The sequence below is a fragment of the Pseudoalteromonas sp. MIP2626 genome, from assembly GCF_013414205.1.
Lineage (GTDB): Bacteria > Pseudomonadota > Gammaproteobacteria > Enterobacterales > Alteromonadaceae > Pseudoalteromonas > Pseudoalteromonas nigrifaciens.
On record NZ_JAATTW010000032.1, the window covers coordinates 1 to 40,523 of the forward strand.

Below are 40,523 nucleotides of genomic sequence, written 5' to 3' on the forward strand. Positions count from 1 at the left end.
CCCCTCATGAATTATTTACGGGGCAATCAGAAATACTGGTGGCTGCATAATGATTGCACTTAATACTTGAATTCGAGATTTGATGAATAGTTAATTGCATGGTTTAAACTTTATAATTACGAATAGCTTAAACCTGCCACAGTTAAATTAAATTATCACTACTATTTTAAACGTTATACTGTATTAGGGCGCATTTTATAATATTGAATGCAACCAAGCTGCGCAGCGTTGGTGAGTAAAATCATTACAAACGTTAAAATATGCGCAATACTTTGCGTAGCCATAGCAAACTCGGCAAATAAACCACAAATACCCGCCACAAACTGCAAGCTAAAATAACGTGCACTTAAATTACTAATATCACCACTGCGAATAGTTTTATACGTTTGTGGCATTACACGCACCGAGCTCATTACCAAACCAACAAAGGTTAACCATGTTAGTACCTTAGCTGTATCGAGTGCTGGGTTAGCTAATAACGTAAATGGAATAAGCGAAAAAGCCAACATACACAGTAACTGAATACGCTCTTTTCGCTCAGCATTATAACGCGCAAAATAATATAAAATAGAACCACTTAATATGCCTGTTACTACAAATGGCAGCGCCATATAAAAGCGCTCAAAATACAGATTAAAGGCAATAAAGTACGTACTTTGTGCAACACCAAAGGTCATCATCAACAGCGATAAACCCGACACGCTGCGATTTTTACGAATTTTATTTAGCAGTGGTAAAAAACTAAAGACTAAAATAAATGAAGACAATACAGGCAGAAAATGTGCCAAAGCAACCTCGTTCGTTACGTAAGTGTTAATAGGAATTAAAATAGAAACATATAATAAACATATGTTTTTAAAGGGTTTTACCTTATGACGGCATTGTAGTGGCGACTAGATTTTACTCAACTAAATTGAAAATATTTTTTTAGCAGCTGGCAACTTAGCTATACAAAAATCGTTAGCTTAAGTTCACGCTTTTGCTGTTTTTAGCATAACCATCTGCAAAACTTGAATTGCAATTGATAATTGTTATCATACGTAATACTTATCATCTTTTCTTGCTTTATATATGCGAAAAACACTGTTTAAAATTCATAGCTGGGTTGCCCTTATTGCTATCATACCCCTTATTGTTATTAGCATTACAGGGAGTGTTTTAGTATTTAAAAGCGAAATAGATGGCCTGCTAATGCCAAATAGCCACTTTGTGGTAAAAGCACTACCTGAGCGGCTACCTATTGATAAGTTAATCGCTAAAACAGAGCGTACTTACCCTAATTATATAGTAGCTAGTTGGGAAATATTTAACGATGATACTGCTGATCGGGTTTACTTAATAAAGCGCGGTACAGAGCAATGGGCTAAGTTACATTTAAACCAATACACAGGTGATATTTTGTCAGAGCCTGTGGGTACCAGCCATTATTTCACCGATTGGTTTTTAGAGCTGCATTACACTTTTTTACTTAACGACTTTAAAAACTTACCAGGGCAAACAGGCACTGTATTAGGGTTCTTTTTTGCGGTGTTTTTACTCGTATTGGGTATTAGCGGCCTGATTATTTATCGCAAATTTTGGCGACGCTTATTTAGCGTACGCTGGCGTGCAACACTACAAATAGTGCTTAGCGACATTCATAAAATGACCGGCGTGTTAGGCTCACCCATTATTATTATTTTAGCCATTACTGGCGGCTACTTTAACTGGGCTGTGTGGTATCACGAAACGATAGAGCACGCACAAGAAGCGCATTATGTACTAACCAACCCCTTATACAGTCACGACATTTCGTTGCAGCAAATACTCGATGACAGCAAAAAACAAATCTCTACTTTTAACGGTACTTTTTTAGTTTTGCCATTAGAGCCAGACGAAAACATTACCTTATTTGGTGAAGTAAGCACAACCAATCCGCTGGCTAGTGAATACGCCAATACAATTACTTACAGTAAGCTAACTGGCGAGCACATGGCTAACTGGGATATTCGCGAAGTAGGAATTGGCTGGCAAGTAATTGATAGCTTTAGAAAGCTCCACTTTGGCTACTTTGCAGGGCTTGTAAGTAAGGTGCTGTGGGCTGTTATTGGCTTAAGCCCTGTATGGCTTGCAGGTACTGGCTTTTATTTATGGCTTACCCGACGTGCACGCAAAAAGCAGTCACGACAAAACCGTTTAAATAAACGTCGCGCAGCAAACCCTTGATTACACCCCACAACCAAAAACTCGCTGTATATCAGGCTAAGTTACTGTATCTACAAATGGAGAAATAACTTAGCCAAAGCGCAGTTAACTACAAATTACACATGCTTTTAGTGAAGTTACATCCAGCTACGGGGATCAGATTCAACCTGCATAAGTATAAAATCAATTATAAAGTCAGCATCTTGCTGCTTTATATAGGGCATAAAAGCGTAACCTGAGGCGAGTTGTATACACACACTTTTTAACCCTGAGCGACGCATTAAGTAGGTACTTATACTACGGGCACTTTGTGTTTTATACAGTTCAAACACCCGATAATGTACGCCAATCAAGCCTTTGCGCACCACCATATAATACCGGCCATTATCTTCATGTAAGTAATAGCCATAACGCTGATACGACAAGGTAACTAAACCAGAAAATGCAACAAATACACCTAAACTAAGCCACATATTAAACTCAGCTACTAAGCAAAAAACAAATACTAATATGCTCGGTAAAAGCGCATAAAAAACCAAGTTTTTATATAGTAGTGCGCGCTCTGCGCCTGTAAATGCGAGATTTTTGCTATTAAACCAAGGATAAATCCATTGGCAAACACTGTTTACTTGTGCCGCGTTTAATACCGGTAAGAGCAAGGTTTGTTTATTATTTTTAGCAGCAACGCCTGCTACCATACCACCACTGCTCGCTTGCAAGCATTCAACGGTAAAGCGTTTTAATAGTCGGGCAACTAAGTTTTGTTTTATAACAATTGATTGCACCTTATCTAAGCTCATAGATAACTGATGGCGCTCTAATAAGCCAGCAATGCGTTTAAACTTTTGTCCTTTAAAATACAGCTCGTAGTTATAAAACCGAATCAACGACATGCCAACCGATAACAACACCGCAATAATAACCAACAAAACAATTAAGGTGATCACCGCAAACATGGCAGCATTGGCCACTATACCTAGCTCTTGCTGGTAAAAGCCCTCCATTTTAGCAATCAGCTTTTGCTCTAAAAAATCGATAACAACATTTATAAATGGCGCAATAGCTGCAAAGGCTAAAATAGCCATATTTGATATTAAACCAAACTTAGCAATTTCTTTATTGCTAATAAATAGACTGCTTTGTGCTGTTACTTGGTGATCTACATTGTCAGTTACAGTATCTTGCTGCTGGGCTTTGTAAGCAAAAATTTGTTTACGCATTTGTTGTGCGTGTTCTTTGGTTATTCCCGGCAGTACCACTTCTTGCGCTACGCTACCTGCGGCATCAAAAATACAATTTACTAAGTTAATAGGGGTAAAATAAAACGGCTCAGCAATATTTACGTTTTGTACGCGAGCAAATTTAAGGGTTAAACGCTCTTTTTTAAATACGCCTTTTTTGAGTAAAATTTCGTGTTCTTCAGAAATACAAAAACGAAAGCTTTTATAATATAAAAAAGAGTAAATAAGCAAAGCAACAAGCGCGACGGCTCCGGCAATTTGTCCCCAAAATAGTTTATTTTCAACTTGAGTTACAAACACAATCGTAATAGGTAGCAAATTAAATATGCCATCTCTTATAACTCGCACCATAAAATGGACAACAAAATACACTAACGCCCAAGGCGATACAGCTTGCCAATGTAAACTACTTGCGCTACCAGCGTTACTCATCTGCAGGGGTTACTTGTGCGATGTTATCGTCGTTGCGGTAGTTTTGTACAAACTGGCGCATATTTTTACAATCGTCGTGAGTTAAGCCGCTAATTTGCAGGTCGGCGCTCATGCCACCAGCGCTGTATAGCTTTAAACTCGCTAAGCCGAGTTTGCGCTCAATTGGCCCGCGGTGCACCTCAATATGCTGTACTCGCGCTAGCGGTAAAATAACTATTTGCTGCCAAATAATTCCCTTTTTAAACGCGATATCGTGGGTGCGCATTGCTACCCCTTGCAGATTTATACTCACTACATTATAAAACATTGATAATATGATAATTATTGGCATGCCAATCAACAAATACGTTTGCGCTAGATTAGCAAAAGCAGCATTTAAGTAACACGCCACCACTAAGCCGGTTATTAAAGGAATATAAAACGCCAGCCAATTAAGTTGCACATGAAGCAAAGCGTTAGCCGCCAATGGCTTAAACTCAATATTACTATGTTGTGGTAAGTTGGTTATTTGTTGATTATTAAACACCATATTATTGTTTAAACTCACTATTACTTATATAAATACAAGGCTCAACTCAGCCATTTAATGATGGTAATTAAGGTATGGCTTTGTTTTGGCGCGAGCGTAACGGCATCATTTAATACGTTGGCTGCTTCAAGGCAAAGCATGTTGTTATATTCAGTATTAGCAAAGTTAGATAAACGCTTTGATTTTTCTATCCATGGATTCCACAGTACGCAAGAGCTGGAATTTTCTCGGCCCACACTAATTATACCCTCGGGAGTATTAATGGTTTGCACTGGCGCTGCTTGGGTATAAACCATGTCGGTTTCGCGGGCAAAACTAACCACATCACTTTGCATTACTGGAGCTTCGCCAAATTCAGTATATTGCGCACCTTGCAAACCATCAACGCTGGTATTGTTAATATCTGATGTTGGAAAATAAGTATGCAGCGCTTGCGAAAAGCTAAACGGTGTATTGCTTAAATTTGTGGTTGTTAAGCGCACTTGTAACTGCTCGTTTAGTACAAACTCAACTCGTAAGCTTGATTGATGCGGCCAATAATCAAGATTAACTAGTTTCATGGGTAATTTGAGGCTAACAATAACTTCGTATTCGGTTTCATGCACTTCATCGGCCTGCCACAAACTCGTTCGAGCAAAACCATGCGCCGGAAAATCGCTGTTATCGTGTGCTCCAAACCAAGGCCAACAAATTGGGATACCGCCGCGAATACTGGCATTTTCTTGGAATGTTTCTTCTTGAGATACCCATAACAATGGCTGCTTACCTTTTGGGGTAAACTCGGTAATTTGCCCGCCTTGCAAAAATATTTTTGCATCGCAATGGCTGCTATTTATATTAATAAATTCTAAACCGGTATCAGTATGACAAATACTAACGGAAGGTGATAACTTCATATTATTTCCTATAATGCTGGCACGTAGTGTTAAATGTGCACCTAAATAGTCAAGTAAGCTTATAAATCATCTACATAATAAGCGAAATAATTTAAATATCGATCGCTTTATTTTCATTCGGTAATACCTGCGAGGTATTTATAAATAATTACTTTGTACTAATACTTATTTATAAATGTCACCCTCAGTAAATTAGCAATACTTATAAATTGATAAAAAAAACTCATTATCTATACTCTATAGGCTTAAAGGTATACTACAGCCATTGGCGAATAAAACACTACAGACATAGATTAAAAATTAAAAAACACAAATTTTAATTACTGCTCAAACTAATAAAAACCACAAAAAGCAAGCTAAAATGCAATATATCATTTGAATTCAATTTACTTGATGTGTAACATTTCGCGATTATGGCAAACCATTGCGCCCTTTTAACGAGATTAGCTAAATGCAAAAACATAACGAGTTATTGGTTTCTTTACGTAAAGTGATTCGTGCGATCGATTTACACTCTAAGCAACTGAATAAAACTTCAGGCTTAACTGGGCCACAACTGCTTATAATGCAAGAGGTTTCCCATACAGATGGGATAACAGCAAGCCGTATAGCTCAAAATGTAAATTTAAGCCCGGCAACCGTTACTAATATTCTTGATAGGATAGAAGGTAGAGACTTAGTAACTCGGGTACGTAGCCAAATGGATAAGCGTCGAGTGAGTTTATACCTCACCGATAAAGGAAAGGAGTTACTTGATAAAGCACCGCAACCACTACAAGAGCATTTTATTGCTAAGTTTTCGGCACTTGCAGAGTGGGAGCAGAGCCTATTACTGTCGTCAATGCAGCGCATTGCCGCAATGATGGATGCAGATAAACTTGATGCATCGCCTCTGTTAGAAGTGGGTGCGCTTACTCAAGCTCCTAAATAATAAATTTACACAGGATGTGCTTTTACATCTTAAATTTTCAATCAAAATCTGAGCAGCAATTTATGACTAAACTTTCGAAATTAACACTTGCCCTCATGCTAGCTGGTGCGTCGAGCAATGTATTCGCCGCAGATCTAGACACGCTTCAAACTCAGCTTAAGCAACTTAAACAGCAAATGCAGATGCTAGAGCAGCAATTAGCAGCTGAAAAAACCAAACAACAGAAAATTAATGAGCAACACGAACAACAAGTTGCTCAAATAAGTAAAAAAGCGGAACAAACAACTGTGGTTGCTGCCACTAAAGCTGAAGAGAAAGAATCTGCTGGTATAACCGTAGGTGGTGCTATTCGTACTAACTACAGTGTTACCTCGTATAGTGAAGGTAATGAAGACCGCCTTGGTGACTTTGATTTTGATATTTTTCGTTTAAACCTCTCAGGTGAAGTTGGTGGTGTACTTTTAGGCGGTGAAATTCGCTTTTTTGATTACATGACCGTTATAAAGTCGGCGTGGGCTGGTTATCAACTTAATGATGAGTGGCAAGTACAAGCAGGTATTACTAAAGTACCATTTGGTAACGACCCGTATAACTCACATAATTACTTTTTTAGTACTAACTATTATATTGGCCTAGAGGATGATCACGATCTAGGTATTATGTTTAAACGTAAAGTTAGCGATAACTGGCAACTAGACCTTGGCTTTTTCAAAAATGATGAACTTGGTGGTGTTGACGGTTATGTAGAAGATCGTAGCCATCGTTATTCGTACGATATTGTTGGAAGCCGCAGTGCCGGTGAAGGTATTTACGCAGACCCTGCAACAAAAGCAGACCCAACTGCTGACCCTAGCATTATTGGTGGAAGCCCTCTTGGCGAATACAACACCTTTACCGGTCGTTTTGCATACCATTTTGAACACGGCGAAGGCATAACTACTGAAGTAGGTATTTCAGCACTTGCGGGTGGCTTACATGATGGGACCGATCGTGCGGGTGATTACAATGCTTGGGCACTGCACTTAAATAGCCATATTAATAACTGGAATATTCAACTACAACACGGTGAGTATAACTACAATGTTGATAATATAGATCGCATGGCTGTAGGCGCATACGGGTTTTATGATTCAATTGCCGCCGATGCTACTACCAGCACCTTTAACGTAGCATATAGCGTACCAGTACAGTGGGGACCGGTAAGCAACCTACAGTTTTATAACGACTACGGTATTATTTACAATAAATCAGACAACAGCGCAAATACCTGGATGAACGTAACGGGTGTATCGGTTGCCGCCGGTGGACTATTTACTTACATCGATTATGTACATGCGCGTAATCAGCCATTTGTAGGCGGTTCTATCGCGGGTAACGGCGAAACAGAAAGCCGCTTTAATATTAACCTTGGTTATTACTTTTAAGCCAGGTAAGTTAATTAGCTAGTTAATTAGTTACTTATAAAGGGCAACTTTGTTTGCCCTTTTTGCTGCGCTAATTTTATTTATTCCTTTATGTCCACGTATTAAGTAACTGCAATTGCGCTTAAATTTCGGCATTAATTACTCTATAATCAAACTAACTAACTATAATTTAATAAAACTAACCTAAGTGAATATAAAAACAACCTATATATATTACAAAAAGGTATGGTTTAAAGTACTTGGCTTAATGCTAGTTGTACTTGGAATTATAGGTATAGTACTACCGGTTATGCCCACCACCATCTTTTTTATTTTAGCTCTGGCCTGTTTTACTCGCTCATCGCCTGCACTTGAGCATTGGCTTTTAAATCATCCACGATACGGCACTACCCTGCACCAGTGGCAAGCACATAAAGTAGTGCCTGTTAAAGCCAAATATTGCGCCGCTTTGGGCATGCTGGTTGGTTTTATATTTTTACTGGCTTCATCTCCTGCTGTTTGGGTTATTTTTTTAGTTGCCATAATTGAAGTGGCTGTAATGATTTATTTAATTTTAAGACCCTCTTCCATACCAAAAAGTTGAATATCCCGCTTTAACAACGTAAATACCCGCTGTTTATAAAAACTTAATGTAAAGTTTAGTAAGTATATTTGTAATAGCTAATACAAATTATTATCATGTGGTAAATATTAATTAGTTTACAGTTATTATGGCGTTTATTAACAAACGAGCTTTATATAGCACCAGCCGGGCTTTACACATTTATATTTCTACAGCGCTATTTTTTTTGCTTATTTTATTTTGTGTTAGCGGCATAGTACTTAACCATGTTGACTGGCTTAAAAATGATAAAAATAATGGCCAAATATCAACTCCAATTCCAAGTGCATTGGCTGCCAAAGCAAATGCGCAGTTAAGTACCTTACCTACACTCTACCCCGAAATAGAAGCTTACTTAGCCAAGCAATATGCGCTCACTAACGTAAAAAGCATTGAATGGGAAAAAGAGGACGCACTGGTAATGCTCGACTACCCATTACCCGCGGGGTTTGCCTACGCCGAGCTCGACTTTATAAGTGGCACACTAAACCTTGATTACCAAACAGGTGGTTTTTTAAGCCTAATTGGCGATCTACATAAAGGCCGACATAGTGGCGAAGCATGGAGTTGGGTAATAGATATCTCAGCTGTATTAATGATCTTATTTGCCATTACCGGCATGATTATTTTATTTCAAAACAGAAAAAAACGCTTAGCAGGAATATGGATAACGGTGTTAGGCATAGCAACGCCTGTCGTTATTTATTTATGTTGGGTTCCACAATTAAAAGGAGTGTATTAATGATTAAATTTAAAGTGTTTATAAGCGCAGCATTGCTGCTAGTTGCGACGTTTTTTCAAGCGACTGCGCATGCACAAACTGCACAATTAGAAATTGAATTAAACCTACCCGAATTAGACGTACAACCGTATCACCGCCCTTATGTTGCAGTTTGGCTAGAAACAAGCGAGCGCAAACACGTTACTACGCTGGCACTTTGGGTACAAAAAGCCGAATGGTTTAAAGACTTACGCCAATGGTGGCGTAAAGCCGGTAAGAGTAACCTTAACTTCGACGGCATAAGCGGCGCAACCAAACGAGCTGGATCTTACACCATTAATTGGCAGGGCAATGATTTAGACGGTAACCCAGTAAAACCGGGTAAATACTTACTTAATATTGAAGTGGTACGCGAAGAAGGCGGCCGAGATTACAGCCGTGTCGAAATAGACCTAACACAAGAGGGTAAAATCACGATTGATGGTACCAATGAATTTTCACAAAGCTTCGTCACTATTATTGCCAAGTAATACATAGCAGCAAATAAAGCATCCGCTAAAACCATTTAAAAAGGAACGATTATGAAAATCAATTTACTTAAAAGTGCATTAATTGGCGCACTTACAGTCACTGCACTTGCATCAAGCTATGCTAACGCCCATGCACAATGGTTAGTACCATCGCATACTTCTTTATCTGGCGATAAAGCGCATTATGTAATGATTGACGCGAGTATTTCTAATGAAATTTTTGCTCCCGACAAAGCATACCGCCCAACTGAGAAAGACGCACAATACGACGACAATTTACTGATGGCTATCGGCCCTGACGGCAAACCTATTAGCGATAATATTCGCGCTTACTTTTTACAGCGTAAAAACTCTGCGGCAGTTAAATTAACCAACGAAGGGACTTACCATATTGCAATGAAACGTGAACCACGTTTAATGACCTTTTATAAAGATGCAAAAGGTGAGCGTCGTCGTGTTTTTGGTGGCAAAAACAGTAAAGATATTCCAGCAGACGCTACAGATATTAAAACAACCAAAGCATTTTCTACCGTTGATACGTTTGTAAGTCGTAACGGCACATCTAAGCCTGCACTACTCGGTAAAGGTTTAGAGATTAGCGGCCCAACTCACCCTAACGATTTATTTGTTGGTGAACAAGCGCGTTTTCAGTTGCTCAAAGCTGGTAAGCCGGCAGCAAACGTTGAGCTGGCAATATTAAAAGGTGATACACGCTACCGTAACGAACGTGGCGAAGTTAAAGTAACCACTGACAAAAACGGCTTTTTTAGCACAACGTGGCAGCACCCGGGTTTATACTTAATTGAAGCAAGCGTGAGCGAAGAGTCGTCTGAAAAAGGCATAGATAACGTGCGTTACTCGTTATTTACTACATTAGACGTTGCGCCAGAGTAATACTTAACTCTTGAATTAAAACATTAAAAACAATAAAGAGGCCAAGTAATTTACTTGGCCTTTTTTATTTACATTTACTAAATTAATTGTATTAAAAAACACCTCAATTCACCATGTGATTGCAACTACTCAACACAAGCACACCTATTTAAATTAGTACGTTCAGCGCAAAGTAAACACCAGCCTTAGCTATTTGCATAACTTAGTTTGTTTTGATCTTTGCACTATCCTATTAGCTTCTTTAAGATGCGGCGCTTTTAGACTCAACAATAGCAGCCCTTGGGGGATCACATGACCATACAGCGCTTTTCAGCGAAAAAATTAGCACTTAGCTTGGCCGTTACTACTGCATTGAGCACGCCTTATTCAGTAGCTGTAGCCGCAGAGCCAGATAGTCAAGCACAAGAAAATATCGAAGTAATTTCGGTAACGGGTACTCGTCGCAGCTTACGCAGTATTGCTGAAAGTTCAGTACCTGTTGATATTATTACCAGTCGCGATATGGCCAGTACAGGCCAGCTTGAAATCAGCCAAGTACTTGCAAACCAAGTGCCAAGCTTTAACTACCCAAGCGCAACAATGGGCGATGGTACAGACCATGCTAAACCTGCAGTTTTGCGTGGTTTAGCCCCCGATCACACCCTAGTGCTTATTAATGGTAAGCGTCGTCATTCAGGTGCGCTATTAAACTTAGCTGGCGTAGTTGGGCGTGGTTCAACAGCTGTTGATTTAAATATGATCCCAACATCGGCAATTAAGCGCGTAGAAGTATTACGCGACGGTGCCGCAGCGCAATACGGCTCAGATGCTATTGCAGGGGTTATTAATATAATTCTTAAAGATGCAGCGCAGGGCGGCAGTGTAAGCGTAACTTACGGACAATATGATACTCAAATGGCTGGAGTACCTCAGCTTGAAAGCGTGTACGCAGATGCAAACGGCAACTTAGCATTTAATACTGGCGACGATCGTAAAATGAGCGATGGCGCAACGCGTACTATTAGTGCTAATTCTGGTTTTTCGTTAGCTGATAACGGTTTTGTAAACGTGTCTATTGAATATCGTGATAACGACTCTACCCAGCGCTCTGGTTTTGACCCTCGCGATCAATATAGCCACCTTGATGATGGTAGCCTAGATCCACGCGAGTTCACTATCGATCGTTATAATCACCGCTTTGGTAAAGCAGAGCTTGAAGACTATGCACTGTTTTACAACATGGGCTACGACTTTGATAACGGCTTAAACTTATACTCTTTTGGTAGCTACTCTAAGCGTGAAGGCAACTCAGGCGGATTTTATCGCCGAGCTGTAGATAAAAATAACATTTTAGACGTTTACCCTAATGGCTTTTTGCCACAAATTGAAACCGACGTAGAAGATTACTCTCTCGCTCTTGGTTTACAAGGTGAAACAGGCGACTGGACATGGGATGTAAGTACCAACTACGGCCGCAACGACTTTGCATTAGGCGTAGTAAATAGCTTAAATACATCTTTAGGTGCCACCAGCCAAACCGAATTTGATAACGGCGCATTGGTTTATGACCAATTTATTGTTAATGGAGATGCCAGCACAGCATTTGATTTAGGTTTACCAGATGACGTATTTTTTACTATAGGTGCTGAATACCGCCACGAAAGCTACAAAATAGAACAAGGCGAAGAAGCTTCTTATATTACCGCGCTTGATAGTAACGGCAACCCAATTGCAGCAGGTGGTGCACAGGTACTATCTGGTTTTGGTCCGCAAAGTGTTACCGACGAAAGCCGCCACAACGTAGCACTTTTTGTTGAATTTGATACCTACTTAACAGAAAAGTGGAATGTGGTTTTAGCCAGCCGTTATGAAGATTACAGCGACTTTGGCGACACATTCACCTCAAAAATAGCAACGCGTTACAGTATTACTGATAACTTATCGTTACGTGGTGCAGCAAGTACCGGCTTTCGCGCGCCATCGCTAGCACAAAGCTCGTATCGTCAAATATCAACCATACTTGAAAACAACCAAGCGTTTGAAGTAGGTTTATTTCCAAGTGACTCTCCAGCAGCACAAGCATTAGGCGCTAAAAAACTAGACGCTGAAGACTCTGTAAACTTAACCGCTGGCTTTGTCTACACTCAAGGTAATTTTAGCCTAACGGTTGATGCATATCGTATTGATATTGATGACCGGATTGTACTCTCTGAAAACCTAGCCGGTGCAGCAGTTGCTCAAATTTTAGCAAACGCTGGTGAGCTAAACACCGAAAGGGTACGCTACTTTACCAATGCAATAGACTCACGTACGCAAGGTGTAGACATAGTTGCAACTTATTTACTGGAACTAGATAACCTAGGCGACGTACGCTTAAACGCAGCGGTTAACTTTAACGACACTAAAGTCACCCATATAGACGACAACCCTGAAGAACTCAATTCGTTAGGTGATGACTATGTTGTATTTGCTCGGCGTGAAGTGGGCCGTTTTGAAGAAGGCACACCAGATAGCAAACTAAACTTATCGGCTGTTTGGAGCTTTAACGAATGGCAAACTACACTGCGTGCCACGCGCTATGGCGAAGTCGCTGATATTTCTACAAGCAGCGACCGAGATGAATACCTAGATGCAAAATGGATAACCGATCTTGAAGTGGCTTATAGCCCTAACGATGAATGGAAATTTGCCGTAGGCGCTAACAACCTGTTTGATCAGTACCCTCAAGCAACGGTAGATAATATTGGCCACTCTAACTTTGGCCAAATATTTCCGTACACGCCTTACACACCCTACAGTTTAGATGGGCGCTTTTTATACGGTAATATTACTTACCGCTTTTAATAAAAGTGCTAGCTAAAAGTTGAAAGTTATAAAGGATGCATTACGCATCCTTTTTTTGCTGCTTAACGATTGATATAAGTAACATTCGCGTTAATCCTGAAAAAAAATCTCATTATGATTAAAGCAGAGCTAGGGTATGTCAGCATTAATAATACTTTGAAGGCTGTAAAATTTAAAAAAAACAGCATTTCTAGCCACTTAAATTATTGTATTTTATAAGCGTGTCAGTCATTCTATTTATACGCAAACCACTTGGGTTTAAAAACTCACCTAGGAAAAACACGTGTTAGAAATAGCTTTAATTTACTTAGCGGCAGCAATTGTAGCTGTGCCTATTGCCAAACGAGTAGGGCTCGGATCGGTGCTGGGTTATTTAATCGCAGGCATACTTATTGGCCCTTATGCCTTAGCTATGGTTGGCGATCAAACCGATGTAATGCACTTTGCCGAATTTGGCGTAGTAATGATGCTATTTTTAGTTGGTTTAGAGCTGCAACCTTCACGTTTATGGACATTACGCCACTCAATTTTAGGGTTAGGTGGTTTACAAGTAGTGTTAACCGCAGCCGTTATTTTTGCATCTTGTTATTGGCTGTTTGCCATGCATTGGCAAACCGCATTGGCCATTGGTTTAATGCTGGCGCTTTCCTCTACCGCTATTGTACTGCAAAGCCTAGAAGAAAAAGGCTGGCTAAAACAAGAAGCTGGGCAAAATGCTTTTTCTGTACTGCTATTTCAAGATATCGCTATTATTCCTATTTTAGCGTTATTACCCTTACTCGCATTTGCACCACTGAGTGGCAACGCCGAGGTTAGTGATTCAATTATTGCCAACTGGCCGGTTTGGCAACAAGTAGGTGCATCGATTGCTGTTATTGCCGCCATTATTGCTTGCGGTAAATATATATCGGCCCCCATTTTTAGATATATAGCGCAAACACATATACGTGAAATATTTACCATTTTTGCGCTTTTTTTAGTGGTTGCCATTGCATTAGTTATGCAAAGTATTGGCTTATCACCTGCGCTGGGTACCTTTTTAGCTGGCGTAGTACTTGCCGAAAGTGAATTTAGGCATGAGTTAGAGGCCGACATAGAGCCTTTTAAAGGTCTGCTATTAGGGCTGTTTTTTATTACTGTGGGCGCGTCGATTAACTTTGAACTGTTTTTTAATCAGTTTAGCACTGTGATTAGCTTAGTTGTTTTATTGATAGTAATTAAAGCCTGTATTTTATTTGCGCTGGCTTTTACCTTTAAAATAAATAAAAAGCAGCAACTATTATTTACACTGGCTTTGGCACAAGGAGGCGAATTTGCTTTTGTATTATTAAGTGTAACTAGTACGCTAAGCATTTTAACGCCCGAACAAACCGCATTAACAACCTTAGTGGTGGCTATTTCTATGTTAATAGCCCCTTTATTATTAATGTTTTACGAGCAACTGCAAAAACGCGATAGCAGCGTAAAGCCTGAATTTGATAAACCCGAGCATATTAGCAGCGCTAAACATGTCATTATTGCGGGCTACGGTCGCTTTGGCCAAGTAATGGGGCGTTTACTGCATGCCCAGGGTTACGAAATAACAGTACTTGATCATAGCCCTACGCAAATTGAATTATTACGCCGCTTTGGTAAAACGGTATTTTATGGTGATGCTGGGCGTCAGGAGTTACTTGAAGCCGCAGGCGCAAAAACAGCACAAATGCTGGTAGTGGCTATAGATAACCCCGATAAAACATTAGAAATTATTAAGCTTGCGCAAAAAAACTACCCGCAGTTAAAAATTGTTGCACGTGCTATCGACCGTCGTCACGCTTATCAATTACTTAGTTTAAAAGTAGATGCCTTTAATCGTGAAACTGTTGATTCTGCCATCAGCCTTGCAGTTAAAGCGCTCGAGTTATTAGGTAACAATAAACCCGATGCCGAGCGAGCTGGTAAGCTATTTAGAGATCACGACCGCGCCAGTGTATTACAGTTAGCAAAATTATGGGGCGACGATATTAGCTACGGTGTAGCTGTACGCCAGCGTATGGAAGATTTAAAACAAGTACTACAACAAGACAAACAAGCACAAGAAGATTTAAATACCTGCGACGACAACGACTATATTGCGGGCTTAACAGAGGACGCTGCCAAGCCCAAAAAATCTAATGATAATGCTCACCTTGGATAGCCTGCCCCTGCTGGTTATAAAAGCCAGTGGCGCTATGCTCAATAAAACCAAGGTTAATCATTTTAGCTAAAAAGGGATCGTTTTCGTTGTCGCCTATATCGGCATAGTCAGTAGTTTGAAAGTTATCCCATTTAGCAAACTGAGCAACTATCGCTTGCTCGTTACTACTTACATTATTAAGGCTGAGTAAGGTGCTTACTTGGCTTTTTTTACTGCTGACACTAAATGTTTTAACCAACTTTGACTGTGTAAATAAAGCCAGCTTATACTCAGTTTCAGCTTCGTTTAACACATAGTTTTTTACTTCATCACAACCTGTACCCTGAGTATTTACTAACGTCATTTTTGCTATTAAATGCGCATCCACCAGCTGGTTTTTTGCACTCCAGTTTTGTACTCCACGTACTTCTGACGGTTGGTATTCAATACCCCGCTGCTGAGCATTAAAGTAACGAATTGGCCGTATTTGCTTATTAGTTAAATGCTGCCACAGTTCGGTCGTTATTTCGTTTTGATGCGCTACTTGTTGCTGGTTTCGCCACAGGGTTAGCGCTTGAGTTGTTGGCTCGTTATTTTTATTGTTGGTTACAGTGTAAGTTGCTTTTAATAGCGCTGGGTTAACATTGCATTGCTGGGAAAAAGCGCTGCTACTGAATAATACGGTCATCATTAATAATGCTTTTTTCATTGGGTACTCTTTTTAAATGGCTCTAATTTATGCTTTTAACATAGCTAAAAATAATGGCTGTTTTATGACAAAATATAATATAAAAACAACCCGCACAGAGTACGAGTTGTTTTGCACACACAATTTATAAACTTACTACTGCGCCACTTTGTCGTTTGCTGTTTTAACTAAATCTGCGGCAAAGTCCATTACATGAAATAAAAAGCTTTGCTCATTAGTGCCTGTCACTAAGTGCGCACCAGGGCCTATAGCATATACGCCAACATCTTCACCTGCGTGTGTTTCTGAGCTCATTGGTACCAGCGCTTCTTGATGAAAACCAGGGGTAGTAGTATCAACATTGGTTAAATCAACCCGCCCTGTTACTGGTGCAAAGTTATAACCTACGTCAGCATCTGTTTCGCTACCGAGGTTTCTAAAACCACCACCATTGGTATAACCTAGCGTTGTATATGGCATATCATCGGCCGCTAGGCTTGGCGTTGTTTCGCCTACGCCCACCACTTTACCTAAAATAGGATTACCGCGTTTAGGGTAACCCGCAATGGTAAATACATGGCTGTGATCGGCTGTTACAACAATAAGCGTTTCCTCTGGATTGGTGTTATCAACCGCAACTTTAACTGCTTTTGCCAATTCAATGGTGTCGTTTAAAGCGTTATATGCATTACCCGCATGGTGCGCGTGATCAATACGACCCGACTCAACGGTTAAGAAAAACCCTTTGTCGTTTTTGCCCAGTACATTTATGGCTTTTTCGGTCATTTGTGAAAGCGAAGGCTCGCCAGCAATATCATTTGCGCGGTCTGCTTCGTACTGCATGTGAGATTCGTTAAACAGCCCAAATACTTTAGTAGCATCATCGCTAATTGCATCAAAACCGGTTTGATCCATTACGTAAGTACCATTTGGATATTGCGTTTTCCATTCACTAATTAAATTACGATTATCAGTACGATCCCCTTCAACTGCACTTACTGCATCGGCTGAATTAAACGCAGCATCTTTTGGTAAAAAATGACGACGCCCGCCACCCATAACAACATCAATGCCATCTACATCAACACCATTAAAGCGCGCTTTTAGGTTGGCCTCAAAGTTAACCAGTTGCGATGCAATATCTTCACAATTAGCTGACTCGCTCGCGGGCATATCAGAAATATCTTCCCAGTTACGATCGGCCGATTTTGCGTACATAGCCGCAGGTGTTGCATGAGTAATGCGGGCAGTTGAAATAATACCGGTCGCTTTACCCGCAATTTCAGCAAGCTCTAGTGAGGTAACTAGCTCATGTCCTTTGCCCGACACACAATTACCACGCTCAACCGCTTCATCAATACCAATAACACCCACATCGGTTTTAACCCCTGAGGCCATTGCGGTCATAGTGCCGGCCGAATCGGGCGTTTGTGCATCTACGTTATAGGTTTTTACAAAACCTGAATACGGCATAGTTTCAAAGCTTAATTGATGCTCCTCACCCATTTCACCTTCTAACTGCCCGGCTAAAATACGCGCTGCAGTTATTGTCGAAACTCCCATACCATCGCCAACAAATAAAATAACATTTTTAGCCTTGCCTGACTCAGTCACTATGCTCGCATTTGCTGTTTTTGTGGTTGCTAACTTGGTTTGTGCATCACTAAACCAAGCATTACTAGTAAGCGATGCTAACTGCTCGCTGCTAAGCGACGTAGCTGGTGCATTACATACTAAGTTACTTGATGTAGCCTCACTGCTTTCTAATATTCCATTACCGTTGGTATCTTCGCCTGTTTGTGTTGTTACTCCGCCGTTAACACATTGCTCAGACCCGACAGCAATTACGTTATTGACAGTTAATATACTATTTTGGTTTTTATCGCTGTCACTTGAGCAACCCGTTAGTGCAAGAGTTACTGCTAAAGAAAGTACCGTTAATTTTTTCATGTTAGCCGCCATTATTGCTGAGTTAGTTCAAGAGCTTGATTAATTATATGAAACACTACATTTTGCTCAATTACGCCTTGTGCAAGCTGAGCACCGGGGCCTGTTGCATGCAATGAAATGTCTTCACCTGCGTGTGTTTCCGAGGCCAATGGCACTGTTGTTTCTTGATGAAAACCAGGGGTTGTTGTATCAATCCCTTGTAACTCAACGCGCCCTGCCACAGCAGCACTTGCATAGCTTGCATCGGCATCTGTTTCATCACCTAAGTTTCTAAACCCTAAACCATTGGCGTAACCAACTGTGGTATAGGGCTTGTTATCGGCAGCTAGGCTGGGGGCTGTTTCGCCCACGGCCACAACTTGACCTAAAATAGGGTTGCCGCGTTTGGGATAGCCCGCAATAGTAAATACATGACTGTGATCGGCAGTGACTAAAATGAGGGTTTCTTCTGGATTGGTGTTATCAACCGCAGCTTGTACCGCTTTGGCCAACTCTATTGTGTCGTTAAGTGCATTATAGGCATTGCCCGCATGGTGCGCGTGATCAATACGACCCGATTCAACGGTTAAGAAAAAGCCTTTGTCGTTTTTGCCCAGCACTTCAATTGCTTTAGTAGTCATATCGGTAAGTGAAGGCTCGCCAGCAATATCGTTTGCGCGGTCTGCTTCGTATTGCATGTGGGATTCGTTAAATAAGCCAAATACTTTAGTAGCGTCATCGGCAATATTATCAAAGCCGGTTTGGTCCATAACATACGTTGCAGTAGGGTATTGCGCTTGCCATTCACTAATCAAATTACGATTATCGGTACGATCCCCTTCTATTGCGCTTACTGCGTCTGTTGAATTAGCTGCTACGTTTTTGGGTAAAAAGTGCCGACGTCCGCCGCCCATAACAACATCAAGGCCATCTATATCAGTACCAACAAAACGCGCCTCTAGGTTTTTTTCAAAGTTAATTAGTTGCGAGGCAATATCTTCACAGCCAGCTGCAATTGCATCCTCTGGCATGTCTGAAATATCTTCCCAGTTACGATCGGCCGATTTAGCATACGTTGCTGCAGGCGTTGCATGGGTAATTCGCGCTGTTGAAATAACCCCAGTTGCTAGGCCTTTAATTTCTGCCAGCTCTGTTGCTGTTAGTAACTCGTTGCCCGCAACTGTTGAACACATCCCACGCTCTATATTTTCGTCAACACCTATTACGCCAACATCGGTTTTTACACCCGAGATCATCGCAGTCATAGTGCCCGCAGAATCGGGAGTTTGTGCATCTACGTTATAGGTTTTAACTTGTGCGGAATACGGAAATGCCTCAAAGCTTAAGTAACCCTCCTCCCCCGATTGGTTATTGCGTTGTCCTTGTAAAATACGTGCGGCGGTTAGCGTTGATACCCCCATACCATCACCAACAAATAAAATTACGTTTTTAGCTTTGGTGGCTTTAACACTCTGCGCTTGGGTAGTTTTTGTTGTTAATTTTGTTTGCGCAGCATTATACCAACTGCTGTCTTTTTGGCTTTGCGGTAATACATTGGCATAACTAGCTGCGTTAAACGCAAATGTTAGCGCTATTGCCGCAGCAACTTTTTTAATTTTCATCCGTAATTCCCATTATGTAGTGGTTATTTTTAAAAACTGTGAGCTCAAAAACATCAACCGCTGCACTATAGGAAATAGATGTTACTAATAAAGGTAATTTTTATGAAAGTTAAATGACTAAATTTATGAATGTAACTACTATAAAATCAAAACACATCAAAAATGCAAAACAAAGTTAAAAAATAAAACCCTTAATTTACAAAAGGATATAAAATAATCATGCCGTTTTATATAACTTTTAATTATATAAAGCTTGCTACATGTTTTAACTTACTCTAACATGCCTGCATCGGGTTGATTGAAAACCCAGCTTATTTGTAAGTACCACGTTGTTATTAGTAATAATCCTGCGCGTTATCCTCAGTTATATGCTTGTTTTCTCCCTGTTAAATTGCCTATTTTAAGGCACACTTTTATTAATTCTTAGGATACTATTATGTCTAATACTACAACTGGTACAGTAAAATTTTTTAACGAAGCAAAAGGTTTTGGCTTTATCGAGCAAGAATCTGGCGCAGACGTGTTTGCACATTTCAGTGCAATTTCAGGCGACGGTTTCAAAACTTTAGCTGAAGGCCAACGTGTACAGTTTACTGTTACTCAAGGTCAAAAAGGCCCACAAGCCGAAAACATTGTTTGCATCTAATTGCATAACAATTTAATGGGTTAGCAATAACCCATTTAGAATACTAGTTTGAAAGAAGTTCTGTTTTATTTGTTAGTACCGAGTTGTTTTAGTAATAATCCTACGCGTTATCCTCAAGTTAACTATTTTTTCCGGCTCAATCGCCTCTTTTCAGGCACACTTATATTAATTTTTTAGAATACATATTATGTCTAATACAACTACTGGTTCAGTAAAATGGTTTAACGAAGCAAAAGGTTTTGGCTTTATCGAGCAAGAATCTGGCGCAGACGTGTTTGCACACTTTAGTGCAATCTCTGGCGACGGTTTCAAAACTTTAGCTGAAGGCCAACGTGTACAGTTTACTGTTACTCAAGGTCAAAAAGGCCCACAAGCCGAAAACATTGTTTGTATATAAACACTGTTAAATAATACGCTTTAGTGTATTAACAGCTCACATATAATTAATTTGTCTGTGAGCTAATTTTTTACCACTTACATTAAGTAATTGGTATTACTAAACATTTAAAATTGAGTATGTACTATGCAGCTTAATTTATTTTCGACTCACTGTTCGAGTCAGTCTCGCCTTATGCTTTATTCCACCTTATCTTTATCAATCTTAAGTCTTTTATATTCCTAGTTTGTAGATACACAGTAAAAGCGCTGGGCGAATTTAAGAGAGTTTTATGAATTTGAACCCAACCGCACCATTATCATCACCAATTTATGACAACCCGATCCCGGGTCGTGAATTTATTTTAAGCCTTTTTGGCAAAATGAAAAAAAACCTTAACCGTGAACAAATCGCGCATGCCTTAGAGCTAAAAAATGCTGAGCAAAAAGAAGCCCTCAGAAGGCGTTTACGCGCCATGGAACGCGATGGCCAACTTATGTTTAGCCAACACAAAGGTTACCAAGTTATTGATCAAGCCTTACTTGTGAGTGGTGTAATTACCCTACATGCAGATGGCTTTGGTTTCGTTAATTATAGCGCCAGCGAAAAAGATTTATTTATCGCTAAGAACCAGTTAGCTCACGTATTTGAAGGCGATATAGTACAAATACTACAAGAAGCCGCTAGTCATAAACGCTCAAACAATAAATTAATAAAAATTATTGAGCATAAAACCACCCATTTAGCCGGTATATTAAAGCGCCAAGGCACAGACTACGTGCTAGTAGCCGATAACACAAAATGCCCACAAAAAGTGCAAGTAGCGCAGTGCCAATTAGCAAACACCAGTGTGGGCCAGTATGTAAACACTAAAATTACCCAGTACCCTACTTTTCGCCATGCAACTCAAGTGCAAATAACCGAGGTACTTGGTCTTCCTCACTCTGCAGGTATGGAAACAAAGCTTGCGCTGCGTCGCCATGGTGTTGCAGATAGCTGGAGCAAGGATTTACTAGTACAAGCAAGTTCACTTGGTAATAAAGTAACCGAGCAAGATAAATTAGCGCGTGTAGATTACCGCTTGTTTCCATTTGTTACTATTGATGGCGAAGACGCAAAAGATTTTGACGACGCCGTATACTGCGAAAGAACAGAGCAAGGAAACTGGCGCTTACTGGTCGCTATTGCCGATGTATCGCATTATGTAAAACCCAATGATGTGTTAGATATAGAAGCGCAGCAACGTACCACCTCTATTTATTGCCCGGGGCAAGTTGTTCCTATGCTGCCAGAAGCATTATCAAATGGCCTATGTTCGTTAAACCCAAATGAAGATCGCTTAGTATTAGTGTGTGATATGACTATTAACCAAGATGGCCAAGTGACTCAAGCTAATTTTACAGAGGGGCTGATCCACTCACATGCAAGGCTAACCTACACACAAGCACATGCTGTAATTGCTAAACCCCATTCTAGCCCAGCTAAACAATTAGCCGAGTTGAATGCTGATGTATCGCCACTGATTAAAAATTTGCATTATCTTTATTTAGATTTAAGCGCAGCGCGCAAACTTCGCGGCGCTATTGATTTTGATACACAAGAGCTCAAGCTTAATCTGAATAAAAATCAAAAAATTACCAGCATTGATCCAATAGAGCGCAATGACGCACACCGTATGATTGAAGAATTTATGCTGTGCGCTAACGTGTGTACCGCACAGTTTTTAGATAAACACCAAATCCCCGGATTATTTAGAGTACATGCAGGGCCACAACAGAAAAAGCTACAAACGCTACGGGCACTCCTAGCCGAAAAAGGACTGCAGCTTGGCGGCGGTGATAAGCCAACACCAGCCGATTATAATAAATTACTAAATAACATTGGTCAGCGCAGCGATGCCAGCGTGATCCGTACTTTATTACTGCGCTCACAATCGCAAGCCGAATACTCGGCTAATAACCAAGGTCACTTTGGCCTAGCATACGATGCTTACGCTCACTTTACCTCGCCAATTCGCCGCTATGCAGATTTAGTTACCCATCGTGCAATTCGTGCCAAAATTCAGGCTAAGCAGAAAAATGGTTTACAGCGGGCGATAAGCTTCTTAAATGTGTTTGCTCATAAAACGTCTAACGTTAGCAAATTAGCTAAAAAGGCATACCCTTATAACCTTGAAAGTATAGAAACATTAAGCTTACATTGCTCAGCGCAATCGCGCAAAGCCAACGATATTGGCCGTGAAGTAGAAAGCGCCTTAAAATGTAGCTACATGGAAAAATACCTTGGCGATACATTTACCGCCACTATTAGTGGTGTATCAAGCGCTGGCTTTTTTGTTGAGCTCGACTGCACAGGCGTTGAGGGTTTAGTAGCGGTGAGTAGCTTCAGCCAAGGTGAATTTGTATTTAATGCTGCCAAACAACAGTGGAGCAACAGCAAGCAAAAATTTACTATTGGTGAGCGTGTGAACGTGACCTTAAAAAGTATTGACTTACGCCAACGCAAAATGAGCTTTTCACTGGCTAGTTTAACGTTTCATTAATTGCAGACAAGCTGCACTGTTAGTTATTAATTTAAACCGCCGCGCTTAACTGTGAAGTTTAATAGCTAACTTTATTCGCATTTATTGTTGTCGTGCTTGAGCATAACACCTGTATTGCCTACAATAGCGCACTATCTATTCAATGCAGATCACAATTATGACTGATACAAATAAACCAGAGTTACCAGACCAACTTTCGATTAATCCACGCAGCAAGTTTTATGTAGAAGAAGTATTCGAACATGAAATTGGTGTAACTCTGAACGGCAAAGAGCGTTTTGACGTTGAAGAATACTGCATCAGTGAAAGCTGGATCAAAGTTGCCGCACCTAAAGCGCTAGATCGTCGTGGCCAACCATTACTTATAAAAGTAAAAGGTACTGTAGACGTATTTTATAAATAAAACACTGATGCAGTACAAAGAAGCCGACGTAACGTCGGCTTTTTAGATCAATGTTTACTCTAATTACTTAACTAAAACTCTGGTTACTTAGATTTACCTCGCCAACCAGCCCAAACATCGTCTTCAAGATCTGCTTTTTTGTTCTTTTTCTTGCCTGTGCCTTCGGGTTTTGCCATTGGTTTTTCGTTTTTAAGCGCCTGTGCAGCATCAATATTCGCTTGGTTCACTGCAAAGCCTGCCACTTGCTCGCGCTCAAGACGTAGTTTGTTTTTCTTCTCAATTATTTTAAAGTGATGCAAATCTTCATAATCAACTAATGAAAGCGCTAAACCTACTTCACCTGCACGGCCGCTGCGGCCAATACGGTGCATATAATCAGCAGGGCTGCGTGGCAGGTTAAAGTTTATTACCACTGGCAGCTTTTCAATATCTAAACCACGTGCTGCAATATCAGTTGCTATTAGCACTTCAATTTCGCCTGCTTTAAACTTTTCTATTACGCGGGTACGTTCACTTTGGCCTTTATCGCCATGAAAAACTTGTGCATTAACACCGCGCTTTTCAAGCTTTTGCGCTAAGTGTTCACAATCTTTTTTAGCATTAACAAAAATCAGTGCTTGGCGCCATTTATGGGTTTTAATTAAATGCGCTAAAACAGTGGTTTTCTCGCCTTTATTAACGCTAAATACACGCTGTACTAAAGTGCTTTCGTCTTTGCTTTGAACTTGTATTTCAACAGGGTCGTTTAATAAATCTTGTGTTAATAGCTTAACTTGCTCTGGGAAAGTTGCTGAAAATAACATAGTTTGTTTTTTAGCAGGCATTAACGCTAATAACTCAGCAAGCTCTTCGGTAAAGCCAAGGCTTAGCATACGGTCGGCTTCATCAAGCACGAGTGTATTTAGTTTATCGAGCTTAATAGCATTGCTTGAGATTAAATCGAGTAAGCGTCCTGGTGTTGCCACTATAATATCAGCGCCACCACGAAGAGCCTGCATTTGTGTATTAACCGATACACCACCAAACACAGCAACCGTTTTAATTGCACCATTAAAGTTAGCAGAATACGATTTAACGCTATCGGCTACTTGCGTAGCAAGCTCACGAGTAGGTACTAAAATAAGCCCTGTAACAAAGTTACCTTTGCTGGCTGCGCTTTTACTACCTTGCTCAAGGAACATTTTTTGTAGCATTGGCAGCGCAAACGTTGCTGTTTTACCTGAGCCAGTATTTGCCCCAGCAATTAAATCACTGCCCGCAAGCACACTAGGAATAGCCTTAGCTTGAATTGGCGTAGGCTGGGTATATTCCAAATCGGTTAAACGAGCTAATAGCTCTGGAATAAGACCAAGTTCGTTAAAAGTGCTAGGGCTTGTGGCTGAGGTCATAAAGGTGTGGGCTCATTGCTAAAAATTAGCCTGCAATTTTAGCGTATTTAACGCTTATTAAGTAGGGGTTAGTGATTTAAATGTCTTTTAGGTAACCGCTGCGCGATTCGAGCCAAGTTACGAGCAGATTTTGTGATATTTATAGACGCGGGTTTATCCCGCGCTTTTATAATTGTGTTTAGGGTAATCCTTTCCTAGATTAAAATAAGCAAAATTGCAGTGATTGATCCCCTCTTAGATTAAAGGCAAAAAAAGACGCGACCCCATTTGCTCTCACTATTGCTTTTTCGTTATGGCGCGCAAAGCGGCGATACTGTCTTGTAGCCCTTGATCTTCTTTTAAAGCACGGCGCTTTACTTCATAGTTTTCATAAGCCTGTCTAGCTTTAATATCTGCCTGTTGTTTCGAAATATGCCCTTTGCCTTGCAATACATCTCGATCATTAAATTCAAGAAAGCTATCGAGTTTTTCATCCCAATCATTTAAAAATACCTGCTTACGACGTAGTGCTTGATCTTCAGCAAAATCAAGCCACATAGTAACAATTCTATTTAACTCGCTCACTTCTTCTTGGGTCAAATAATTTTTAGCTATGGTCACATCGCCTTTACGTACTTCATCACCTTTAAAAACGGTTAATCCTGCATTAGGTTTATCGGCATCTACGCGTGTAACAATAAGCTCAGCTGCGGTCATACCTGTTGTGGCATAGTGTAATTTGTTTTGAATACTTTGAAAAAAATGTGTTGTTTCTTTATTGCTGGGCTCGTAATCTGCGGCCATCGCAAATATCTCACGCACCCGTAAATACACTCTACGTTCACTGGTGCGAATATCACGAATGCGTTCGAGCATTTCATCAAAATAGTCTGGCACTAAGGAGTTATCAACGGCTGGGTTCTTTAACCTTTCATCGTCCATTGCAAACCCTTTAATAAGATACTCTTGCAAGGTTTGCGTGGCCCAGCGTCTAAATTGGTTACCTCTATTTGACCTAACTCGGTAGCCAATGGCAATAATCATAGCAAGGTTATAGTGCAGCTTGTTGCGCTCTACAGATCGGCCGCCTTCCATTTGAACTTGTAAGTAATGCTTACAAGTTAAATTTTGTTCAAGTTCACCTTCATCAAAAATTGCTTTAATATGCTGAGTAATAGCCTGAGGTGTTACTTGATACAGCTCTGAAATTGAAGCTTGTGTTAACCACAAGGTATCTGATTCAAAACGGCACTCAACCCTTGCTTTACCATCTTCAGAGGTAAAAAAAAGAAACTCACCATTCGGCGCTTTTTCATCCGATATTAATTCAGTCATTTTTTATCCGTTATGTTCAAATAAATAATCAAATTACGCACTCTTATTTTCTTCAACCACCGCATTAGCGTTTACTTTGCGAATAACACCAAACAGTTCGACTACCTTATCTTCATCAAAAAATCCGTATGCGCTTTCGCCGTGTTGATCAGTAAAGGGTGGTTCAAATATTTGTGCCATATCTAGTACGCCGTTATCTACTAAATAATTAATAACTTGGTTAACAAATTGAATTTGTTCAATGTTGTAAACACCTTCATCTAAAAATTCGCTAAAGGCTTCTTTTGCTGCATTCAGGTCAAGACCTACTAATTCACGTATAAACGCCCCAAGAGGCTTTTCATTGAGAATTTTTTCACGATATATGTCAACGTCTGCCATTCCACTGGCGTCAAGCAGAAGGCCGTCTAGTACGTCTAAATCAGCTTGGGTAATCGCTTTATTACGCTTAAGTTTTTGAATGGTCAATTGGTCTTGATGATCTTGAATATAAAGCTCAACTTTTTTACGATACTGCGCTAAATCAACCGTTGGGCTTGCATAAACGGCGGTTACATCGTGTACGCCTTGCACTTCGTCTTCAAAATTGGTGTAAACCACTTCTTTTTTGTCTTTGTCGAGGGCAAACATTAAGTTGCGTAAACGTCTTCTTACCTCTTCTAAAATCACTAAATTTATATCTTGCCAAAACTCTATGGTTTGAATGTCTTGAATAAGCTCAAGGTGTGCCTGTATCGCCGGAATATTACTAGCCTTTCCTTCTAGCATTTGGGCAAACTCCATCACGCGAATACGGTTTTGATCGGGTATCCTACCTTTTTCAAGTAACGCCAATTGCATGGTCAAAATAATATTGTCAAAACGATTAGATAAGTTATTAAGTTGCTCATCGCTATTAAAGGGCTCAGCGTCTGTGGGCAAATCAGAAACATGACTTTCTATTTCAGTAAACTTACTGTCGTCGATATTGTTCCAGTGGTCACGCTCTAAAAACGGCTCGACTGATTGACGCTTCGGCCTAACAATAAAGTTGTCTAAGTTCATACCGCTAACCAAATGGTGCAGCATATCCAATTGATAATTATTTAAGTCACTCAGGCGTTCACAATATTCAGACTGCTCAGCCTGAAATTTTTCATCTTGTAAGCAATGATTTAACAGCGTGCTTAACTTCACGCGTTTTTCAAAAACTTGCTGACTAACAGGCGTTGAGCCTCCTACCGCAACCCCTTTAGGATTTGCATCAAAGTACTCAAAGTTTTGGCAATAATCAAAAACCTTAAAGGTCTTTTTATTATCCCCAGGTCCAAATAAGTTTTCACACAAACGTGTGCCACGGCCAATCATTTGGGTAAATTTAACTTTAGAGCGTATCACTTTAAAAAATACAAGATTAACCACTTCCGGCACATCAATACCGGTGTCTAGCATATCTACCGAAATCGCAATACGGCACGTTGGGTTTTTAGGGTCAAAGTCTTTGCGCTCGTTTTCATCACCACTAAACTCGTCAATTAAACTTTGCGCATAGGTTTCTTTAAAGGTAATAACACGGGCTAGTTTTCCTGCCCATTTTTGATAACTCCGGTTAAACATTTTTTCTAAAAATAGTGCGTGGTCGTTATTGGCCGCAAAAATGATCGTTTTACCTATTACATCACCACCTTCAACATGAATACCGCCATCTTTATCTTTACTCATTAACTGAGCAAACATTTTTTCGGCGGTGTCTTCGTTAAATAAAAACTTATTTACTTCTGACGGTAGTACTTCGTCTCTGTCTTCAAGTTCGGCTTTGTTTTCCCATTCTTTTTGCTCTTCGTCCGAAAGTTCTTTGTACTTAATTCCTTCTCTAATAAATTTTGTTGCTACCGATATTTTTGTGGGTGGAACAAGGTATTTTTCAGCATATGCACTTTCGTCTTCATAGGCGTAGGTAGGCATGTTTTTTTGTAAATCAAAAATGCCGTAAGTATCTTTTTCTACTTCGTCTTTTGGCGTGGCGGTAAGCCCGACAAGGTAGCCATCAAAATACTCAAATATTTGGCGATATTTAGAATAAACCGAGCGATGCGCTTCATCTACAATAATAAGGTCAAAATGGCCAACTCCAAAAGGGCGTTCATCTGCAGCTCTATCCAGTAGGTTTTTCATGGTCGGGTAGGTAGAAAAATACAGCCTGCTGTCAATGCTGTCTTTGCTTTGGCTTGAATCTAAAACAGAGCAACTAATACGCGGCAGTAACTTAACAAAGTTTTTTTTGGCTTGCGTTAATAGCGCGTTGCGATCGGCCAAAAATAATACGTTTTTAATCCAATCATGTTTTAATAATAGATCAACTAAGCTGATCACGGTACGGGTTTTACCTGTACCGGTTGCCATAACCAATAACGCCTTGCGTTGATGCTCATTTTCAAAGTCATCTAAAATATGGGTAATGGCGGCCTTTTGATAATACCGGTTGGTAATGTCGTTACTGATCTCAGCCGTAAAGCTCTTTTTTTGCCCTACGCCTTCACTAGCACTAAAAAAAGTAGCTCTGTCGTGTCTGCGTTTTATTAATAACTCAAGTTCTGCTTTGGTATAAAACCCTTGCACAGGCCTTGGGCTATAACCGCCGTGTACGGCTTGCTCGCTCGATTGAAAGTCATCCCACAGGCGAGTTTCATAACCGTTGGAATAAAAAATAACAGGGCGAACGCCGCACTCTTTTTCCAAACAATCGGCATAAAGTTTGGCTTGTTGTTGGCCGTTTTCAGGGTTTAAGGTGGTTCTTTTCGCCTCAACTACAGCGAGCGCCGTACCGTCATCGCCCCATAATACGTAATCAACAAAGCCATTACTCTTTGGGTTAGCGGTTGAAATGGGCATACCGCTTACTGGGTATTCTCTATCACGCTTGTTTTTAAGCTGCCAACCAGCTTCATGTAAAAGACCATCAATTAAATAATCACGGGTTTCTACTTCATTATAGTCATGCGGGTCAGCCTGTTCATTGGCGGCTTGCTTGGCTTGTTCAATTTGCGCTAACAATGCTTGATTAGCGGCTTTAAGTTGTTCGTTTTCTTTAAGCGTTGCGAAGTGTTCTTCCCGCTTAACTTTATCGTTCTCGGCAAGCTGTTGTTCTAACTCTTTAACCCGCTTAATGCTACTAACGGCTTTGGTGACTAAGGTAGAATCAATGGCTACTTTTTGCGGGATTATCGCTTCATCAAACGGTTGAACCACAAATTTATCGCGCTCAAGGTTTGGCGTATAAGTACGAATAAACCAATACAACACATGGTGCAGCTCTTTAACGGCTTGCAAGGCATCACGTTGCGGTAGCGTTGTTTTACTGTGTACGGCTTCGTTACCAACTTGAATAATGAGTTTCAGTTTAGGGAACAAATTACTGGTAAGGTTTTCTTTAAAGTCTTTGTCATGAATCAGCGACATTAAGGTGGCATCGTGGCGTGGGCGGGTGAGCCAGTTATCTATGTCAAATACAGTTTCAACCATTAACTCCAAAGCATTACGGGCATAAAACCCTGCAATACGTGGGTCGGTTTTAATGTTGCTTTCAGCATTTTTCGCACGCGTTTGAATTTCAGCACAACGGGTTGAAAACACATCACTTGCTGTATTTTGATTGGCTGCATTGTGCGTACTCAACGCAACTTCAAAAAAATCAAAATTACTTTGAGCTGCATTAGACTCCGCTGATTGATTAACCGTCTTTGACATTGGCCTTCCTTTGACATCATTTATCTTGTTGTTTTAGCGCTATTCACCGCTTTATAAATTGAGTTCGCCTTTAAAGGCTTTTTGCATGAGAGATTCAAAGTTAGAATTCTGCTCACTTGTGTTGGCATTATTTAGGCTAAATAGATATTTTATTTTATCTAATTTTTCTAAATAATCATTTTGCAACTCTATCGGGGGCACTGGAAGCTCAATCTGTGAAATTTGTTTAGCGTTGATATTAAATTGAACTGCGGTTTGGGCTGAGCTATTAAGAAACAACGATCTACCGCCATTGGTTTTCATTAATTCGTAAAAGAATTTGCTCGGCATCAATTTACTATTAAAACGAAGCCTCATCACATGGGAGTCGTACACATAGACACCGTTTTGTTCAACAAACAAAGATGCCTTGCCCAAATGATTTCGGCTACCAATAGCTCGAGCTAATAAATAATCACCTTCGAATAATTTATATCGTTCTAAAGCGGCTCCCTCTAAGGTAATCGCACCACATTTTTTGTAATTAACTTCATGCTTGCCCAATTCACCAACTCGAACAACTTTTTGAGTACCATCTTCATGACTTGGAGTCGTAGTGCCAATCTGTGGCTTCGAAAGTAATAAATCTATTAAATTTTTTACATCCCAGCCCTTCGGATTTGTCACGGGGTCACCAAACATGTCAATAAACACGGATTCGGCGAGACTGTTTAGTTCTTGCTCCAAAAGCTTACAGTCTTTACGCAGTTGGTCGGCTTTTTCTAATACCGCCGCGATTTTCTTTTGGGTTTCGAGCGGTGGAAGTGGGATTAATATGTTTTCTAAATATGCTTTTGAAATATGTTTTAAGCCCGCTCCTTTAAATCCCTCTTCAAGAAGGTATATATTTCCAGATAAATAGAAATAAATATACTTGGCGTCTACTTTTTCTGCATCTACAGGGGTTATTGCAATACAATCCCCAGACATACTAAACTTAGACGAAGTTATGTGTACACTTGGAAGACCACCAGTTCCAAATATTAAACTTGGAGATAAGTCATAATCAGGTTCGTTGACCCATTTAGACACTCTCTGGCTAGACGTGTAAAACGGATATTTGCCATGCTTAATACCATCTCCTGCCTTACGCTTTGATTTTTTCTGAAATAAACAAAGCTCTTTCATTTTAATTACCGGCCAACTCAAAGTAATTTCTCCAGCTCAACCACACCTTTCGCCATTTTTGTTTGCAAGGTTTTAATGCGTTTTAAAATATCTTTTGGTGCGTCGTAATGCACTTCGTCGTACATCACTTCTTTATAGCGGCTTATACTTAGGTCATAGGCACTTTCTTGAGTGAGCACATACTCTTCACCGTCATCACCCACAATGCTTGAGTAGTTTGTTTCTTTATACTATTTTGGTTTTTTACCTGCTTTTACGGCTTTAGCTGCGGCTTCTTTTGCTGCTTGCTCATCCTTAGCACGCAGGTCAACCAGTTTTTCCCACACTTCATCCGCTTTTAAGTCAGCTAATGAAACCATAAAGCTTTGCTCACTCTTTTTACGAATATATTCTGGGCTGTCAGTATTTGGGGTGTTATCTAAGTTGGTGAGTGTTTTAAAGCGGCTGATAATATCGGCAATATTGCTTTGTTCGTGGGTGGGTGTTGCACCCTCTTTAAAGAGTTGAGTACGCTTGTCATCGAGTGATAAACCATCCGCTTTCATGTCGTAAAACCACACATTATCGGTGCCGCCACTGTTGGTTTTGGTAAAAATAAGAATGGCTGTACTTACCCCTGCATACGGTTTAAATACACCAGAGGGCAGTGAAATAACCGCCTCTAACTTTTGCTCGTTAATGATTTTTTCACGTATCGACTTATGCGCTTTGGTTGAGCCAAACAATACGCCATCGGGCACAATAACCGCTGCTCGACCACCCACTTTTAGCATACGTAAAATAAGCGCTAAAAATAGTAGCTCTGATTTTTCAGTAGGTCCTTTGGTTTTAACTTCAACTTGTATCTCATTGCCGTCTTCGTCTATTTCGGTTTTATACTTAGGGGCGGCCTTTTTAACTATCGGGTTTTTACCTAAGGCGCGCAGTAAGTCTGGCGCAACTATGTCAAAGTCGACCGCGCCTTTAAACGGCGGGTTGGCTAATATTAGGCTGTAAGCCTCTGAAATATTGCCATCACCTTGGTCTTGCAAGCTATCGCGGTAGTGTACGCTGGGGTTTTCAATACCGTGCAATAGCATGTTCATCGCGCCAATACGTAACATGTGTTTGTCGAAATCAAAACCAGTGAACATGTCGTTATTAAAGTGTTTTCGGTTGTCTGGTTTGTTAATGTCTTTTGAATGATGTTCTTCTACATATTCTACTGCGGCCATTAAAAAGCCACAGGTGCCTGATGACGGGTCACAAATGGTGTCGCCCACTTTAGGCTGCATTAGCTCAACCATCATTTCGATAATGTTACGTGGGGTTCTAAACTGCCCGTTAACACCTGATTGTTGCAGCTTGCTTAACAGGTATTCGTATAAGTCGCCTTTGGTGTCTTTGTCGTCCATGTTAATGGCACTTAACAGTTGCACCACTTGGTCGAGTAATTTGGCCGACGGGATCATGAAAATAGCGTCTTTCATGTGCTCGGCAAAGCTGCCTTCGTTTTGTAAGGCTTTAATTTTGGGGAATACTTGGTTTTGCACGATATCCATCATGATATCGGGATCTTTATCTTTAAAGTTATTCCAACGCAATGTTTGCTCATCGGCTGCAAACGTTGGGTTATTAACTGGCAAGCCTGTTGCTTGGCTGCGGCGCTCTGCGGTACGTTGTAATTCGTCTAAACGGCGAATAAACAGCAGGTAGGATATTTGCTCAATAACAGAAATGGGGTTGGCGACACCGCCAGTCCAAAACATTTCCCAAACTTGATCGACTTGATTACGAATTTTACCTGTTAGCATGGAGAGTCTCTTTAATAATAGCTAGCAAATCACTGGGCTAACATAAACTTATGATAATTAGGTTTATGTTACTGCATAGCCAGCGCTTAAACACTTATTTTTTTAAGAGATTCTTGACTGTTTTTTAAACTGCTATTTCAACGGCTTGAGGTAGAGCTTATATCCATGAGATTTTATACTCACTTACACTTGTTACGGTAATTTTATTGCTATATATTCGCAGCTAAAGCTCGCTTCCACGCATACCTGAAAGTGCTCGCTAAAATCAATGCGACAAAACCATGAATTAAGTTCAATAAAAAAGCGCATTAAGCGCTTTTTCAATATTAAAAACTATAACCTATTGATTTTATTCAACAGTAACAGATTTAGCTAAGTTACGTGGTTGGTCAACGTCTGTGCCTTTAATTACCGCTACGTAGTACGACAGTAGCTGTAATGGTAAGGTGTAAACAATTGGCGCAATAATATCGTCAGTGTGATTTACGTTGATAACACGCATGGTGTTGTCTGATTCAAAGTGAGAATCTTTATCTGCGAATACGTAAATAATACCACCACGAGCACGTACTTCTTCTACGTTTGATTTAAGTTTTTCTAGCAGTTCGTTATTAGGTGCTACAACAATAATTGGCATGTCTGCGTCAATCAATGCTAATGGGCCATGTTTAAGCTCACCGGCTGCATATGCTTCAGCGTGAATGTACGAAATTTCTTTAAGCTTAAGCGCGCCTTCCATTGCAATTGGGTATTGCGAACCACGACCTAAAAATAGTGAATGGTGCTTGTCGGCAAACTCTTCTGCTAACTCGGCAATGCTATCTGCAAGCTGTAAAGTTTCTTCTAATTTTGCAGGTAGTACTTTAATTGCATTAACAATTGCGCTTTGATCAAGGCCTTTTTCTTGCGCTATAGACGCAGTAAGCATTAACAAACCAACTAATTGCGTAGTAAACGCTTTAGTAGATGCTACGCCAATTTCGGCGCCGGCTTTGGTCATAAAGGCAAGGTCTGATTCGCGTACAAGTGATGAGCCAGGTACGTTACAAATGGTCATTGACGCCATGTAACCTTGTTGCTTTGCTAAACGCAGTGCAGCAAGTGTATCGGCTGTTTCGCCTGATTGTGAAATAGTTACTAGTAGGCTTTTTTCGTGTACAAACGACTGGCGGTAGCGAAATTCTGAGGCAATTTCTACATTACAGCTTACGCCTGCAAATTGCTCAAGCCAGTAACGTGCAACCATACCCGAATGGTAAGACGTACCACAGGCAATAATTTGTACGTGTTTTACATCTTTAAATATTTGTTGTGCACTGTCGCCAAAAGCGTCAATTGCTACGCGGTCGTTGTTTAAACGCCCTTCAAGGGTATTACGTACAGCAAGTGGCTGCTCGTAAATTTCTTTTAGCATGTAATGGCGGTAATCGCCTTTGCCTGATGCATCTTGAGTGATGTTTGATTCAACCACTTCACGCTCTACAGCGTTGCCATCGGCATCAAAAATTTCTACTGTGTCACGTGTAATACGTGCTACGTCGCCTTCTTCTAAAAATATAAAGCTGCGAGTAACCGGTAGTAGTGCCAATTGATCAGAGGCAATAAAGTTTTCGCCTAGGCCTAAACCTATAACAAGTGGGCTGCCTGAGCGCGCTACAATAATTTCGTTGCTGTTGTCTTTATCAAATACAACTGTACCAAATGCACCTTCAAATTGCTTAACGGCAGCTTGTACTGATGCGAGTAAGGTTTTGTGTTGCTGACGAAGCTGATGAATTAAATGCACCATTACTTCAGTGTCGGTGTCTGATAAAAATTCGTAACCGTCGCCTTTAAGTGCGGCGCGCAAGCTTACGTGATTTTCAATAATACCATTGTGTACTAGTGCTAGCTGGCCGCTTGAAACATGTGGATGTGCATTGGCTTCAGTTACACTACCGTGAGTAGCCCAGCGAGTGTGTGCAATACCTGTATGGCCGCTAACACCTGATTGCTCAAGTGCCGATTCTAGGTTTACTACTTTACCAACTGCTTTTACAGTTTTAAGGGTGTTGCCATCAAGCAGTGCTACGCCTGCTGAATCGTAACCACGGTACTCAAGGCGTTTAAGGCCTTCAACTAAAATTTTATTTACTGGACGTTCTGCAACTGCCCCAACTATTCCACACATAGTGTCTCCATTAATTTTTTAAATATTTGCCCGCTTATAACCTGAATTCAAGTTAACGGGCTATTCCATAATCTCTGCACAAATTAGTTTTACACCACATGCCTCAATTGCTTTGCGTTTATCGTCTGCTAAGCCATTGTCGGTTATTAAGGTGGTTACTATTTGCCACGGTAATTCTAAATTTGGGATTTTTCGGCCAATTTTATCTGATTCAACCATCACTATAACTTCACGTGCTGCTTTTGCCATTACTTGGCTTAAGCCAACTAGTTCGTTAAAGGTAGTAGTACCGCGCTTTACGTCTATGCCATCGGCACCAATAAATAGCTGATCAAAGTCGTAAGAGCATAGTACGCTTTCTGCAACTTGCCCCTGAAACGATTCTGAATGCGGATCCCATGTCCCACCGGTCATCAATAATGTTGGCTCGTTTTCGAGCGCTAGCAAGCGATTAGCAACTTTAATAGCATTCGTCATTACAACTAGGCCTTGTTTACTTGCAAGCTCTGGGATCATTGCTGCTGTAGTGCGCCCGCTATCAATAATAATGCGGTTATGATCTTTGATCAGTTCGGCTGCAGCCTTGGCTATAGCCACTTTACGCTTAGAATCAATCTCATCGCTTACTATCTCTTTTGGTAATGCAATAGCTCCACCATAACGGCGCAGTAACAGGCCACTTTTTTCAAGCGCAGTTAAATCTTTTCGAATGGTCACTTCTGAGGTTTGAAACTGCTCAGCTAATTTTTCCACGACCACTTCACCAAGCTCATTAACCTGAGCCAATATATTGTGACGTCGTTGCTGGGTGTTTCGTTTGGTCATAAGTGATATGCAATTAAGTTTCGTTTCGAAAGATGCGCAATTTTAAACGAAACTAGTTAAATGGCAAGTGAACGAGCAAAAATAAAGCAATTTAATCAAATTATAATAAAACTTAAAATACGGTAAGCTAGGGGTAATAGCCGAATAAAGTAAAGTATATGCAATTATTTAATAGTATCAGTAAAGAATATTTAACTCAGCGTAAGCTCGCCGGCGATATCTGCCGTTTATTTAATAAAAGCCCCAGTAAGGGCAACTTAAAACGCATTAAGAGTTTGTTTGCAGTGTGTGGTGAAGGAGTGATCATTGAAGCAGGGTTTCACTGCGATTATGGTAGTACACTTATTATTGGTGATCGTACCTTTATAAATATTAACTGCACCATTTTAGATTCTCCGCTACCTGAGTCGGCCATTAGTATTGGTAACGACTGTTTAATAGGCCCTAATGTACAATTGCTAGCTGTATCTCACGCGCTAGATCCGCAGCAAAGATTAAGTAAAGAAAACTTTAGCCAGCCAATTAGTATAGGTAATAATGTATGGGTTGGTGCAGGCGTAATCATTTTAGCTGGAATAACTATTGGCGATAACGCCGTTATTGGAGCGGGCTCGATAGTAACAAAAAATGTGGCAGCCAACACCGTGGTGGTTGGAAATCCTGCGGTTAAAGTTAAAGATATTTGAAGCAGTAGTGCGTTAAACACAACCTACAAAGCCTACTCTGTAGGTCGTACAATATATAACTAAGCAGTGTATTTCTAAGGGAAGGGTTTATTGTTTATTTTTTAATGTAAGCGCTAAACCCGCCATAATAAACTCAACTTGGGAAACCTGCGCAGCTAATGCTTGATGTAACCAGCCAGATTCGTCTACAAATGTACGACTTAATTCGCCAAGCGGAACTATACCGTGCCCCACTTCGTTACTTACAAAAATAACTTGCCCAGGTAAGCTCTTAAGTTGAGCTAATAACTCAGCTTTTTGCGTTTGCCAGCAATGCTTGTCACTATGGCATAAACAGTTTGTAAGCCATAGCGTTAAACAATCTACCAATATGCAGTTATCAGCTTTACTATGGGCTTTAAGTAGTTTGGCAAGCGCTATGGGCTCTTCAACTAATTGCCAGTTTGCTGGGCGGTCTTTTTGATGGCGTGTTATACGTGCTTGCATTTCATCGTCATTAGGCTGTGCAGTGGCCAGATAAATCACTGATTTATGACTCTTCATTGCCAACTGTTCTGCAAAACGACTTTTACCACTGCGGGCTCCACCTAAAACTAGTACATGATTGTTGCTCATAATAAGCCCACTAAGGTTAAATAAATAACCACCTCAGATAACTGCTGCGCCGCGCCTAAACAATCTCCAGTATAACCACCTAGCTGGTGCTTAAACCAGTGTACTAATACACTGCGTAAAATGAGCAACACGGCAATAATAATCACCGCTGTTTGCCATACAATAATATGTAAGAAAATTAAACTCAGTAATAAAATTACTGCAGTGAGCGTTAAAATAGCTAAACTGTTAAACGACAAATACATAGCTATAGGCTTAACTTTTGAGGTGGCATCCTCACTCACGTAATCCATGCTCACAATTAAACTGGTTGCTATTACCCGACTTAAACACTGACCCAGCAATATCGCAGTTATAATGGCTGTGAGCGAAGTACTAAGTAATACTAGACTCTGAAACTTAATCAGTAATATTATAAATAATGCCGCAGCTCCATAAGTACCCAAACGGCTATCTTTCATGATAGTTAATTTTTGCTCTACCTGCCAACCGCCGCCAAAGCCATCCCACACATCAGCCCAGCCATCTTCATGAAACGCGCCAGTTAATAGCAAGCCAAAAGCCATCATTAATAACACACTTAAAGACGGCGGTAACAACAGCTGAAAAACACAGTAACTAAGTGCCAACAACCCACCAAGTAACAAACCTACTAATGCAAAATAGCGACTGGCTTGATTAAGGTGAGTATTAGTAACATTAAAACGCAAAGCAACCGGAATGCGGGTTAAAAAGCTAATCGCCAATAATACTAACTGCCACTGCGTGACCTTGGTTTGTAATTTATTATTTGGGGTATCTAAAAGTGAACTGTCACTCATATTATACAACCTGCTCAACACCGGCATCTGCAAAGCTTGCCATGTGGTTATAAAAGCCAAGAGCGGCTTGTAGCAAAGGTAAGCTCAATGCTGCGCCAGTGCCTTCACCTAAGCGTAAATCTAATTGTAGCAAGGGTTTAACTTCAAGCTTGCTTAACATTTGTTGATGGCCTTGTTCATTAGAACAATGAGCAAAAATTAAATACTCTTTTACTATAGGGTTAATTTTAATCGCAACCATAGCCGCAGCACTACAAATAAAGCCATCAACAATAACGGCCATACCTTGCTCTGCCGCCGCTAGCATTGCACCGGTAATATGCACAATTTCAAAGCCACCCACTGCAGCAAGCAGCGCTATTGGATCAGCCAAGTGTGCTTTATGCAGTTGTAATGCTTGCTCAACAACATTGATTTTACGCGCAATTAATTCTCCGCTCACGCCAGTGCCTCTACCCACACATTGCGTCACAGGTAAATTTAATATTGCTGCCATAATAGCTGCGGCACTCGTGGTATTGCCAATTCCCATCTCCCCCATAGCCAATGTATTACAGCCTTGTTGTTTAAGCTGTAAAACCAGTGACTTAGCATTACTAAACCCTTGCTCTACTTGCGCAGTGCTCATGGCCATGTGTAAGTTAAGCGGGGCGGTTATATTACCAAGTCGGCAATCATGTACCTTGCTAGCAGGGCTTTTTTCTAATATACCGCAATCAACAACCTCAAGTTGCCAGCCAAGTTGCTGACAAAATATATTTATAGCAGCGCCGCCAGCGACAAAGTTAGCGACCATTTGTGCAGTTACTTCACTCGGTGCAATTGATACTCCTTGCGCTGCAATCCCATGATCTCCAGCAAAAACAACTAAAGTAGGGTTACAAATCTCAGCTTTAAATGCAGTAAATTCAACGTCACTCTTTATCGTTTGAGATAGTATTTTTACTAACTGTAATGCAATCAGTTCAAGCTGACCTAGTGCCCCTAGGGGTTTGGTTTTATTATTTATTTTATTGTGAATAAGGTGGTCAAATTGATTATTCAAAGGGGCTATTTTAAACATTGTGTAGCAACTCACGTTTTCAAAAAAGTAAAAAGATAACTGCTAAATCCCACAACTGATATCGTTGTGATAAAAGAGGATCAGGCGTTTTTAAAAAATAATTTTAGGCCAAGCTTGGCCATTTTCATCAAAAAATATATCGATACAAATAACCTTGCCATAACCCACAGTAAATATATTTTGATAATTTAACTGTTTTGGCACCTGACAAATAATAGCGAGTAATTGCTTTATTACTCCTGCATGCGTAATTACAAGTTGTGAGCGAGTACCTTGGCAAATAGTATTAACTAATAATTGCTGCCACCACGTTGTTATGCGCTGATAAAAATGAGCCATGCTTTCACCGTTAGGTGGCGTCACGAGCCAAGGGCTTTGCCAAAAGTCACCAATTGTCGGTGTTTTAGTATGCTGCCACAGTTCATCATAGCTTTGGCCATCCCAATCACCAAAGTTAAACTCTTTAATATCGTCGGTTATATTCAGTGGTATTTTATTAAAATCACAAAATTGCCGAGCAAACTCACTACAGCGCTTTAAAGACGATGAGGTAACTAAATCAATATTTGCTAACCTGCCACAGGCGATATTTAACTGCTCAAACCCTTTTTTACTCAATATAAAATCGGTATGCCCCGCTAAAACATCTTTAGTCGTAAGCTCACCATGTCGCAGTAAATAAACTCGGCTAGAAAATGCTGTCATGCTCATACAAGTCTAAAATAAATGTACTTTGAGTTTATCAGCATAGTATTTTTTTATCTTTGAGTTTTACTTATTAATGACTTGAATTTTACTTTTCTGCAGACGTAAAAAAAACCGATTATTTTCAATCGGGCTATCTCGATTTGGAGTCGGCGCGCTACTTCGTAGCGACAACGCTGTAAAATGTCGTAGTGCCCACAGCGGTAGAAAATCACAGTGCAAATGCACCACATTCATTGGCTAGTGGTGATGTTTTTATGATTTGAGTGTCGGGTGTCGCTACGCTCGCCCAACCTACGCGGGAGACTTGTGTACATTACTCACCCACACTTCACTTTTCTGCAGACGTAAAAAAGCCCGACTATTTCTAGTCGGGCTTTCTACAATTTGGAGCCTGGCAATGTCGTGGTGCCCACAGCAGTGGAGAGTCACATAGCAAATGCTACACTATCATCGGTCGTGGTTCGCCTTCGAGCTGTTTCGTTTCACTACTGAGTTCGCATGGGTTTTTGGCTATTTATTAAATTGCAGACGTAAAAAAGCCCGAATCGTTAAATTCGGGCTTTTTACAATTTGGAGCCTGGCAATGTCCTACTTTCACATAACAAATGCTACACTATCATCGGCGCTGTTTCGTTTCACTACTGAGTTCGGCATGGGGTCAGGTGGGTCCAAAACGCTAT

General features: G+C 40.4%; 33 protein-coding genes and 1 rRNA gene. 14 read left to right on the forward strand and 20 right to left on the reverse strand.

Annotation, left to right across the window (positions count from 1 at the left end; genetic code table 11):
- Window positions 1-173: 173 nt before the first annotated feature.
- The gene (locus tag HC000_RS12820; RefSeq protein ID WP_086993144.1) at window positions 174-788 is read right to left on the reverse strand and encodes a PQ-loop domain-containing transporter; all 615 of its coding nucleotides are present in this window, start codon (window positions 786-788) and stop codon (window positions 174-176) included.
- Window positions 789-1,071: 283 nt separating this feature from the next.
- Here HC000_RS12820 and HC000_RS12825 point away from each other — a divergent pair, with 283 nt between their 5' ends.
- On the forward strand, window positions 1,072-2,205 hold the full coding sequence (locus HC000_RS12825; RefSeq protein WP_179807855.1) for a PepSY-associated TM helix domain-containing protein: 1,134 nt from the start codon (window positions 1,072-1,074) through the stop codon (window positions 2,203-2,205).
- 116 nt (window positions 2,206-2,321) lie between these two features.
- Here the strand turns inward: HC000_RS12825 and HC000_RS12830 are convergent, their stop codons facing one another.
- From HC000_RS12830 to HC000_RS12840, 3 genes are read right to left on the reverse strand one after another with little or no spacing between them, the layout of a single operon-like run.
- A complete protein-coding gene (locus HC000_RS12830; protein ID WP_179807856.1) occupies window positions 2,322-3,857 on the reverse strand; it encodes a PH domain-containing protein in 1,536 nt (511 codons plus the stop codon).
- Window positions 3,850-4,383: a PH domain-containing protein gene (locus HC000_RS12835; RefSeq protein WP_179807869.1), complete on the reverse strand. Its 534-nt coding sequence runs from the start codon at window positions 4,381-4,383 to the stop codon at window positions 3,850-3,852. Before HC000_RS12835 ends, HC000_RS12830 begins: the two co-directional genes overlap by 8 nt.
- Window positions 4,384-4,427: 44 nt before the next feature.
- The gene (locus tag HC000_RS12840; protein ID WP_011329591.1) at window positions 4,428-5,282 is read right to left on the reverse strand and encodes a D-hexose-6-phosphate mutarotase; all 855 of its coding nucleotides are present in this window, start codon (window positions 5,280-5,282) and stop codon (window positions 4,428-4,430) included.
- Between the two features lie 451 nt (window positions 5,283-5,733).
- Here HC000_RS12840 and HC000_RS12845 point away from each other — a divergent pair, with 451 nt between their 5' ends.
- The 8 genes from HC000_RS12845 to HC000_RS12880 all read left to right on the forward strand — a co-directional run bounded on the left by HC000_RS12845 (window position 5,734) and on the right by HC000_RS12880 (window position 15,382).
- Complete coding sequence (locus HC000_RS12845; protein ID WP_011329592.1) at window positions 5,734-6,213, forward strand: MarR family transcriptional regulator; 480 nt, start codon at window positions 5,734-5,736, stop codon at window positions 6,211-6,213.
- A 62-nt stretch (window positions 6,214-6,275) separates the two neighbouring features.
- Entirely contained in the window at window positions 6,276-7,637 is a 1,362-nt protein-coding gene (locus HC000_RS12850) for a porin (protein ID WP_086993147.1), read from the forward strand.
- A 187-nt stretch (window positions 7,638-7,824) separates the two neighbouring features.
- Window positions 7,825-8,220, forward strand: a complete 396-nt coding sequence (locus tag HC000_RS12855; protein ID WP_041454623.1) for a YbaN family protein — start codon at window positions 7,825-7,827, stop codon at window positions 8,218-8,220.
- 127 nt (window positions 8,221-8,347) lie between these two features.
- Window positions 8,348-8,980 (forward strand): PepSY-associated TM helix domain-containing protein, encoded by a 633-nt coding sequence (locus HC000_RS12860; protein ID WP_011329595.1) that lies wholly within the window; start codon window positions 8,348-8,350, stop codon window positions 8,978-8,980.
- On the forward strand, window positions 8,980-9,489 hold the full coding sequence (locus tag HC000_RS12865) for a DUF2271 domain-containing protein (protein WP_089368903.1): 510 nt from the start codon (window positions 8,980-8,982) through the stop codon (window positions 9,487-9,489). The genes HC000_RS12860 and HC000_RS12865 overlap by 1 nt, the downstream gene beginning before the upstream one ends.
- Window positions 9,490-9,540: 51 nt before the next feature.
- On the forward strand, window positions 9,541-10,383 hold the full coding sequence (locus HC000_RS12870) for a DUF4198 domain-containing protein (RefSeq protein ID WP_011329597.1): 843 nt from the start codon (window positions 9,541-9,543) through the stop codon (window positions 10,381-10,383).
- A 291-nt stretch (window positions 10,384-10,674) separates the two neighbouring features.
- Entirely contained in the window at window positions 10,675-13,206 is a 2,532-nt protein-coding gene (locus tag HC000_RS12875) for a TonB-dependent receptor (RefSeq protein ID WP_089368904.1), read from the forward strand.
- 283 nt (window positions 13,207-13,489) lie between these two features.
- Window positions 13,490-15,382 (forward strand): monovalent cation:proton antiporter-2 (CPA2) family protein, encoded by a 1,893-nt coding sequence (locus tag HC000_RS12880; RefSeq protein ID WP_011329599.1) that lies wholly within the window; start codon window positions 13,490-13,492, stop codon window positions 15,380-15,382.
- Here HC000_RS12880 and HC000_RS12885 read toward each other — a convergent pair.
- The 3 genes from HC000_RS12885 to HC000_RS12895 all read right to left on the reverse strand — a co-directional run bounded on the left by HC000_RS12885 (window position 15,357) and on the right by HC000_RS12895 (window position 19,600).
- Complete coding sequence (locus HC000_RS12885) at window positions 15,357-16,070, reverse strand: hypothetical protein (protein WP_086993152.1); 714 nt, start codon at window positions 16,068-16,070, stop codon at window positions 15,357-15,359. The two genes, HC000_RS12880 and HC000_RS12885, sit on opposite strands and share 26 nt — an antisense overlap.
- A 135-nt stretch (window positions 16,071-16,205) precedes the next feature.
- On the reverse strand, window positions 16,206-17,999 hold the full coding sequence (locus tag HC000_RS12890; RefSeq protein ID WP_179807857.1) for an alkaline phosphatase: 1,794 nt from the start codon (window positions 17,997-17,999) through the stop codon (window positions 16,206-16,208).
- A gap of 11 nt (window positions 18,000-18,010) precedes the next feature.
- Complete coding sequence (locus HC000_RS12895) at window positions 18,011-19,600, reverse strand: alkaline phosphatase (protein ID WP_179807858.1); 1,590 nt, start codon at window positions 19,598-19,600, stop codon at window positions 18,011-18,013.
- 436 nt (window positions 19,601-20,036) lie between these two features.
- On the opposite strand from HC000_RS12895, the gene HC000_RS12900 reads away from it, so the two are divergent.
- The 4 genes from HC000_RS12900 to HC000_RS12915 all read left to right on the forward strand — a co-directional run bounded on the left by HC000_RS12900 (window position 20,037) and on the right by HC000_RS12915 (window position 23,567).
- A complete protein-coding gene (locus HC000_RS12900; RefSeq protein ID WP_011329603.1) occupies window positions 20,037-20,246 on the forward strand; it encodes a cold-shock protein in 210 nt (69 codons plus the stop codon).
- A gap of 187 nt (window positions 20,247-20,433) precedes the next feature.
- A complete protein-coding gene (locus HC000_RS12905) occupies window positions 20,434-20,643 on the forward strand; it encodes a cold-shock protein (protein ID WP_007377377.1) in 210 nt (69 codons plus the stop codon).
- A 271-nt stretch (window positions 20,644-20,914) separates the two neighbouring features.
- On the forward strand, window positions 20,915-23,164 hold the full coding sequence (gene rnr, locus HC000_RS12910; RefSeq protein WP_179807859.1) for a ribonuclease R: 2,250 nt from the start codon (window positions 20,915-20,917) through the stop codon (window positions 23,162-23,164).
- Between the two features lie 157 nt (window positions 23,165-23,321).
- Entirely contained in the window at window positions 23,322-23,567 is a 246-nt protein-coding gene (locus HC000_RS12915; RefSeq protein ID WP_172459242.1) for a DUF3297 family protein, read from the forward strand.
- A gap of 83 nt (window positions 23,568-23,650) precedes the next feature.
- On the opposite strand, the gene HC000_RS12920 is transcribed toward HC000_RS12915, so the two are convergent.
- The 8 genes from HC000_RS12920 to HC000_RS12950 all read right to left on the reverse strand — a co-directional run bounded on the left by HC000_RS12920 (window position 23,651) and on the right by HC000_RS12950 (window position 35,950).
- Entirely contained in the window at window positions 23,651-24,955 is a 1,305-nt protein-coding gene (locus tag HC000_RS12920) for a DEAD/DEAH box helicase (protein ID WP_179807860.1), read from the reverse strand.
- Window positions 24,956-25,231: 276 nt separating this feature from the next.
- Complete coding sequence (gene rhuM / locus HC000_RS12925; RefSeq protein ID WP_218911008.1) at window positions 25,232-26,269, reverse strand: RhuM family protein; 1,038 nt, start codon at window positions 26,267-26,269, stop codon at window positions 25,232-25,234.
- A gap of 33 nt (window positions 26,270-26,302) precedes the next feature.
- Window positions 26,303-29,995, reverse strand: coding sequence for a DEAD/DEAH box helicase family protein (locus tag HC000_RS12930; RefSeq protein WP_179807861.1), 3,693 nt, complete (start codon window positions 29,993-29,995; stop codon window positions 26,303-26,305).
- Between the two features lie 51 nt (window positions 29,996-30,046).
- Window positions 30,047-31,183: a restriction endonuclease subunit S gene (locus tag HC000_RS12935; RefSeq protein WP_257025520.1), complete on the reverse strand. Its 1,137-nt coding sequence runs from the start codon at window positions 31,181-31,183 to the stop codon at window positions 30,047-30,049.
- Entirely contained in the window at window positions 31,180-31,365 is a 186-nt protein-coding gene (locus tag HC000_RS18585) for a hypothetical protein (RefSeq protein ID WP_257025521.1), read from the reverse strand. Before HC000_RS18585 ends, HC000_RS12935 begins: the two co-directional genes overlap by 4 nt.
- A gap of 27 nt (window positions 31,366-31,392) precedes the next feature.
- Complete coding sequence (locus HC000_RS12940; protein ID WP_257025522.1) at window positions 31,393-32,955, reverse strand: class I SAM-dependent DNA methyltransferase; 1,563 nt, start codon at window positions 32,953-32,955, stop codon at window positions 31,393-31,395.
- Between the two features lie 349 nt (window positions 32,956-33,304).
- Entirely contained in the window at window positions 33,305-35,125 is a 1,821-nt protein-coding gene (glmS, locus tag HC000_RS12945; RefSeq protein ID WP_179807863.1) for a glutamine--fructose-6-phosphate transaminase (isomerizing), read from the reverse strand.
- A 60-nt stretch (window positions 35,126-35,185) separates the two neighbouring features.
- Window positions 35,186-35,950 (reverse strand): DeoR family transcriptional regulator, encoded by a 765-nt coding sequence (locus HC000_RS12950; protein WP_179807864.1) that lies wholly within the window; start codon window positions 35,948-35,950, stop codon window positions 35,186-35,188.
- A gap of 158 nt (window positions 35,951-36,108) precedes the next feature.
- Here HC000_RS12950 and HC000_RS12955 point away from each other — a divergent pair, with 158 nt between their 5' ends.
- Window positions 36,109-36,636, forward strand: coding sequence for a sugar O-acetyltransferase (locus HC000_RS12955; RefSeq protein WP_179807865.1), 528 nt, complete (start codon window positions 36,109-36,111; stop codon window positions 36,634-36,636).
- Window positions 36,637-36,723: 87 nt separating this feature from the next.
- On the opposite strand, the gene cobU is transcribed toward HC000_RS12955, so the two are convergent.
- The 5 genes from cobU to rrf all read right to left on the reverse strand — a co-directional run.
- Window positions 36,724-37,251 (reverse strand): bifunctional adenosylcobinamide kinase/adenosylcobinamide-phosphate guanylyltransferase, encoded by a 528-nt coding sequence (gene cobU / locus HC000_RS12960; RefSeq protein ID WP_179807866.1) that lies wholly within the window; start codon window positions 37,249-37,251, stop codon window positions 36,724-36,726.
- The gene (locus tag HC000_RS12965; RefSeq protein ID WP_179807867.1) at window positions 37,248-38,072 is read right to left on the reverse strand and encodes an adenosylcobinamide-GDP ribazoletransferase; all 825 of its coding nucleotides are present in this window, start codon (window positions 38,070-38,072) and stop codon (window positions 37,248-37,250) included. The genes cobU and HC000_RS12965 overlap by 4 nt, the downstream gene beginning before the upstream one ends.
- 1 nt (window position 38,073) lies before the next feature.
- Entirely contained in the window at window positions 38,074-39,135 is a 1,062-nt protein-coding gene (gene cobT, locus HC000_RS12970; protein ID WP_179807868.1) for a nicotinate-nucleotide--dimethylbenzimidazole phosphoribosyltransferase, read from the reverse strand.
- A 90-nt stretch (window positions 39,136-39,225) separates the two neighbouring features.
- The gene (locus HC000_RS12975; RefSeq protein WP_225741021.1) at window positions 39,226-39,846 is read right to left on the reverse strand and encodes a histidine phosphatase family protein; all 621 of its coding nucleotides are present in this window, start codon (window positions 39,844-39,846) and stop codon (window positions 39,226-39,228) included.
- A gap of 572 nt (window positions 39,847-40,418) precedes the next feature.
- A 5S ribosomal RNA gene (gene rrf, locus HC000_RS12980) occupies window positions 40,419-40,523 on the reverse strand; the annotation flags it as partial.

Coding starts and splice junctions, on each gene's coding strand:
- HC000_RS12825 (WP_179807855.1), top strand. CDS start 1,072: ATGCGAAAAACACTGTTTAAAATTCATAGCTGGGTTGCCCTTATTGCT.
- HC000_RS12830 (WP_179807856.1), bottom strand. CDS start 3,857: ATGAGTAACGCTGGTAGCGCAAGTAGTTTACATTGGCAAGCTGTATCG.
- HC000_RS12840 (WP_011329591.1), bottom strand. CDS start 5,282: ATGAAGTTATCACCTTCCGTTAGTATTTGTCATACTGATACCGGTTTA.
- HC000_RS12845 (WP_011329592.1), top strand. CDS start 5,734: ATGCAAAAACATAACGAGTTATTGGTTTCTTTACGTAAAGTGATTCGT.
- HC000_RS12850 (WP_086993147.1), top strand. CDS start 6,276: ATGACTAAACTTTCGAAATTAACACTTGCCCTCATGCTAGCTGGTGCG.
- HC000_RS12860 (WP_011329595.1), top strand. CDS start 8,348: ATGGCGTTTATTAACAAACGAGCTTTATATAGCACCAGCCGGGCTTTA.
- HC000_RS12865 (WP_089368903.1), top strand. CDS start 8,980: ATGATTAAATTTAAAGTGTTTATAAGCGCAGCATTGCTGCTAGTTGCG.
- HC000_RS12870 (WP_011329597.1), top strand. CDS start 9,541: ATGAAAATCAATTTACTTAAAAGTGCATTAATTGGCGCACTTACAGTC.
- HC000_RS12875 (WP_089368904.1), top strand. CDS start 10,675: ATGACCATACAGCGCTTTTCAGCGAAAAAATTAGCACTTAGCTTGGCC.
- HC000_RS12885 (WP_086993152.1), bottom strand. CDS start 16,070: ATGAAAAAAGCATTATTAATGATGACCGTATTATTCAGTAGCAGCGCT.
- HC000_RS12890 (WP_179807857.1), bottom strand. CDS start 17,999: ATGAAAAAATTAACGGTACTTTCTTTAGCAGTAACTCTTGCACTAACG.
- HC000_RS12895 (WP_179807858.1), bottom strand. CDS start 19,600: ATGAAAATTAAAAAAGTTGCTGCGGCAATAGCGCTAACATTTGCGTTT.
- HC000_RS12900 (WP_011329603.1), top strand. CDS start 20,037: ATGTCTAATACTACAACTGGTACAGTAAAATTTTTTAACGAAGCAAAA.
- HC000_RS12905 (WP_007377377.1), top strand. CDS start 20,434: ATGTCTAATACAACTACTGGTTCAGTAAAATGGTTTAACGAAGCAAAA.
- rnr (WP_179807859.1), top strand. CDS start 20,915: ATGAATTTGAACCCAACCGCACCATTATCATCACCAATTTATGACAAC.
- HC000_RS12915 (WP_172459242.1), top strand. CDS start 23,322: ATGACTGATACAAATAAACCAGAGTTACCAGACCAACTTTCGATTAAT.
- HC000_RS12920 (WP_179807860.1), bottom strand. CDS start 24,955: ATGACCTCAGCCACAAGCCCTAGCACTTTTAACGAACTTGGTCTTATT.
- rhuM (WP_218911008.1), bottom strand. CDS start 26,269: ATGACTGAATTAATATCGGATGAAAAAGCGCCGAATGGTGAGTTTCTT.
- HC000_RS12930 (WP_179807861.1), bottom strand. CDS start 29,995: ATGTCAAAGACGGTTAATCAATCAGCGGAGTCTAATGCAGCTCAAAGT.
- HC000_RS12940 (WP_257025522.1), bottom strand. CDS start 32,955: ATGCTAACAGGTAAAATTCGTAATCAAGTCGATCAAGTTTGGGAAATG.
- glmS (WP_179807863.1), bottom strand. CDS start 35,125: ATGTGTGGAATAGTTGGGGCAGTTGCAGAACGTCCAGTAAATAAAATT.
- HC000_RS12950 (WP_179807864.1), bottom strand. CDS start 35,950: ATGACCAAACGAAACACCCAGCAACGACGTCACAATATATTGGCTCAG.
- HC000_RS12955 (WP_179807865.1), top strand. CDS start 36,109: ATGCAATTATTTAATAGTATCAGTAAAGAATATTTAACTCAGCGTAAG.
- cobU (WP_179807866.1), bottom strand. CDS start 37,251: ATGAGCAACAATCATGTACTAGTTTTAGGTGGAGCCCGCAGTGGTAAA.
- HC000_RS12965 (WP_179807867.1), bottom strand. CDS start 38,072: ATGAGTGACAGTTCACTTTTAGATACCCCAAATAATAAATTACAAACC.
- cobT (WP_179807868.1), bottom strand. CDS start 39,135: ATGTTTAAAATAGCCCCTTTGAATAATCAATTTGACCACCTTATTCAC.
- HC000_RS12975 (WP_225741021.1), bottom strand. CDS start 39,846: ATGAGCATGACAGCATTTTCTAGCCGAGTTTATTTACTGCGACATGGT.